The 57,671-nt window shown below is 61.5% G+C and carries 48 protein-coding genes and 2 other RNA genes (2 of these 50 only partly in view); 32 read left to right on the plus strand and 18 right to left on the minus strand.

Annotated features, from left to right (window positions below):
- Positions 1-1,040 carry the 3' portion of a methyl-accepting chemotaxis protein gene (locus tag ACINK1_RS06525; protein ID WP_376801419.1) on the plus strand. Its footprint begins 706 nt before the window's first position, so 1,040 of the gene's 1,746 nt are visible here — the last part of the coding sequence; the start codon falls outside the window, past its left edge; it ends in the stop codon at positions 1,038-1,040.
- A 4-nt stretch (positions 1,041-1,044) separates the two neighbouring features.
- Here the strand turns inward: ACINK1_RS06525 and metH are convergent, their stop codons facing one another.
- From metH to ACINK1_RS06545, 4 genes are all read right to left on the minus strand, one after another.
- On the minus strand, positions 1,045-4,785 hold the full coding sequence (metH, locus tag ACINK1_RS06530; protein ID WP_376801418.1) for a methionine synthase: 3,741 nt from the start codon (positions 4,783-4,785) through the stop codon (positions 1,045-1,047).
- 33 nt (positions 4,786-4,818) lie between these two features.
- Complete coding sequence (metF, locus tag ACINK1_RS06535) at positions 4,819-5,691, minus strand: methylenetetrahydrofolate reductase [NAD(P)H] (protein WP_376801417.1); 873 nt, start codon at positions 5,689-5,691, stop codon at positions 4,819-4,821.
- A complete protein-coding gene (locus ACINK1_RS06540; protein WP_376801416.1) occupies positions 5,688-6,695 on the minus strand; it encodes an ArsR/SmtB family transcription factor in 1,008 nt (335 codons plus the stop codon). Before ACINK1_RS06540 ends, metF begins: the two co-directional genes overlap by 4 nt.
- A 198-nt stretch (positions 6,696-6,893) precedes the next feature.
- Positions 6,894-7,241, minus strand: coding sequence for a DUF2293 domain-containing protein (locus tag ACINK1_RS06545; protein WP_376801415.1), 348 nt, complete (start codon positions 7,239-7,241; stop codon positions 6,894-6,896).
- Positions 7,242-7,338: 97 nt separating this feature from the next.
- Between ACINK1_RS06545 and ACINK1_RS06550 the strand changes: the two genes are divergently transcribed.
- The 26 genes from ACINK1_RS06550 to ligA all read left to right on the plus strand — a co-directional run bounded on the left by ACINK1_RS06550 (position 7,339) and on the right by ligA (position 37,067).
- Complete coding sequence (locus ACINK1_RS06550; RefSeq protein ID WP_376801414.1) at positions 7,339-8,109, plus strand: extensin family protein; 771 nt, start codon at positions 7,339-7,341, stop codon at positions 8,107-8,109.
- 53 nt (positions 8,110-8,162) lie between these two features.
- The gene (locus ACINK1_RS06555) at positions 8,163-8,912 is read left to right on the plus strand and encodes an N-acetylmuramoyl-L-alanine amidase (protein ID WP_376801413.1); all 750 of its coding nucleotides are present in this window, start codon (positions 8,163-8,165) and stop codon (positions 8,910-8,912) included.
- A gap of 40 nt (positions 8,913-8,952) precedes the next feature.
- Positions 8,953-9,326: RNase P RNA component class A (gene rnpB, locus ACINK1_RS06560), an RNA gene on the plus strand.
- Positions 9,327-9,423: 97 nt separating this feature from the next.
- Complete coding sequence (locus tag ACINK1_RS06565) at positions 9,424-9,549, plus strand: hypothetical protein (RefSeq protein WP_395760040.1); 126 nt, start codon at positions 9,424-9,426, stop codon at positions 9,547-9,549.
- The gene (gene rsmH / locus ACINK1_RS06570; protein WP_376801412.1) at positions 9,546-10,547 is read left to right on the plus strand and encodes a 16S rRNA (cytosine(1402)-N(4))-methyltransferase RsmH; all 1,002 of its coding nucleotides are present in this window, start codon (positions 9,546-9,548) and stop codon (positions 10,545-10,547) included. Before ACINK1_RS06565 ends, rsmH begins: the two co-directional genes overlap by 4 nt.
- On the plus strand, positions 10,544-10,969 hold the full coding sequence (locus ACINK1_RS06575; protein ID WP_376801411.1) for a hypothetical protein: 426 nt from the start codon (positions 10,544-10,546) through the stop codon (positions 10,967-10,969). The genes rsmH and ACINK1_RS06575 overlap by 4 nt, the downstream gene beginning before the upstream one ends.
- A gap of 37 nt (positions 10,970-11,006) precedes the next feature.
- On the plus strand, positions 11,007-12,752 hold the full coding sequence (locus ACINK1_RS06580) for a penicillin-binding protein 2 (protein ID WP_376801410.1): 1,746 nt from the start codon (positions 11,007-11,009) through the stop codon (positions 12,750-12,752).
- Between the two features lie 32 nt (positions 12,753-12,784).
- Complete coding sequence (locus tag ACINK1_RS06585) at positions 12,785-14,251, plus strand: UDP-N-acetylmuramoyl-L-alanyl-D-glutamate--2,6-diaminopimelate ligase (protein ID WP_376801409.1); 1,467 nt, start codon at positions 12,785-12,787, stop codon at positions 14,249-14,251.
- The gene (locus ACINK1_RS06590; protein ID WP_376801408.1) at positions 14,248-15,684 is read left to right on the plus strand and encodes a UDP-N-acetylmuramoylalanyl-D-glutamyl-2,6-diaminopimelate--D-alanyl-D-alanine ligase; all 1,437 of its coding nucleotides are present in this window, start codon (positions 14,248-14,250) and stop codon (positions 15,682-15,684) included. The genes ACINK1_RS06585 and ACINK1_RS06590 overlap by 4 nt, the downstream gene beginning before the upstream one ends.
- Before the next feature lie 12 nt (positions 15,685-15,696).
- The gene (gene mraY, locus ACINK1_RS06595) at positions 15,697-16,782 is read left to right on the plus strand and encodes a phospho-N-acetylmuramoyl-pentapeptide-transferase (protein WP_376801407.1); all 1,086 of its coding nucleotides are present in this window, start codon (positions 15,697-15,699) and stop codon (positions 16,780-16,782) included.
- A gap of 5 nt (positions 16,783-16,787) precedes the next feature.
- The gene (murD, locus tag ACINK1_RS06600; RefSeq protein ID WP_376801406.1) at positions 16,788-18,170 is read left to right on the plus strand and encodes a UDP-N-acetylmuramoyl-L-alanine--D-glutamate ligase; all 1,383 of its coding nucleotides are present in this window, start codon (positions 16,788-16,790) and stop codon (positions 18,168-18,170) included.
- Positions 18,171-18,197: 27 nt separating this feature from the next.
- Positions 18,198-19,364, plus strand: coding sequence for an FtsW/RodA/SpoVE family cell cycle protein (locus ACINK1_RS06605; RefSeq protein WP_376801405.1), 1,167 nt, complete (start codon positions 18,198-18,200; stop codon positions 19,362-19,364).
- Positions 19,361-20,470: an undecaprenyldiphospho-muramoylpentapeptide beta-N-acetylglucosaminyltransferase gene (gene murG, locus ACINK1_RS06610; protein ID WP_376801404.1), complete on the plus strand. Its 1,110-nt coding sequence runs from the start codon at positions 19,361-19,363 to the stop codon at positions 20,468-20,470. The genes ACINK1_RS06605 and murG overlap by 4 nt, the downstream gene beginning before the upstream one ends.
- Before the next feature lie 24 nt (positions 20,471-20,494).
- Positions 20,495-21,907, plus strand: a complete 1,413-nt coding sequence (gene murC / locus ACINK1_RS06615) for a UDP-N-acetylmuramate--L-alanine ligase (RefSeq protein WP_376801403.1) — start codon at positions 20,495-20,497, stop codon at positions 21,905-21,907.
- A gap of 2 nt (positions 21,908-21,909) precedes the next feature.
- On the plus strand, positions 21,910-22,857 hold the full coding sequence (murB, locus tag ACINK1_RS06620; RefSeq protein WP_376801402.1) for a UDP-N-acetylmuramate dehydrogenase: 948 nt from the start codon (positions 21,910-21,912) through the stop codon (positions 22,855-22,857).
- Positions 22,858-23,018: 161 nt separating this feature from the next.
- A complete protein-coding gene (locus tag ACINK1_RS06625) occupies positions 23,019-24,806 on the plus strand; it encodes a TadE/TadG family type IV pilus assembly protein (protein WP_376801401.1) in 1,788 nt (595 codons plus the stop codon).
- Positions 24,807-24,923: 117 nt separating this feature from the next.
- Complete coding sequence (locus tag ACINK1_RS06630; RefSeq protein ID WP_376801400.1) at positions 24,924-25,385, plus strand: TadE/TadG family type IV pilus assembly protein; 462 nt, start codon at positions 24,924-24,926, stop codon at positions 25,383-25,385.
- Positions 25,382-25,903, plus strand: a complete 522-nt coding sequence (locus tag ACINK1_RS06635; protein ID WP_376801399.1) for a TadE/TadG family type IV pilus assembly protein — start codon at positions 25,382-25,384, stop codon at positions 25,901-25,903. The genes ACINK1_RS06630 and ACINK1_RS06635 overlap by 4 nt, the downstream gene beginning before the upstream one ends.
- Before the next feature lie 120 nt (positions 25,904-26,023).
- Positions 26,024-26,953, plus strand: a complete 930-nt coding sequence (locus ACINK1_RS06640; protein ID WP_376801524.1) for a D-alanine--D-alanine ligase — start codon at positions 26,024-26,026, stop codon at positions 26,951-26,953.
- Complete coding sequence (locus ACINK1_RS06645) at positions 26,941-27,933, plus strand: cell division protein FtsQ/DivIB (RefSeq protein ID WP_376801398.1); 993 nt, start codon at positions 26,941-26,943, stop codon at positions 27,931-27,933. Before ACINK1_RS06640 ends, ACINK1_RS06645 begins: the two co-directional genes overlap by 13 nt.
- On the plus strand, positions 27,930-29,252 hold the full coding sequence (gene ftsA / locus ACINK1_RS06650) for a cell division protein FtsA (RefSeq protein WP_376801397.1): 1,323 nt from the start codon (positions 27,930-27,932) through the stop codon (positions 29,250-29,252). The genes ACINK1_RS06645 and ftsA overlap by 4 nt, the downstream gene beginning before the upstream one ends.
- Before the next feature lie 44 nt (positions 29,253-29,296).
- The gene (gene ftsZ / locus ACINK1_RS06655; RefSeq protein ID WP_376801396.1) at positions 29,297-30,904 is read left to right on the plus strand and encodes a cell division protein FtsZ; all 1,608 of its coding nucleotides are present in this window, start codon (positions 29,297-29,299) and stop codon (positions 30,902-30,904) included.
- Positions 30,905-31,067: 163 nt separating this feature from the next.
- On the plus strand, positions 31,068-32,036 hold the full coding sequence (lpxC, locus tag ACINK1_RS06660; RefSeq protein ID WP_376801395.1) for a UDP-3-O-acyl-N-acetylglucosamine deacetylase: 969 nt from the start codon (positions 31,068-31,070) through the stop codon (positions 32,034-32,036).
- A gap of 180 nt (positions 32,037-32,216) precedes the next feature.
- Positions 32,217-33,266 carry an outer membrane protein assembly factor BamD gene (locus ACINK1_RS06665; RefSeq protein ID WP_376802962.1) on the plus strand — a complete coding sequence of 350 codons (1,050 nt, stop codon included), beginning with the start codon at positions 32,217-32,219 and terminating at the stop codon, positions 33,264-33,266.
- Positions 33,267-33,276: 10 nt separating this feature from the next.
- Complete coding sequence (gene recN, locus ACINK1_RS06670) at positions 33,277-34,944, plus strand: DNA repair protein RecN (protein ID WP_376801393.1); 1,668 nt, start codon at positions 33,277-33,279, stop codon at positions 34,942-34,944.
- Between the two features lie 38 nt (positions 34,945-34,982).
- The gene (ligA, locus tag ACINK1_RS06675) at positions 34,983-37,067 is read left to right on the plus strand and encodes an NAD-dependent DNA ligase LigA (protein WP_376801392.1); all 2,085 of its coding nucleotides are present in this window, start codon (positions 34,983-34,985) and stop codon (positions 37,065-37,067) included.
- Here ligA and ACINK1_RS06680 read toward each other — a convergent pair.
- On the minus strand, positions 37,059-38,243 hold the full coding sequence (locus ACINK1_RS06680) for a multidrug effflux MFS transporter (protein WP_376801391.1): 1,185 nt from the start codon (positions 38,241-38,243) through the stop codon (positions 37,059-37,061). The two genes, ligA and ACINK1_RS06680, sit on opposite strands and share 9 nt — an antisense overlap.
- Positions 38,240-40,054: an aminopeptidase P family protein gene (locus ACINK1_RS06685; protein ID WP_376801390.1), complete on the minus strand. Its 1,815-nt coding sequence runs from the start codon at positions 40,052-40,054 to the stop codon at positions 38,240-38,242. The genes ACINK1_RS06680 and ACINK1_RS06685 overlap by 4 nt, the downstream gene beginning before the upstream one ends.
- A gap of 264 nt (positions 40,055-40,318) precedes the next feature.
- Here ACINK1_RS06685 and ACINK1_RS06690 point away from each other — a divergent pair, with 264 nt between their 5' ends.
- Entirely contained in the window at positions 40,319-40,540 is a 222-nt protein-coding gene (locus tag ACINK1_RS06690; RefSeq protein WP_376801389.1) for a hypothetical protein, read from the plus strand.
- Between the two features lie 7 nt (positions 40,541-40,547).
- Here ACINK1_RS06690 and ACINK1_RS06695 read toward each other — a convergent pair whose 3' ends face one another.
- From ACINK1_RS06695 to ACINK1_RS06705, 3 genes are all read right to left on the minus strand, one after another.
- Positions 40,548-41,459 (minus strand): 50S ribosomal protein L11 methyltransferase, encoded by a 912-nt coding sequence (locus tag ACINK1_RS06695; RefSeq protein ID WP_376801388.1) that lies wholly within the window; start codon positions 41,457-41,459, stop codon positions 40,548-40,550.
- A 9-nt stretch (positions 41,460-41,468) separates the two neighbouring features.
- Positions 41,469-43,838, minus strand: a complete 2,370-nt coding sequence (locus tag ACINK1_RS06700; protein ID WP_376801387.1) for an ATP-dependent helicase — start codon at positions 43,836-43,838, stop codon at positions 41,469-41,471.
- Positions 43,839-43,948: 110 nt separating this feature from the next.
- Positions 43,949-44,398, minus strand: coding sequence for a thioesterase family protein (locus tag ACINK1_RS06705; RefSeq protein ID WP_376802970.1), 450 nt, complete (start codon positions 44,396-44,398; stop codon positions 43,949-43,951).
- Between the two features lie 141 nt (positions 44,399-44,539).
- On the opposite strand from ACINK1_RS06705, the gene ACINK1_RS06710 reads away from it, so the two are divergent.
- Positions 44,540-45,958: an FAD-binding oxidoreductase gene (locus ACINK1_RS06710; protein ID WP_376801385.1), complete on the plus strand. Its 1,419-nt coding sequence runs from the start codon at positions 44,540-44,542 to the stop codon at positions 45,956-45,958.
- A gap of 21 nt (positions 45,959-45,979) precedes the next feature.
- Positions 45,980-49,648, plus strand: coding sequence for an AsmA family protein (locus tag ACINK1_RS06715; protein WP_376801384.1), 3,669 nt, complete (start codon positions 45,980-45,982; stop codon positions 49,646-49,648).
- On the opposite strand, the gene ACINK1_RS06720 is transcribed toward ACINK1_RS06715, so the two are convergent.
- The 5 genes from ACINK1_RS06720 to ssrA form a co-directional block, all read right to left on the minus strand.
- Positions 49,645-49,875 carry a ribbon-helix-helix domain-containing protein gene (locus tag ACINK1_RS06720; protein ID WP_376801383.1) on the minus strand — a complete coding sequence of 77 codons (231 nt, stop codon included), beginning with the start codon at positions 49,873-49,875 and terminating at the stop codon, positions 49,645-49,647. The two genes, ACINK1_RS06715 and ACINK1_RS06720, sit on opposite strands and share 4 nt — an antisense overlap.
- Positions 49,872-50,069 (minus strand): DUF4169 family protein, encoded by a 198-nt coding sequence (locus tag ACINK1_RS06725; RefSeq protein ID WP_376801382.1) that lies wholly within the window; start codon positions 50,067-50,069, stop codon positions 49,872-49,874. The genes ACINK1_RS06720 and ACINK1_RS06725 overlap by 4 nt, the downstream gene beginning before the upstream one ends.
- Positions 50,070-50,078: 9 nt before the next feature.
- Positions 50,079-51,470, minus strand: coding sequence for a class II fumarate hydratase (gene fumC, locus ACINK1_RS06730; RefSeq protein ID WP_376801381.1), 1,392 nt, complete (start codon positions 51,468-51,470; stop codon positions 50,079-50,081).
- 99 nt (positions 51,471-51,569) lie between these two features.
- Positions 51,570-52,181 (minus strand): SspB family protein, encoded by a 612-nt coding sequence (locus ACINK1_RS06735; RefSeq protein WP_376801380.1) that lies wholly within the window; start codon positions 52,179-52,181, stop codon positions 51,570-51,572.
- A 131-nt stretch (positions 52,182-52,312) separates the two neighbouring features.
- Positions 52,313-52,676, minus strand: a transfer-messenger RNA (tmRNA) gene (gene ssrA, locus ACINK1_RS06740).
- 177 nt (positions 52,677-52,853) lie between these two features.
- Between ssrA and ACINK1_RS06745 the strand changes: the two genes are divergently transcribed.
- A complete protein-coding gene (locus ACINK1_RS06745; RefSeq protein ID WP_376801379.1) occupies positions 52,854-53,309 on the plus strand; it encodes a YHS domain-containing (seleno)protein in 456 nt (151 codons plus the stop codon).
- Between the two features lie 88 nt (positions 53,310-53,397).
- Positions 53,398-54,192 (plus strand): thymidylate synthase, encoded by a 795-nt coding sequence (locus tag ACINK1_RS06750; RefSeq protein WP_376801378.1) that lies wholly within the window; start codon positions 53,398-53,400, stop codon positions 54,190-54,192.
- Between the two features lie 7 nt (positions 54,193-54,199).
- Here ACINK1_RS06750 and ACINK1_RS06755 read toward each other — a convergent pair whose 3' ends face one another.
- The 4 genes from ACINK1_RS06755 to hflC all read right to left on the minus strand — a co-directional run.
- Positions 54,200-55,069, minus strand: a complete 870-nt coding sequence (locus ACINK1_RS06755; protein ID WP_376801377.1) for a VOC family protein — start codon at positions 55,067-55,069, stop codon at positions 54,200-54,202.
- Positions 55,066-56,589, minus strand: a complete 1,524-nt coding sequence (locus tag ACINK1_RS06760; RefSeq protein ID WP_376801376.1) for a DegQ family serine endoprotease — start codon at positions 56,587-56,589, stop codon at positions 55,066-55,068. The genes ACINK1_RS06755 and ACINK1_RS06760 overlap by 4 nt, the downstream gene beginning before the upstream one ends.
- Before the next feature lie 145 nt (positions 56,590-56,734).
- Complete coding sequence (locus ACINK1_RS06765; RefSeq protein WP_376801375.1) at positions 56,735-56,923, minus strand: DUF2065 domain-containing protein; 189 nt, start codon at positions 56,921-56,923, stop codon at positions 56,735-56,737.
- 35 nt (positions 56,924-56,958) lie between these two features.
- A protein-coding gene (gene hflC, locus ACINK1_RS06770; RefSeq protein ID WP_376801374.1) for a protease modulator HflC crosses the window boundary here: on the minus strand, positions 56,959-57,671 show its 3' portion. Its footprint extends 178 nt past the window's final position; the window shows 713 of its 891 coding nt (coding positions 179-891); its start codon lies off the right edge, out of view — the gene reads right to left on this strand; the stop codon is at positions 56,959-56,961.

Here is a 57,671-nt window from a genome sequence, read left to right on the forward strand (position 1 = left end):
TGAAATCTGCCGTTGATCAGCAGATCGAAGCGGCATCCGATATGGGGCGCAGCGTGGATGATACGGCGCACTTTGCGGAAGGTGTGGCCGCGCGCGCGCAGGAGATGACGAGAGCGAGCGGTCAGGCGGCGGCGGCGACGGCGGCGGTGAACCAGACGTCGGCTGCGATGGATCATTCGGTCAAGGACGTGATGCAGCGCCTGATGATGGTGCTGCGCCAGACGCCGCAATGCGACCGGCGCGTTCATGACCGCCTGCCGGTGAGCCTGAAGGGTTTGATGCGGTCTGGCGGCGCGGAGCAGCCGATCGAGACGATCGATCTGTCACGCGGCGGATGCCTGATCGCCGGCGGAACGATCACAGCCGGTGTTGGCAGTCGCGTTGATATGCAGCTTGAGCGTCTGGGGCTGGTGCAGGGTGAAATTGTCGCAAAAAGCCCACTGGGCCTGCATGTTCGCTTTATCGCCGACAAGGACAAACCGCTGGAGGCCGTTCAATCTGTTCTGACCACGCTTGAGCAGGAATACAGCGTCTATGTGGAGCGGGCCAAAAAAGGCGCTGCCGACATCAGCGCCGTGATGACCAAGGCGGTTCGGGATGGCGTGCTGTCGCTTGCCACGCTGTTTGACACCGATTATCGGCCGATCGCCGGCACCAATCCGCAGCAATATAAAAACCGCGCAGTTGACGTTCTTGACGACATTCTGCCGCCCGTGCAGGAGCCTCTTTTGGCGCTTGACCCCAGCATGGTGTTTTGTGCTGCGGTTGATCTCAATGCCTACCTGCCGGTTCACAACACGAAATATTCCCACCCCCAGCGCGGTGATGACGTGGTGTGGAATACGGCCAATTGCCGCAATCGCCGCCTGTTTGATGATCGTGCCGGTCTGATGGCAGCGCGCAACACGCGACCCTCGCTGATCCAGGTCTACCGGCGCGATCTGGGAGGCGGGCAGTTCGTGATGATGAAAGAAGTTGATTCCCCCATCACCGTCGAAGGGCGTCATTGGGGCGGCTTTCGCACCAGCTACAAATTGTGATCACCTATTCGGCGGCGGCCGTCGCCCGGTAATCTGCCGGATCGTAGGCAAGCAGGGGTGCCAGCCAGCGCTCGGCAACGTCGACAGTCCAGCCCTTGCGTCGGGCGTAATCCTCGACCTGGTCGCGCTCGATCTTGCCCACGCCGAAATAGGCGCTGTCGGGGTGCGAGATATATAGGCCGGATACTGCGGCGCCAGGCCACATGGCGAAGCTCTCGGTGAGGCGCACGCCAATCTCTTTCTCGGCGTCCAGCAGGCGAAACAACGTGTCCTTCTCGGTGTGATCGGGCTGCGCCGGGTAACCGGGAGCCGGGCGGATGCCCTGATATTTTTCACCGATGAGGTCGACCGGATTCAATGATTCCTGCGGCGCGTACGCCCAGAATTCCTGGCGCACACGCTCATGCAAGCGCTCAGCGAACGCTTCCGCCAGGCGGTCGGCCAGCGCTTTTGACAAGATGGCGTTGTAATCGTCATTTGCGCCTTCGAAGCGCTGGGCGATGTCATCCTCGCCGATACCGGTCGTCACCACAAAGCCGCCGATATAGTCAGGTTTGCCGCTGTCGACAGGAGCAAAGTAATCGGCAATCGAGAAATTGGGCCGCTCGGAGCGGCGCGACATCTGCTGGCGCAAGCCATGGAAGGTTGCGATCGTCTGGCGGCGTGTCTCATCGGCATAAACGACGACATCGTCACCGACGCGATTGGCGGGCCAGAAGCCGATGGTGGCGGCAGCCTCAAGCCAGTTGTCATCCACCATCCGCTTCAGCATCGCCTGCGCATCGTCGAAAAGTGCGCGAGCCGCCTCGCCCTGCGCCGGATCATGGAGGATCGCTGGATAAGCGCCCTTCAGTTCCCAGGCCATGAAGAAGGGCGTCCAGTCGATATAGGGCACAAGCTCGGCCAGCGGATAGCGCACGAAGGTTTTCGTTCCAAGAAGCGCGGGGCGGGGCGGGGTATAGCCCTGCCAGTCGAGCCTGGGGGCGTTGGCGCGCGCGTCGGCGATCTTCATCCGCTCCTTGTCGCGCTGGCCGCGCGCATGGATGGTCTGGATCTGGGCGTATTCGCGCCGCACATCGTCGATATAGGCGATCTTGTTGTCGTCCGATAGAAGCGAGGAGACAACGCCAACCGCGCGGCTGGCATCGGTCACATACACTGTCTGGCCGCTTGCGTAATTCGGGTGGATCTTTACCGCAGTGTGGACACGCGAGGTGGTGGCGCCGCCAATCAGCAGCGGGATATCAAAGCCGCGCCGCTCCATCTCGGCGGCAACATGGCACATCTCGTCCAGCGAGGGCGTGATGAGGCCGGACAGGCCGATGATATCGACCTGCTCTTTTTCAGCGGCTTCCAGAATGCGGTCGGCTGAAACCATGACGCCAAGATCGATGACCTTGTAATTATTGCACTGGAGAACGACGCCGACGATGTTCTTGCCGATATCGTGCACATCGCCCTTGACGGTGGCCATGAGAATGGTGCCGGCAGCCTTGCGCTCGGCCAGGCCCTGCTCCAGCCGTTCCTTCTCCATGAAAGGTTGCAGATAGGCGACGGCCTGTTTCATCACGCGGGCTGATTTCACCACCTGCGGCAGGAACATTTTTCCCGCGCCGAAGAGATCGCCGACGACGTTCATGCCGTTCATCAACGGTCCTTCGATGACGTCGAGCGGGCGGGGAAGAGCGGCGCGTGCCTCTTCCACGTCGGCCTCGATGAAATCATTGATGCCAGCGACCAATGCATGACTGATACGATCCGAGATCGGCAGGGTGCGCCAGGTGAGGTCGCGCCGGTCCTGACGCTCGCCACCCTCGCCCTTGAAGGTGGGCGCGGCATCAAGCAGACGCTCGGTGGCGTCAGCGCGGCGGTTGAGCACCACATCCTCGCACAGCTCGCGCAATTCTACCGGCAGATTTTCATAAATCGCCAACTGGCCAGCATTGACGATGCCCATATCCATGCCGGCCTGGATGGCATGATAGAGGAAGACCGAATGCATCGCCTCGCGCACCGGCTCATTGCCACGGAAGGCAAAGGACAGGTTCGACACGCCGCCCGAGATATGAACACCCGGCAGGTTTTGGCGCAGATGGCGCGTTGCATCGAGGAAGTCGACACCGTAATTCGCATGCTCGTCGATGCCGGTCGCGACCGCGAAGATATTGGGATCGAAGATGATGTCCTCGGCCGGGAAGCCTACCTGCTCGGTCAGGATCTTGTAGGCACGGGTACAGATCTCGATCTTGCGGGCGGCCGTGTCGGCCTGTCCCTGCTCGTCGAAGGCCATGACGACGACGGCGGCCCCATATCCACGCACCTTGCGGGCGGCAGCAATAAAGGCGTCTTCGCCCTCTTTCATCGAGATCGAGTTGACGATTGCCTTGCCCTGCACGCATTTGAGGCCAGCCTCGATGACCGACCATTTGGATGAGTCGATCATGAACGGAACCTTGGCGATGTCGGGTTCAGCAGCGCACAGATTGAGGAAGGTCACCATCGCCTTCTCGCTGTCGAGCAGGCCTTCATCCATGTTGATGTCGATGATGGTGGCGCCGGCATCGATCTGCTGGCGCGCCACCTCAAGGGCAGCGGCGTAATCGCCGTCCTTCACCAGCTTGCGGAAGCGTGCCGAGCCGGTGACGTTGGTGCGCTCGCCGACATTCACGAAAGGAATCTCTGGCGTCAATGTGAACGGCTCAAGGCCTGACAGCCGCAGCCGCGGCGCAATGTCGGGTATGGTGCGCGGGCGATGGTTTTTAACCGCTGCCGCGATGGCGCCGATATGGTCGGGCGTGGTGCCGCAGCAACCCCCGACAATATTGACCAGTCCTGCGCCGGCGAACTCGCCGACCAGTTCGGCGGTTGCTTCGGGGCTTTCATCATATTCGCCGAACTCATTGGGCAGGCCGGCGTTGGGGTAAGCGCATACCAGCGTATCAGCGACGCGCGAGATATCGGCCAGGTGCTGGCGCATCTCCCTGGCGCCAAGGGCGCAATTGAGGCCAACCGACAACGGCTCGGCATGGCGCACAGCGTGCCAGAACGCTTCCGTCGTCTGGCCGGACAGTGTGCGCCCCGACAAGTCCGTTATGGTGCCTGAAATCATCACCGGCAAGTCCGTACCGCGCTCGGCATTGGCGTCAGCGCAGGCGGCAATCGCTGCCTTGGCGTTCAGCGTGTCGAAGATGGTTTCAATCAGCAAGGTATCGGCGCCGCCATCGATGAGGCCGAGGGCTGCTTCGTGGTAGGCTGCACGCAGATCATCGAAGGTGACCGCCCGGTAGCCCGGATCGTTGACGTCGGGCGAGATCGAGGCGGTGCGATTGGTGGGCCCCAGAGCGCCGGCGACAAAGCGCGGGCGGCCATCCTCCCTCGCCACCTCATCTGCCGCCGCGCGCGCCAGTTTTGCACCCTCATGGTTCAGCTCATAGGCCAGCGCCTCCATGCCGTAATCGGCCTGGGCGATGGTGGTTGAGGAGAAGGTGTTCGTCTCGACGATGTCAGCGCCGGCGCGCAGATATTCCACGTGAATATGGCGGATGGCCTGAGGGCGGGTGATGTTGAGGAGATCGTTATTGCCCTTGAGATCACGGTTCCAGCCAGCGAAACGCCCGCCGCGAAAATCCTCTTCGCTCAGGCGCAGGCGCTGGATCATCGTGCCCATCGCGCCATCGAGAACCAGAATACGGTCGCGGGCGGCAGCGCGCAGTGTGTCGGCGGGGGCGGGAGTGGATTTAGGCATCATTCACTCGATCTAAGGGAAGAGAAAATCAGGTCAGGCGGCCTTCTGCAGATGCTGCGGGCGCAGCCCCAGCAGATGGCAGATGGCGTAGACAAGGTTGGCGCGGTTCATGGTGTAGAAATGGAACTCACTGACGCCCCGGGCGCGCAGATCCTCCACCTGTTCAGCACATACAGCCGCAGCAACGAGAGCCCGCGTCTGCTGGTCGCCATCAAGCCCCTCGAAGCGGCGCGCCAGCTTTTCAGGAACGCTTGAGCCGCAGCGCTTGGCAAAATTGGCAACCTGCGCAAAATTCTGTACCGGCAGAATGCCCGGAACGATCGGGATGTCGATGCCGGCCTTGCGCACCCGCTCGACATATTGAAAATACAAATCGTTTTCAAAGAAGAACTGGGTGATGGCGCGGGTGGCGCCGGCGTCGCGCTTGGCCTTCAGGAGCGCAATCTCGGTGTCCCAGTCGGGGCTGTCGGGATGGCGTTCAGGGTAGGCTGACACCGATACCTCGAAGCCGCCGCGTCGGGTGATTGCCTCGACCAGATCATGAGTATAGGCGTAACCACCGGGATGCGGCTCATATGTGGCGCCGGGGCCGGCAAGCGCATCGCCGCGCAAGGCAACGATGTGGCGCACGCCAGCGCTCCAGTATTCCTCGACAATGGCATCGATGTCGGCGCGGGTGGCGGCAACGCAGGTGAGATGGGCTGCCGGCTGCAGGGCGGTCTCGGCGACAAGACGGGCGACGGTCGCGTGCGTCCGCTCGCGCGTCGTGCCGCCTGCGCCATAGGTAACGGAGACAAAACGCGGCGCCAGCGGCGCCAGGCGCTCAACCGATTCCCACAATGTCCGCTCCATGTCGTCATTCCTGGGCGGAAAAAATTCGAAAGAAACAGACAGGGGCGTGCTCATGCAGCTACTCCTAATTTACGGCCATTACGGGCGATTTTTTTTTCAGTGCGCGCCAACCACAAAGTGACAATCAGTTCGCCCGCTCCATCGCCACGCGTGGGCAATTCAAGGGTCTCAAGCGCGTGGATGCCGATTTCCGCCAGCCATTGCGCCATCTGTTCGGTTGAAAAACCGAGGCGCCGATGAGCGTGGTCCGCCCGCAGGAATTCCAGCTCATGGGGCGCAAAATCGACGATCAGGAGGCGCCCGCCTGGCGCCAGTACGCGGGCGGCCTCGGCAATGGCACGTCCGGGCTCTTCGAGATAATGCAGCACCTGATGAATGGTGACGACGTCAAACGTGTCGCGATCAAAGGGGAGCGCATAGACATCGCCCGGCCGCAATTGCACATGGAGATGGCCCGCCTGCTCCAGGTTGGCTCGGGCCACCGCCAGCATGTCGAACGACAGATCAACGCCCACCGCATGCTGCGTTTGCGGCGCCAGCAATTCCAGCAACCTGCCGGTGCCGGTGCCGATATCAAGATGCGAGCCGATCTTGTCAGGGCCCAGCGTCGTGCGGATCGCTGTCTCGACCTCGCCATCGGCAATGTGCAATTGGCGGATGCGATCCCAGTCAGCAGCGACCGAGCGGAAATAATTGTGGGCTGCATGATCACGGGCGGCGCGGACATCAGCCAGGCGCGCACGATCGCGCTCGACCTGGGCATCATCGGGTGACAGCAGGGCCAGGATCGATGATCCAAGCCTGGCTGTACGTCCCTGACGGGCCAGTGCATAGAACACATAAGTGCCTTCGCGGTAGCGCTCCACGAGTTCAGCTTCGTGCAGTAATTTGAGATGGCGCGAGATACGCGGCTGGCTCTGGCCAAGGATTTCGGTGAGGTCGCTCACCGTCAGATCGCCCGCCCCCAGAAGCGCCAGAATACGCAAGCGGGTCTCTTCCCCGGCAGCACGCAGGCCAGCGAGAAGGACGTCGGAAGCGACAGTGGTCAGGTTGGTCATGGCTCGACTTTCAAAGTATAAGAATATCTTTATATCTTTTTTTGGCCTCTCGCAAGATCAATCCACCTGATCGTGTTGAGCGGCACTGAATGCGTGATTTTTCATTATTTCGCGGCGATCCGCCGGAGAGTTGAGTGAATCAGGGCCGGATGCGGATTCTCACCGCGCAGGATCAGCGTGATTGGCTGCTTTGACCGATCATAACGGGCGTGGCGTGACCGGTTCGCTCATGTCGGTTGCCTCGTCATCGTGCTCTTCCAGCCGCCGCTGGCAGCCCCAGCCGGTGAGGACCTCATCGATGGCTTCGCGCACGAAAAACCGGGCAGCATCTCGCTCATAGCCATCAGCCAGCAGGGCATCGTATTCGCTGTGGACGTGGCGGATATAGGCGATGATCGAGAGCCAGGCGGCAATCTGCGGTGGCAGAGTTTTCATCCGCGCACTGGTTGCTGCCTCAAGGATCGGTCCAAAATCGGCCAGCGGCGCGCGCGGGATGAGGAGACGCATCGCCTTCAGGATAGCGTCCTGGCGTTTGGTGCCGCGCATTGCGTGCTCCTTTTGCTGACATAGCAACTTGATGTGAGAGCAAGCGTCAACTGATTCTTAACCGGGCCGACGGCAATTTAGCGGCATGAAACGGTATGTGTCCCGAGTTGCCGTTCTGCTGCTTCTGGTCGTCGCGTCGTGTGGACGCTCGCCGCTGGAGCAGCGTGCGCAATGGCGTGGCAAGGCAGAGGAAGCCTGTCTGCGGGCTGGGCTGGTGCGCCCGTCCGCTCACATCCGCGCTTTGCCGCCGATCAATCCAGGCGGTTTGTGCGGGGCGGATCATCCTTTTTCAGTCGAGGAGTTCGCGCGCGCCTCCGCCCGCCTCGACAAGGCTGTGCCATTGAACTGCCAGATGATCGCTGCGACCGATTACTGGCTCGAAAACGTTGTCCAGCCGGCAGCACTCGCCAGTTTCGGGCAGAGGGTGCGGGAAGTTAAAACCTACGGCACCTATTCCTGCCGTCGCATTCTCAACCGCTCGCACGGGGCGCTGTCGGAACATGCCTTCGTCAACGCGATCGATGTCGCAGGCTTCGTCCTCGAGGACGGACGCAAGGTGATGGTCGGCAAACCCGATCAGGCTGTTCCCTCGCCCTGGCGCCTGCCGGACCAGAAAGCGCTCGGCGTCAGTCTTGACGGGGGCGGGCTTGACCTGTTGCAGATCGGGCCGGGCATCGACGGAGCGCCGCCCTTCGACATCAATTTTGGTGGTGATGCCAAACCGTTCTGGCGCTCGGTGCGCGATGGTGCCTGCAACACGTTCTCGACCGTCCTGGGGCCGGGCACGCAGGATGGTCAGCACGAAGATCATCTGCATCTTGACCTGGCGCGCCATGGCCGCAATGGCACACGCCGCGTCTGCCGCTGATCGACGCGGGTAACCACCTTCCTCTAAGATGTCTCATGCCCCTAAGATGGCCCATGGCAAAGACGCAGGCGACCAACTCTGTGCTGATCGAGGACCGCCCGAGCCCCAATTTCAATCAGCGCCGGGCGCCGGTTGATATTCTGCTTCTCCATTATACCGGTATGGCAGACTGCGAGGCGGCGATTGAGCGGCTCTGCGATCCGGCAAGCGAGGTATCCAGTCACTATGTTGTGAACGAGAGCGGCAAGGTTCTGCGTCTGGTGGGCGAGGATGAGCGTGCCTGGCATGCCGGGCAGGGGCAATGGCAGGGGCGGGGCGATATCAATTCGCGCTCGATTGGCATCGAGATCTGTAATGGTGGTCATGAGTTCGGCCTGCCTGCTTTCCCGGCCAAACAGATCGCAGCCGTGATCGCATTATGTGGGGGCATTCTCGAGCGATGGGCGATTGCGCCGCACAATGTGCTTGCCCATTCCGATACGGCGCCTCGTCGCAAGAGCGATCCGGGGGAGCGCTTTCCATGGGAACGATTGGCAGCGGCCGGTATCGGTCATTGGGTCAGGCCGTCGCGGTCAAGAACAGGACCGACGCTCGTGCCGGGCGCGCGCGGCCCCGATGTCGGGGAGTTGCAAACCCGCCTTGCCGATTATGGCTATGAGCTGGCTGTCACGGGCGTTTACGACGAGGCGACAGAAAAGGTCGTCACAGCGTTCCAGCGTCACTTTCTGCCAAAAAACTGCTCCGGAATGACTGATTCGGCAACAAGACGGACGCTGGAGCGTCTGCTGGCGGCGCGGTCCTGAGCAATTGACACCGAGCAGCGCGGCGCCCATGTGTCGCCTGCCAGTTGGCCGGACGGTCGCGGCGCGTCAGCGTCGAGGAAAGTCCGGGCTCCAGACAGACACGGTGCCGGATAACGTCCGGCGGGGGCGACCCCAGGGAAAGTGCCACAGAAAGCAAACCGCCCCGGCACGCCGGGGTAAGGGTGAAAGGGTGCGGCAAGAGCGCACCGCGACGCCGGTAACGGCGTCGGCACGGCAAACCCCACCGGGAGCAAAACCGAATAGGGATGGCACGGCGAAAGCCAGCGGTGTCTTGCCCGCCGCCATCCGGGTTGGTTGCTTGAGGCGCCCAGCAATGGGCGTCCCAGAGGAATGGCCGTCACGCGGGGGTAACACCGCGCGCTACAGAACCCGGCTTACAGGCTGACTGGCGTCGGCAACGACCCCTGATCGCCACAGCGATCAGGGGTCTCCAGCGCCCCGCCGCTAACAGTTTCTTAAAGCTAAGAAGGGATGAATGACGGTGTAGCGCGTGAAGCGCTCGCCAGGATGGCGTTATGAAGTGGTGGGTAAAGCTTGCGTGTCATCAATGACGCAGACGACCGGCTATCAGGAGGTGGCGGTCTGGCTGGGGTGTGTCGAGGACGCGCCGCGATGATGGCTGCGGCACACGTTCCCGTGATGCTGTCGCAGGTCATGGCCGCGCTTGCCGTTGTGCCGGGCAATGTCATCGTCGATGGGACGTTCGGGGCGGGTGGCTATACGCAGGCCCTGCTCGCAGCCGGTGCGACCGTCATCGCCTTTGACCGTGATCCTGCGGCGATTGCAGCCGGGCAGCGCCGGTTTACCGGCCAAGATCGCCTCACGCTTATCCAATCCCCCTTCGGTGCGCTGGCTGAGTGCCTTGCCGAGCGCCAGCTTGTGCCAGTTGATGGTGTCGTTTTCGATCTCGGCGTCTCCTCCATGCAGCTTGACGACGGGGCGCGCGGCTTTTCCTTCCGTCATGATGGTCCGCTCGACATGCGTATGAGCGGCGAGGGGCCGAGCGCGGCTGATCTGGTGAATGGTTGCGATGAAGCGGTGCTGGCCGATATCCTCTACCGTTTCGGTGAGGAAAAGCGTTCGCGGGCAGTTGCGCGGATGATCGTCGCGCGCCGGCAGATCTCGCCTTTTGAGCGGACGCTCGATCTTGCCGAGGCGATTGCGCGCGTGGTCGCGATCCCGGGGCAAGAGCGCATTCATCCGGCGACGCGCAGTTTTCAGGCCTTGCGGATTGCGGTCAACGGCGAACTCGATCAGCTCGCGGCGGGATTATCAGGGGCTGAAGCCGTGCTGAAGCCGCATGGACGGCTGGCGGTTGTGACGTTCCATTCGCTGGAGGACCGTATCGTCAAACGCTTCCTCAACGAGCGGGCGCAGGCGGCTAATCCGTCGCGCCACCTTCCCGATGTCGCGGCAAAAGTACCAAGCTTCATCTTGACGCGACCGGGTCTCGAAACGCCGCATCCGGCGGAGACAATGGAAAATCCGAGGGCGCGCTCGGCCAAATTACGCTCGGCCATCCGCAGCGATCATCGCGCCTGGCCCCTGGAGCGCGCAGCGCTTGGGCTATGGACGCCGGAGTTCGGTGCGGGACGAGGAAGGAGGCAAAGTTGATCCGTTTCATCGCCATCTTTGCCATCGCTTGCCTTGTGGGTCTTGCGGCTTTTGTTTACCGCGTCAAATACGACTCGATCGCGCTCAATCGTGAAGCCCAGCGGCTGGAGAAGGACATCGCGATCGAGCGCGATGCCATCGCCGCGCTTCGTGCGCAATTCAGTGCGCTGTCGAAGCCCTCGCGCCTGCAGGGGCTGGCCGAGCGCCATCTCAAGCACCTGAAGCCATTCTCGGTATCGCAGCTCACGACAACAAGCGAAATTCCCGACCGCCTGCCCGATCTTGGTGCCTTTATCGACAAGCTGCCGCTCAACGCTGGCCTGCCGGTTGCAGATACCGAGCTTGGTTCGCCCACCGGGTCGGAGCGCAAGCCTTTCCGCCCGCCTGTCCCTGCCAAAAGACCCCTGAAACCTGCCCAGTAGTTTCCGCCCTGTTTACTGCCAGCGTTAAGTGATCATCATGAATAGCGTGTCAGATAGTGGTGCAGGCGTTATCTCGCCCCGTATCAAGCAGTTGGCTCTCCAGGGGGCGCGCAAGAAGCGCCTAGACAAGGGGCGCATCCGCCTCGTTGTGGTCATGACCGTGTTTTTTGCGGTTTTCACCAGCATCACAGGCCGCCTCGTTTATATGGCGGTCACCGGTAAGCCACGCGCCATCGTCGCGCGCAGCGCGGACGATCTGCCAGCGATGTCGCGCCCCGATGTGGTTGACCGCAACGGCGTCATTCTGGCCACAGATGTCAGGAAGCCTTCGCTTTTTGCCCAGCCAAACCGGATTATTGACGCCAATGAGGCAGCCGACCTGTTGGCGGACGCACTGCCTGATATCAGCACTTCGGAATTGCGCAGCAAGCTGGCGAGCGGCAAAGGGTTTATCTGGCTGAAACGCGGGATCAACGAGGCTGAGCAGCAGCGCGTTCACAGACTTGGAATTCCAGGTATCGGCTTTCGCGAAGAAAACCGGCGCGTCTACCCATCCGGACGCACGTTGTCTCATGTCATCGGCCATGTCGGTATCGAAAATATCGGCGCGGCCGGCCTGGAGAAATGGATCGATGCCGACCGCGGGCTGATTGCGCTTCGCGAGGCGGGACTTTCGGGCGAGCGTGATCGCGACAATTCAGCCGTTGAATTGTCCATCGACCTGCGAGCGCAGCACGCGCTGCGCGATGAACTGGCCGAGGCAATGAAGCTTTACGCGGCCGTCGGCGCGTCTGGCGTCATCCTTGATGTCACGACGGGTGAGATTGTCGCGCTGGCGTCCTTGCCCGATTACGACCCTAACGACCCCAAGGATTCAATCGACCTCAATGCACTCAACCGCATCACCACCGGCACCTATGAGCTTGGATCCATCTTCAAAGCCTTCACCGTTGCGATGGCGCTTGAATCAGGGCGCTTCACGATGGCAAGCCAGCTTGATGCCCGGGCGCCGCTCCAATTCGGATCACAGAGAATCGGTGATTTTCACGGCAAGGGGCGGGTGCTGACCCTGCCGGAAGTGTTTATCTATTCCTCCAATATCGGCTCGGCGAAAATGGCGCTGGCCCTGGGTGTCGATCATCATCGCGAATTTATGCAGAAGCTTGGATTTGCCGATCGTTTGCGTACTGAATTGCCGGAAAGCGCCAAGCCGCAATTTCGCCGGCGCCAGTGGAAGCCGGTTGAATCGGCCACCATCGCTTTCGGTCACGGCATCGCCGTGGCACCGCTTCAGGCGGCAGCCGCCACGGCTGCCCTGATGAATGGCGGCTATCTCGTGCGGCCGACCTTCCGCAAACGGAGTGCCGAGGAGGCAAGAGCGCTCGCTCCCCGCGTCCTCTCGCAGGCAACATCGGACGCCATGCGCCAACTCTTCCGGCTCAATGTCGAAAAAGGATCCGGCAAGCGGGCCGAGGTCGAGGGCTTTCTGGTCGGCGGCAAGACTGGTACGGCCGACAAGCCTGGTCCGCACGGTTATCAGAAGAACAAGCGCCTGAACTCGTTTCTTGCGGCGTTTCCCACCGACAAGCCGCGCTATGTGGTGCTCGTGACGCTCGATGAGCCGCAACGCACCCCCGGGGCCGGCGAGGCGACGGCTGGTCTCAACGCGGCGCCGACGGTTGGCAAGGTGATTTCTCGTGTAGCCCCTCTGCTGCAGGTGGCGCCGCGTATCGAGCGCCTGGCTGGCTCCCAGCCAGCCCTGGCGCTTCCGGCGGTGCGTTGACGCCGGCGCCGGTTTAGGCGACCTCTTGTGGCATGCGACTCAGCACGCTCATTGCCGGTTTGGCGACGTCCCGCAGCGGTGGCGGCGGCGATCCGGACATATCAGGTCTGACGGCAGACAGCCGATCGGTCAGTCACGGCTCACTGTTTGCCGCCCTGCCGGGTGGGCGCCATGACGGCGCAGCCTTTGCGCAGGAAGCGGTTTCGCGCGGCGCGGCTGCAATCCTGATCAGCGAACAGGGTCTGTCGGCCCTGGCGCCCCAGTCCGTGCCCGTTCTTGTCAGTCGACAGCCACGTCTGACGTTGTCGCAACTCGCAGCACGGCTCTATCCGCGCCAGCCAGCGATCATCGTTGCGATCACCGGTACCAGCGGCAAGACATCGGTTGCTTCTTTTGCGCGACAGATTTTCTCCACGCTTGGTTACCGCTCGGCGAGCCTCGGTACGCTGGGCGTGGTAGTCGGCGAGGAAGAACGCTATGGCTCGCTGACGACACCCGACCCGGTCGCCCTGCATCGCCAGCTCGATGAACTCGCCGGCGACAACGTCACCCATCTGGCGCTTGAAGCCTCGTCACATGGGCTTGATCAGTTTCGCCTTGACGGCGTCAGGCTCGCTGCCGGTGCCTTTACCAATCTGAGCCATGACCACCTCGACTATCATCGCACGTCAGAGGCTTATCTGGCCGCGAAATTGCGCCTCGTCAGCGAGGTGATGCCGGTCGCGGCGACGCTGGTTATCGATTGCAGCAGCGCGGCAGGAGTGGCCTTTGAAGCGGCCGCAGAGCGGCGCGGCATACGGGTTTTGAGCCTTGGTGCAACGGGGCGTGATATATGCGTCACCTCACGCGACAGACTGGCGCAAGGCCAGAGGCTGGCGATTACCGGACGCTATGGCGCGGCAGAGATATTACTACCTCTGGTTGGCGATTTTCAGGCGGCCAATGCGCTTGTGGCGGCTGGTCTGGCGATAGCGGTTGGCGAAGCGCCGGTGCGGGTATTTGCAGCCCTCGCTGCGCTGAAGGGCGTGAAAGGGCGGATCGAGCATGTGGGCAGTGTCAACGGCGCGGCGGTCTACGTTGACTACGCGCACAAGCCCGATGCGCTCGAGAATGTGCTCGATGCGTTGCGTCCTTACGCCGCCGGGCGGCTTGTGGTTGTCTTCGGCTGCGGCGGGGATCGTGATAGCGCCAAGCGAGCGGTCATGGGCGAGATCGCGGCGCGCAAGGCTGATATGGTGATCATCACCGATGATAATCCGCGCAGCGAAGATCCGGCGCTGATCCGCGCGGCGATTCTCAAGACCTGCCCGGGGGCGCTTGAAATTGGGCCGCGCGGCGAGGCGATCAGCCATGCGGTCGATTGTCTGCGCGCGGGGGATATTCTGGTGATTGCCGGCAAGGGGCACGAGACCGGTCAGATCGTCGGAGACCGCGTGTTGCCGTTTTCCGATCATGAGGCCGCGCGTGCGGCGATTTCCGTGCGCGGGGGGCAGGTATGAGCCGATTGTGGACAATGGACGAGATCGCGGCGGCGACCGGCGGGCGCCTGGCTGGTGGTCCGTTCGCGTCAGTCGGCGGCTTTTCCATTGATACCCGCAGCCTCAAACCAGGAGATGTTTTTGTGGCGCTGACGGGCGAGCGCAATGACGGGCATGCCTATGTCGAGGCAGCGCTTTCTGCGGGCGCGGTGGCAGCGATCATCGCTGAAGACAAGCTCCCGGGCCTGGCGATGGCGGGGCGCTACCTCATCGTTGATGAGCCGCTGGCAGCACTCTATCGGCTGGCGGCAGCGTCCCGTGCCCGTTCAGCGGCACGGATCGCCGCGGTCACCGGCTCGGTCGGCAAGACCGGGACCAAGGAGGCGCTGCGCTCGGTGCTGGCGCCGTCGGGGCCGACCCATGCGGCACTTGCTTCCTTCAACAATCACATCGGCGTACCGTTGACGCTGTCATCGATGCCGGCGACCAGCACCTATGGCGTTTTCGAGATTGGTATGAACCATGCCGGCGAGATCACGCCGCTGACGCAGCTGGTCCGCCCGCATGTCGCCATCGTCACGACGGTGGAGGCGGCGCATCTTGAGTATTTTTCCAGTGTGGAGGAGATCGCCGAGGCGAAGGCCGAAATCTTCGCAGGGCTGGAGCCAGGCGGTGCAGCGCTCATCAATCGCGACAATGCGTTTCATGATGTGCTGGCGCAGCGGGCGTCCGCGCGAGGCGCGCGTGTTATCCTGTTCGGCGAGCATCCTGCTGCCGATGTTCGCCTTGTGGACGTTCGGGACGGGGCGGATGGCTCGCTTGTCACGGCGTCTGTTCTGGGAACGCAGATGACCTACAGGATCGGCATGCCGGGGCGCCATGTAGTGCAGAATTCCCTTGCCGTGCTCGGCGCGGTTTCGGTGCTGGGCGGTGATCTCGCCTTGGCAGGGGTTGCTTATGCCAGGCTACGGGCGCCAAGGGGGCGCGGTGAGTGTCTGACTTTTGCCCTGCCGCAAGGCGGCAGCTTCATGCTGATTGACGAAAGTTACAACGCCAACCCGGCGTCCATGGCGGCGGCTTTCGCTGTGCTTGGTGCATCGCGACCGGGGGCCGGGGGACGGCGGATCGCGATTCTGGGGGATATGCTGGAGCTCGGGGCGGCGGCAAAAGACTTGCATGAAGCCTTGGCCTCCCCGTTACTGGCAGCGCAGGTTGACCTTGTGTTCACCGCCGGCCCGCTGATGGAGGCGCTCCATCACCACCTGCCATCCGCCAACCGTGGTGGGCACGCGTCCAGCGCCGCAGACATCGAGGCGGCGGTCATCGCATTGCCACGCGCGGGCGACGTCATCATGGTCAAGGGCTCGAACGGATCGCGTGTCGCGGCCATTGTCGCGGCGTTCAAGACGCGCTACGCCCTCGCCGGGCAGGATAATGGCGCCGATAAGGCCTAAGGATATTTTCGAATGCTGACACTTCTGAGTGCCTATGGCGATCAATTCCAGCCTTTCAACCTGTTTCGCTACATTACGTTCCGGACCGTGGGGGCGACGGTCTCCTCTCTCGCTTTTGTATTTCTGTTCGGGCCGGCAATCATCCAGCTCCTGCGCCTCAAACAGGGCAAGGAGGGGCAACCGATCCGCAGCGATGGTCCAGCCAGCCATCTTGCAAAGCGCGGTACGCCGACGATGGGCGGATTGATGATCCTTTCCGGCGTCCTCGTCTCGACGTTTGCCTGGGCCAATCTCACCAATCGTTTTGTGTGGATCGTCATTTTCGTCGGCGTCGGTTTTGGGGCGATCGGGTTTTACGATGATTATCTCAAAGTCACGAAACGCAACGCCAAGGGTTTCGGCGGCAAGCCGCGACTGGCGCTTGAATTTCTCGTGGCGCTGATTGCCTGCCTCGTCCTCATCTGGACGGGGACGGCGGGCGTTGCCACCGCGCTTGCTTTCCCCTTTTTCAAAGAGCTGCTGATCGATCTTGGCTTGTTCTCGGCCCTGTTTGGCGCCTTCGTGATTGTTGGTGCCGGGAATGCGGTCAATCTTACCGACGGGCTCGACGGATTGGCCATCGTACCCGTCATTATCGCCGCCGGCAGCTTTGGCTTTATCGCCTACCTCTCCGGGAATTTCGTCTTTGCCGACTATCTGCAGGTTCACTGGACGCCAGGCACTGGCGAACTGGCGGTGGTCTGCGGGGCACTGATCGGCGCCGGGCTGGGCTTCCTGTGGTATAATGCGCCCCCCGCGCAGATATTCATGGGAGATACCGGCTCGCTGGCTCTGGGCGGCATGCTCGGCGTCATCTCGGTCGCGACCAAGCACGAGATCGTGCTGGGCATTATCGGCGGGCTGTTCGTGCTGGAAGCCGTGTCGGTGATCGTCCAGGTCATTTCCTTCAAGCTCACGGGAAAGCGTGTCTTCAAGATGGCGCCGATCCATCATCATTTCGAGCAGCTCGGCTGGTCCGAATCGCAGGTCGTCATGCGCTTCTGGATCATTTCCGTCATGCTGGCGCTGGCCGGCCTGTCGACGTTGAAACTGAGGTAGAGAGTTTGATCGCGCTCACCACCCGTCGCGGGCAAAGGCTGGCGATTGTCGGTCTCGGCGCCTCGGGCATGGCGGCAGCGCGGGCGCTTGATGCTGGCGGCGCGGATATTATCGGCTACGACGACAGCCCGGCGCGCATGGCCGAGGCGCAGGCCGCAGGACTTGCAACCGGCGATCTCAAAAATCTGTCATGGGCCGACCTTTCGGCGCTGGTGCTGGCACCAGGCATTCCACTCACCCATCCCAAACCGCATTGGAGCGTTGAGCGCGCGCGCGCGGCCGGCATCCCGGTCATCGGCGATCTCGATCTCTTCTTTGGCGAGCGGCAGGCGCATGTGCCGCCGGCGCCGGTCATTGCCATTACGGGCACGAATGGCAAGTCAACGACAACGGCACTTATCGGCCATGTCATCGGGCAGGCGGGCCGGCAGGTCGCGATCGGCGGCAATATCGGTACGCCGGTGCTGGCGCTTGAGCCTCTGACACCGGCCTGTCATTACGTGATCGAGTGCTCATCCTACCAGATCGACCTTACACCCGCGCTTTCGCCGCGGGTTGGCATTCACCTCAATCTGACGCCCGATCACATCGACCGCCACGGCAGCTTCGAGGGCTATGAGGCGGTGAAAGAGCGGCTGATCGCTGCGGTTGAACCCGAGGGGACGGCGATTGTCGGGGTTGACGACAATGCCTCCGCAGCCATTGCCGACAGGGCTGAGCAGCGCGGGCAGATTGTCGTTCGTCTGTCGATGAAACGACCGCTGGCCGACGGAATTTACCTCGACGGCACCCGGTTGATGCGGGCTCACGGCGGGGCGGGAACGGTTCTCGTCGATCTTGCCGGTATCGACACGTTACGCGGCGTGCATAATGCCCAGAACGCGGCGGCGGCGTTTGCAGCGGCGGCAAGCCTTGGCATCGACGACAAAAAAATCGTCGCAGCGCTCATGAGCTTTCCCGGCCTCGCGCACCGCATGCAGATTGTTGGCCGTCGCGGGAAAGTTATTTTTGTCAACGATTCCAAAGCAACGAATGCCGATGCGGCACGCCAGGCGCTGGCCAGCTATGATCATATCCACTGGATTGCGGGCGGGGTTGCGAAAGCGGGTGGCATCGCCGATTTAAAGACTCTGTTTGCCAAAATACGTCATGCTTATCTCATCGGCGATGCAGCTCCCTCATTTGCAGCAACGCTTGCCGGGCATGTGGCGACCAGCCTTTGCGGAACGCTTGAGGAAGCGTTGCGCCAGGCGGCAGCGGCAGCCCAGCAGGATGATGCGAGCGAACCGGTGGTGCTGCTGTCGCCTGCCTGCGCCTCCTTCGACCAGTTTGCCAATTTCGAGGTACGGGGGGAGGCGTTTACGGCACTGGTCGCAGCGCTGCCCTAAGGCGTGCGCCTGCTAGGGAGAGGCGGCATGGTATCGCGGGCAGAGAAGTCGGCGTTCAGCGAGTGGTGGTGGACGGTTGATCGTCTTCTGTTGCTGGCCTTTCTGGTGCTGATCGGCGGTGGGGTGGTGATGTCGTTTGCCGCCAGCCCCGGGGCTGCGGCACGAGAAGGATTGCCGGTCTATCACTTCATCGAGCGTCATCTCTTCTACGTCATACCGGCGGTGATCGTGCTCATCGCCACGTCTCTCCTGTCACCGCGCGATGCGCGCCGCGTTTGCCTCCTGCTGCTGGTCATTTCTGTGCTGGCGCTGTTCCTGACGCAGTTCATCGGCGTCGAGAACAAGGGGTCGCGGCGCTGGCTGCGGTTTGCCGGTTTCTCCATCCAGCCTTCGGAATTCGTCAAGCCGCCTTTCATTGTCGTCTGCGCCTGGCTGCTTGGTGAAGGGTTGAAGCGGCCTGACATGCCGGGAAATCTCTTCGCTTTCGGCCTCCTTGCCGTTGTGGTGACGCTGCTGGTGCGCCAGCCCGATGTTGGCCAGACGATGCTGGTCGTCGCGGTGTGGAGCCTGATGTTTTTCATAGCCTCCATGCCCTGGTTGTGGATGGTCCTGCTTGGTTCGGCCGGAGCCGGAGGACTGGTTGCGGCCTATCTGTTTATCGGTCATGTGCAAAAGCGCGTGAACAGTTTCTGGTTCGATGGCGAAAGCGGGTTACAGGTCATCAAGGCCAAGGAAAGCATCATTCGCGGCGGCTGGTTTGGTGTCGGACCGGGCGAAGGAACGATCAAACGATCCATCCCCGACAGCCATACCGATTTCATCTTTGCCGTAATAGGAGAAGAATACGGCATCATCGTCTGTCTTCTGCTGGTTGTGTTTATCGCCGCCATTGTCATGCGCGGATTCTGGCATGCCTTCCGCCAGAACGACCCGTTTCCACGTCTGGCGGTTGCCGGTCTCACCGCGCTTTATGGTGTGCAGTCGATGATCAATATTGCGGTCAATCTCAACATGATGCCGACCAAGGGCATGACGCTGCCCTTCATCTCCTTTGGCGGATCATCATTGATCGCAGTGGCGTTTTCGAGCGGGATATTGCTGGCGCTGAGCCGACAGCGGGCATCCGCGCTCAATTTTCATACGCAACGCCCGACGATGACTGCCGCCATGCCGGCGCCCGCGGGCGCTCAATGAGCGAGACGCCGCGGACGGTTCTGCTTGCCGCCGGCGGGACGGGTGGTCACCTCTTCCCGGCCGAGGCTCTGGCCGGGACGTTATCGCAGCGCGGCTGGCTGGTTGATCTGGCAACCGACGAGCGCGGTGATCGCTACGGCTTCCGCTTTCCAGCGCGCACCATCCACATCGTGCCCTCCGCGACGTTGCGTGCGCGCAACCCGCTGGCGGTTGCAGCGACGTTCCTGACACTGGCACGCGGCATCCTCAAAGCCCTTCTCGTGCTCAGGCGTATCAGACCGGCGGTGGTGGTCGGCTTTGGCGGATATCCAAGCTTTCCACCGCTCTTTGCAGCCTCGCTGCTTGGCATACCCGCCGTCCTGCATGAGCAGAATGCGGTGATGGGGCGGGCCAATCGTCGTCTGGCAGAGCGCGTGCAGGCGGTAGGCCTGTCATGGTCCAAGACGGTCTATGCCGATGGGGCGATTGCCGCAAAGGCGCGCCATGTTGGTGTGCCGGTGCGTGCGCTTGTCACGGAGGCGGCAAAGCATGCCTACCCCTCGCTCAACGACCCCTTCCGCCTGCTGGTCTTTGGCGGCAGCCAGGGTGCGCGTATCTTTGCTGACCTGATGCCGGCAGCGCTTGCTGCGCTGTCAGTGCAGACACGCCGGCGCCTGTCCTTGACCCAGCAGGCGCGCGAAGAAGACATCCCCCGTCTTCGTGCCGCTTTCGATGCAATCGGTGTCACCGTCGAGCTTGCTTCCTTTTTTCAGAATTTGCCGCAGCGCATCGGCGAAAGCCATCTCGTGATCGCACGATCGGGAGCCTCGACGGTTGCGGAGCTTGCGGTCATCGGCAGGCCGTCGATTCTGGTGCCGTTGCCGCATGCCATCGACAATGACCAGTTGCGCAATGCGCAGGCGTTGGCAGGTGTCGGCGGCGCAATTGTTCTCGAACAGGGTGGTTTGACGCCCGAACGCCTGGCGGAACATATTGAAAATGCCGTCAACGAGCCTAATCGCCTCAGCAAGATGGCGGAGGCGGCAAAAAGTATCGGAATTGCGGATGCCGTCGAGCGGCTTGCCGCGCTGGTGCAGGATATAGCGCAACCGGCGCGTATCGGCTAAGCGTCGTCAATGATGGATACCAACATGAAATTTCCGCGCGATATCGGGCCCATTCATTTTGTCGGTATCGGCGGCATCGGCATGTCCGGCATCGCCGAGGTGCTGGCCAATCTCGGCTACCGGGTGCAGGGTTCGGATGCCGCCGAGGGCTATACGATCAAGCGCTTGCGGGCGTTAGGCGTTGAGGTGCATATCGGTCATTCGCGCGATCATCTGAAAGAGGCGCAGGTGGTGGTGGTGTCGACCGCCATCAAGCGCGACAATCCCGAGCTTGCAGCCGCGCGCGAGCGCCGCATTCCAGTGGTGCGCCGCGCCGAGATGCTGGCTGAGCTGATGCGGCTCAAATCCTGCATTGCGATTGCCGGCACCCATGGCAAGACGACGACGACATCGATGGTCTCGACGCTGCTGGATGGCGGTGGCTTTGACCCGACGATTGTCAATGGCGGCATCATCAATGCGCTGGGGACCAATGCGCGCCTGGGTGCCGGGCGGTGGATGGTGGTGGAGGCGGATGAATCGGATGGCTCCTTCCTGAAATTGCCGGCCGATGTCGCCATCGTCACCAATATCGATCCCGAGCATCTTGATTATTACCGCGATTTCGATGCCATCAAGGCAGCTTTCCGCCAGTTCGTCGAGACCGTGCCGTTCTACGGCTTCTCGGTGATGTGCACCGATCATCCGGTGGTCCATGACATGGTCGGCCATATCGAGGATCGCCGCGTCATCACTTACGGCGAAAACCCGCAGGCCGATGTCAGGCTCGTTGATGTCGATCTCAGCGGCGGGCAGGTGAAGTTCGCGGTGCTCATCCGTAATCCGGCAGGCGGTATGGCGGAGCGGATCGACGGCCTCGTTTTGCCGATGCCGGGGCGCCATAACGCGCTCAACGCCACGGCGGCGATCGCCACCGCGCGCGAGCTTGGCATCGATCCGCCCACCATCCGCAAAGCGCTTGCGGGCTTTGGTGGCGTCAAGCGGCGCTTCACCAAAACGGGTGACTGGAACGGCGTTTCGATCTTCGACGATTACGGCCATCATCCAGTCGAGATTGCAGCTGTGCTGAAGGCTGCGCGTGAATCGACCAAAGGCCAGGTCATCGCCATCGTGCAGCCGCATCGCTTTACGCGGCTATCGGCGCTTTTCAATGATTTCTGTACGTGCTTCAACGATGCCGACAGCGTGATCGTGGCGGATGTCTATGCTGCCGGCGAGTTGCCGATCGAGGGCGCCAGCCGTGACGCGCTGGTGGCCGGCATCAAGGCGCGCGGACACCGCTCGGTGATGGCGCTCGAGGGGCCGCCACAGCTTGCCTCATTGGTGGGCGGAATTGCCAAGGAGGGTGATTACGTCATCTGTCTTGGTGCCGGATCAATCACCCAATGGGCCTATGCGCTGCCAGGTGAACTGGGCAAGCTTGGCGGCGCTGTCTGACGATGGGCGCCTTTGGTGACAGGCTGGCTCTGGAGCTAAGCTCAGCCATGCCCGGCCTGCGCGGCCGGCTGGTTGCCAACGCGGCGATGTCGGATCTCACCTGGTTTCGCGTCGGTGGACCGGCGGAAGTGCTGTTCAGCCCGGTGGATGAGGATGATCTGGCGCTTTTTCTGAGCCGCTGCTCCCTGGACGTGCCGCTCACCATCGTCGGCGTCGGTTCCAATCTGCTGGTGCGCGATGGCGGTATCGCCGGCGTGGTCATCCGGCTGGGCGGCAAGGCGTTTGGCTCGATCGATATTGCCCCTGACGGTGCCCTGTCGGCAGGCGCGGCAGCGCTCGACATGCGGGTGGCGAAAATGGCGGCCGAGGCCGGGCGTGGTGGCCTGGCCTTTTTTGCCGGTATTCCCGGCTCGGTCGGCGGCGCCCTTTCCATGAACGCAGGGGCGCATGGCGTTGAAACCGGCCAAGTCTTGATGAGGGCGCGGGGGCTTACCCGTTCCGGCGAGCTGCACGACCTGACGAGCCTTGAGATGAATTTCAGCTACCGCCGATCAGAGCCTGCAATTGACCTCATTTACACGTCGGCGGTGTTTGCCACGACCGCATCCACCATCGCCGGCGAGCGGGCAGCGATCAGCGAGATCGAGGCCGTGCGCGCCAGTACCCAGCCGGTCAAGACCCGCACCGGCGGCTCGACCTTCAAGAACCCGCCGGGATATTCCGCGTGGAAGCTGATCGATGAAGCGGGCTTGCGCGGCTTTCGTTCAGGTGGCGCACATATGTCGCAGCTGCACACCAATTTTGTCATTAACGATGAAGGCGCGACCGCCTTCGATATCGAGAGCCTGGGCGAGACGGTGCGGGCGCGCGTGTTTGCCCAGAGCGGTATAAAATTAGAATGGGAGATCAAGCGGATAGGGGAGTTCAGGGACGGTCAATCCTTAAAATAGTTAGATTTTTTTTAACCTATCAAGAAGTACCAATTTTTACGGAATCTGCATGTCTTTGTCCTAGCATTCGAGGATGTTGATCCGAATGTGCTAGGGAAAAAATGCGTAACGCGCTCAAACTATTTGTTTTTCTCGGCAGTTCCCCTTCTGTCGGCGCGTTCTTGCGTCAAAGGAGTGGAGCACTCGCCCCCGTGTTCGGGCTGGCGCTCGTCGTCATTGTCGGATTTGCGGGAGCGGCCATCGATTTTGGCCAGCAGCAATTGGCCAAGCAAAAGCTCTGGCAATCTGCTTCGCTGGCCTGTCAATACGCGCGACGCACATCGACGCTTGCCAATACGACGACCGGGCAGCAGGCGGTCAAATCCTTCTTCGATGCCAATCTGTCGCAGCAAAACGTTCCTGTAAACTCAATCGCTTCCAGTTTTAACTCGACCGTCAATGGGCCGGGGACGATGGCCGCCTCGTATGACGTGCCGACCTCCTTTCTTGGCCTGTTCTCCATTCCCTCGCTCAACGTGGCAGTAAGCCAGCAATGCTACGCAACGCCGCCATTGGTCGCCGGCACGGTTGTTTTGCAGGAGACGTTCGAGACGCCTCCGGCTGCGGATGCAGTGACACGAGAATGCGGACCCGGCTGTTTTCGATATGTGAGCAGCTATAACGGGTGGATGACGTCGGGTGGTACGGGTGAGCTTGAAATCAGCGATGGCTACAAGATTGCCCCGCCGGAAGGAACCCATGTCGGTGAATTGACGCCCGACTATAATGGCGCCATTTCGAAGAAGGTGTATCTGGCGCCGGGCACCTATGAGCTGCGCTATTTCTATGTTGGCGGACCTTATATCCCGGTGCCGACCTATTACGGTACGACCACGCTTGGGACGAATACATTCAATAACGACCCATTGCCGATCTGTTCTCATATGGCAGCCAATGTAAGCTGGGCAAGTGAGGATAAGAGTCGCATTGGAGTATATTTCAGCGCCGACGCTCCCAATTTTGCTGCTGATAATCTCACCGCTGCCAATAATCCGACGAGCAAGACCTGGCGGCCAGCCGATCTTGTAGATGTGTGCATCTATGCTAAATCATGGGTGGAGCGCAGCGCGACGATTACGGTAGCCGCGGCTGGCAATTACTGGGTGACCTTTGCTGCGCAGGGAGCTAATGCTGCCTATGAGGGCGGGCAGATCGACAATATTCGTCTTTGCTTTGTGGCTTGCAATGGAAATCGGCAATTATCGCCGATGGAAACACCAGCCCATGTGGTGTTCGCGGATGATTTCGAGCAGCCCTACACAACGGTATCGCCCTATTTCCAGACGACGATTGCCGCCAATGGCTGGACCACCACGCCCTATGATTCCGTCCAGATCTTTACCAATAGTGACGCTCCGCAGGGACGGCAATATCTCGAACTCGACACTGACATCAATTACAGTGGCACGTCGACAACCACACTGTCGCCCGGCCCGTCCAATCGGGCAATCTCGCGGCGATTTCTGTTCTCGGAAGGCACTTATCAACTCGCCTATTGGTATAAGCCACGCGTCCGGTTTGCGCTTACCGGCACCTTCTGCGGCTCGACCGCCGCAGCGGCGCAGTCAGGTTATCCAACCGGAACCGCAGCGGTAACCGCAACCACCTATTCGGCACCAACAGGGACCTATGATTATAACTCCAGCCAGATCGGGGTCTACCTCGACAGCGATCTGACAACGGCTGGCAGCACGCGCCCGACCAATCCGCTGGATGTCTGTATGTTTGCGAATGGCTGGGTGCAACGCTACATCACCTTCGTCATCTCGAAGCCGGGGTTCTACTGGTTCACGATGCGTGCAGAGGGCGTTGGCGAAGGCTATGGCGCGAACGTCGACGATGTGCGGATCTGCGCGGTCGCCTGTTCCGGCGGGCCGACTAATCAGACGAAGCTGGCAGTTCCGCAATAAGGTGTGAGCGCACTCGCCTTTACCAATGATTGACCCTGATGGCGCATACTTTTTCCGTTGGGCAGGGACAGGCGGGTGATGGTGTTGCGATTATTGCTACAGGGATTGTTAAATCGGGTGGCGTTTTTCGCTCGCTTCCGCGTGTTCGCAAGCGAGGCAGGCGGCACGTCGGCGGTCGAATTCGCACTTCTCGCCCTGCCGTTTTTCATGGTGCTGCTTGGCACCATGCAGGTCGGCCTCATCTACCTCACACAGGCGACGCTGCAGGGCGCCACGCTGAGTGCGGCCGATAATATATTGACAACCAACTTCACGCCGCCGCCAACGGTTTCGTCGATCCGTTCGGTGCTGTGCGCCAAAAGTGCCAACCTATATGCCTGCGATACGACGCTCAAGGTTGAACTCAATACGTTGAAGGAATTATCGACAGGAACAGTCGCCTTGAGCGACGGCACGATCGGCATCGGATCGAGTGGCGCCCCGCTTGTCCTGCGCACGCAGACGACGGCGACGGTCTTCACGCCCGGGCTTGGCAGTTTTGCAACCGTCTCGGCCAGCGCTGTCCTGAGGCGGCCATGAGATTGATCAGAGCGCTTGCACGCAGATTTACCCGGCAGGAACGCGGCAGTATTGCCGTCGAATTTGCGATCCTTGTGCCGGTTCTGATCCTGCTCATGGGCGCGACCTATGAATTGGCAGGCGGCATAGAAGCCAATTCCCAGCTCAACATCATGGTCGGTCAGGTTGCTCTTTCGTGGGGCGATTGCAGTGATTCGCCGGCTGGTGACTGCCAGGCGGAGATGAACCAGTACATTGCCGCCAGGACCAATATCGCACCCGCTCTCAATACGTCGCAACTCACGCTTAATCTGTGGCAGGTCAACAATTCATACGGGACTGTCAATGTCGTCTACGGCACGACGGCGATCACGGCGGCAGCAACGAACCTGGCGCTGGCGCAGATCCCCGAAGGGCAGAGCGGGGTTATCGCTATCGGCAGCTACAATTATCAGGCGCGGGCTTTCACCGTGGTGACCCAGCCCTTCATCGGATCGGGCATCGTCTTTAGCCAGCATGCGGTGGCGCGTAAAGGGTGATTCCTTTAGAGACGCTTTCGATGTGTTGTTAACGGTTCGTTTCCTCTCCTTCTGCAAGGATGCGTTAACGCTTGGCCGATCTCTACGGCGCAAGCGGTGCGCGGAGAGGTCGTCATGGCGATGCCACAGCATGTGGTGGTCCTGAAAGGCGGGGTGTCGGGTGAGCGCGATGTCTCGCTGCACTCGGGCAAGGAATGCGCCGATGCGTTAAGGCAGGCCGGGTTTCGGGTCAGTGAACTCGACGTCACGGTCGAGGTTATACAGAATCTCGGTCCGGCGCTTCTGGCGTTAAAACCTGACGTCGTGTTTTTGGCCCTTCATGGCAAATTTGGTGAAGACGGCACGGTTCAGGGCCTCCTCGAAATCCTGAAAATTCCCTACACGCATTCCGGTGTTCTCGCCTCGTCGCTCGCCATGAACAAGGCGATGGCGAAAGCGGTGCTGGCGGCAGCCGGTGTGCCGGTTGCGGGCGGGCGCGTGATCGCGCGCAGGGAGGCTGCTATCGCCCACGCCCTGCCGCGTCCCTATGTGCTGAAACCCAATGATGGCGGCTCGTCGATTGGCGTGTTCATTATCCGCGCCGATATGGAGTATCCGCCGCAGGAATTGTCCTCTGCGCAATGGCAGTACGGCGAAACACTCCTCGCCGAGCCGTTTATCCCCGGCATGGAGCTGACCTGCGCGGTGATGGGGGATCGCGCGCTTGATGTCATTGAGATCGTTCAGGACAATGGTTTTTATGACTACGAGGCGAAATACGCCGAAGGCGGGTCGCGCCATATTCTTCCGGCGCGGATTAAACCAAAAATTTACCAAGATGTACAAAAACTGAGTCTGACAGCGCATCGGGCCCTGGGGTGCCGTGGCGTGACGCGAAGCGATTTTCGTTACGATGAGCGCAGCGGGGAGGGTGTGTTGATCTGCCTTGAGGTCAACACCCAGCCGGGAATGACGCGAACGTCGCTCGTTCCTGATCTGGCGGCTTATGCCGGCATCTCTTTTCCCGACCTCATGCGCTGGATGGTGGAGGACGCATCTTGCGAGCGTTGAGCGGCACGGCTGTGGGTAGCGGAGCGGCAGAGGGCAAAGCGCGCAAGCGTTCCCGCCGTCATGCGCTGCCGCTCGCGCCGGACCGCCAGCGTTTCGGCGCGCCACATAGCTACAGCTTCATACTCCCCGTCCTCGGGCGCACGTCGATCCATCGGCTCGGCCTGATGGCAACGATCGCGCTGATGATTGCCACCGTTACGACAGGCTTCGTCATGGGTGGCCATGTCGGCACGACGAAGGATAAAGCCGCTCTGGCGGTCGCGGCGGGCTTGCGCAGCATAGGCTTTCGCGTCAGCGAGGTCCGCGTCACCGGCGCCCATCAATTGACGGTGCCGGAGCTTTTCGAGCGCATCGGCCTTAACAGCACGTTGCTGACGACGCTGGGCTTCGACGCCGAGCAGGCGCGGCGCAAGCTGGTGGAAATTCCCTGGATCAAAACCGCATCTGTCCGCGTGCTGTTGCCAGGCACGATTGATGTGGCGGTTGTCGAGCGCGAACCCTTCGCCCTGTGGCAGCGCGACGGGCGCGTCAATCTGGTGGATCGCGAAGGCGGGATCATCGGTGCCTACGAGGATGAGCGGTTCGCCAATCTGCCGGTGGTTGTTGGTGAGGGGGCCGACAAGCGCGTGGTGGAAATTCGCCAATTGCTTGATCTTCATCCGCTGTTGCGCCAGCAGGTGCGGGCGGCGGTGCTGGTGGCTGAGCGGCGGTGGACGCTGAAGCTTGCCGATGGCGTCGACATCATGCTGCCCGAGGAAGGGGTGCAGGACGCCTTGGCCTCGCTCATTCGCATCGATGGACAGTCAGGCCTCCTCAAGCGTGACATCGCGGCAGTCGATCTGCGGGTGGCCAATCGTGTGATCGTTCGCCTGACCGACCGGGCGGCGCAGATCCGAAGTGACGCCCTGCGGCCGCGCGCGCGCAGCGCAACGCCCGCTTCCCCACCCCCACCAGTCAAACCGAGTGCGAGGACGATATGAGTAGCGCGTCCTATTTTGGAAAAACATCGAGGTTGAAGCCATTGTCGCCACGAAAGGCGATGATGGTGAGTGCGCTTGATATCGGCTCATCAAAGATTGTCTGCATCATCGCGCGGCTCACGCCCGATCAATCGGTTGGCGATCATCCGCATCGCTCGCACAGCGTCGAGGTGGTGGGTTTCGGGCAGCATCGCGCGCTGGGTGTCAAGAACGGCGCGATCGTTGATCTTGATGCTGCCGAGCAATCAATCCGCATGGCGGTCGACGCGGCCGAGCGCATGAGCGGGCTGACGGTTGAAAGCGTCATCGTCAATCTGTCGGCCGGGCGCATGATGTCTGAATCCTACGCCGCGTCGGTCGCGATCGGTGGCCATGAGGTGGAGGATGCCGACATACACCGCGTTCTCAAGGTGGGCGCGGCGCAGTCGATCAGCGAAGGGCGCAACGTCATCCACGCGCTCCCCATTGCCTATGCGCTCGATCATACTGCCGGCATCCTCGATCCACGGGGCATGGTAGGTGGCGAACTTGGCGTTGATATGCATGTCGTCACCGCCGAAACGGCGGCCTATCGCAACGTCATTATAAGCGTCGAGCGCTGCCATCTGCATGTCGATGCCGTTGTCGCCTCGCCATATGCTGCAGCCCTGTCGGCGCTGGTCGCCGATGAAATGGAGCTTGGGGCGGCGGTGATCGACATGGGTGGCGGCACGACGTCGCTTGCCGTCATGCGCCATGGACGCTTTGTTCATGCTGATGTCATTCCAGTTGGCGGCAATCACGTCACCAATGATATCGCTCAAGTTCTGTCGACGCCGCTTGGCTATGCAGAACGCTTGAAGACGCTGCATGGCTCGCCGTTGCCCTGTCCCTCGGATGATCGGGAGCTGCTGAGCTTTCCGCATACGGGCGAGGATGATGAGGCCGCCGGGCAGATATCGCGTGCGCAACTGGTTGCCATCATCCGCCCGCGTATTGAGGAAACGCTCGAACTGGTGCGTGAGCGCCTCATCGCGTCGGGCCATCATCAGACAGCTGGCCGCTGCATCGTGCTGACGGGCGGTGCGAGCGAGCTGTCGGGTCTCACCGAGGTCGCTCGTCGCATTTTCGGCAAGCAGATCCGTATCGGCCGCCCGCTGGGCATCGACAGCCTGCCGGAGACGGCAAGACGGCCGTGTTTCAGCGTTGTTGCCGGGCTTGCGATCTACCCGCAAGTCGCTCGCATCGAACAATTCGACTCCCGTCGTTCGCGCAGTTTGCAAACGGGGACGGGGGGGTATTTCGCCCGTATGGGTGCGTGGTTCAAGGATAGTTTCTAACAACACCGCTGTGAACGAAAGCACAGCGGAAAGGCGGAGAGAACATGACCATCAATCTTCAACTGCCCGATGTCGGTGAATTGCGCCCTCGGCTCATGGTACTGGGTGTCGGCGGTGCGGGCGGCAATGCCGTCAACAACATGATCTCCGCCGGTCTTCAGGGCGTCGATTTTGTTGTAGCCAATACGGACGCCCAGGCGCTGCGTAATTCGCGGGCGCCCCGCGTTATTCAGATGGGTACGCATGTCACCGAGGGGCTGGGTGCTGGATCGCATCCCGAAGTCGGCCGGGCGGCTGCCGAGGAAAGCGCTGCTGAAATCAGCGACCACCTCTCAGGCTCGCACATGGTCTTCATCACCGCCGGCATGGGTGGCGGCACGGGCACGGGGGCTGCGCCCGTCATCGCCCGCATGGCCAAGGATATGGGCATTCTGACGGTTGGCGTGGTGACGAAACCATTCCATTTCGAGGGCATCAAACGCATGCGCCGCGCCGAGGAGGGTATCCTCTCCCTCCAGGATCACGTCGATACGCTGCTGGTCATTCCCAATCAGAACCTCTTCCGCGTTGCCAATGACAAGACAACCTTCGCCGACGCCTTCGCGATGGCCGATCAGGTACTGTATTCGGGCGTTGCCTGCATCACCGACCTGATGGTCAAGGAAGGCCTCATCAATCTCGATTTTGCCGATGTGCGCTCGGTCATGCGCGAAATGGGCAAGGCGATGATGGGCACGGGTGAGGCCTCGGGCGAAGCGCGCGCCCAGCGCGCTGCCGAAGCCGCAATTTCCAATCCCCTGCTTGATGACGTGTCGATGCGCGGCGCCCGCGGCCTGCTGATTTCGGTCACCGGCGGGCGCGATATGACACTGTTTGAACTTGATGAGGCGGCGACGCTCATCCGCGAACAGGTCGATGGTGATGCCAACATCATCGTCGGTGCCACCTATGACGATGCGCTCGAAGGCATCATCCGCGTGTCCGTTGTCGCCACCGGCATTGATGCTGCGGCGCTGGAAGCGGCACCGATGATTGATACGCGCACGACGTCAGCGAAAGTCTGGACCCGCCCGATCGTGACGCCGGTTGCGACAGCGCCTCAGCCCGCGCCGGTTGCCGTCGCGACGCCGCAGCCCAGCTATAGCGAGCCGGTTCAGAGCCAGCCCGTGCAACAGCCGCCAGCGCAGACCTTCGACAACGACATCACCATCCGTCAGGTTCTGCCGCCAACGCCGCAATTGACGTTGACCCAGCCAGAGCCGATGGCAGACGAGTTCGCACTCGAAGCCTTCATTCCGCCGGTGCCGGAGATGCCGGAGCGCCGCCCGCCACGCATGCCCAGCATTGATGAGTTGCCGCCCATCGCCCAGGAGCAGATCCGGGCGGCGCAGGCGCCCGAGGGGGCGGACGCTGACAAGCGGGGTGGTCTGATGCATCGCCTGGCGGCGCTCGGTGGATTCGCGCGCAAGCGCGAGGATGAAAGCGAGCTTCAGGCTCCTGCGCACCACACCGCGCCCATGGCGGCAGATTACGCCCCCCTGCCGGCCGCACGTCGTGCGCAGCGCGAAGCGCCGGCCTTGCGCCCCTCGCAGCGCCTGTCTGAAGAGGATCAGCTTGAAATTCCAGCATTTTTACGCCGGAAGGGGGGCTGACCAACACCTCGAACAATTGCTTTTTCATGCTTTGCAAAGAGGTAACAAAACGCAACAAAGCGTCATTTGTGGCAGTTCCATGGTGTGACTATGGTCCGCCGGTGAATGAGCGGCGCGTCTGGGGGCTTTCGGGTCGGCGCGCTGGAAATGGCAGGGATTTTGGATGGTAGGCAGTCGACATCGCTGGCAGCACACAATCGCAGATTGCGTATCTGTCAGCGGCGTGGGCGTTCATCGGGGATTGCCAGCCATCCTGTCTATTTTCCCTGCCGAGCGCGATAGCGGCATTGTCTTTGTCCGCAGCGATTTGCCGGCAGGTAAGGCTAATGCGATTCCCGCCCGCCATCATCTGACGGCAACGACTGAACTGGCGACTGTCATCGGCGACAGGTCGGGTGCTGCGGTGTCGACGATAGAGCACGTGATGGCCGCTCTCTATGGGCTGGGCATCGATAACGCGCTGATCGCGATTGACGGGCCGGAAGTGCCGATCCTTGACGGGTCGGCCAAGCCGTTTGCAGAAGCGATTGCCAAGGTTGGCATTGAACGACAGGAAGCGCCGCGGCGTTATCTGCGCGTAAAGCAGGCAGTGCGGGTTGAAAACGGCCAGCAATTTGGTGAAATTCTGCCGCATGACCGCTTCACGGTGGATGTAGAGATTGTCTACCCTGACGCCGAAATCGGCCATCAGCGCGTTGTTGTCGACGTCACGGCGGACAAATTTTCCAGGGAATTGGCGTCAGCCCGTACGTTCGGCTTTTATCGCGATGTGGAAAAGCTGCGTGCGGCGGGCTATGCGCGCGGCGCCTCGCTCGACAATACGGTGGTGATTGGCGAGGGTAAAATTCTGAACAAGGACGGCCTGCGCTTTCACGATGAATTCGTGCGTCACAAGGCACTGGACGCAGTTGGTGATCTGGCATTGATCGGTATGCCTCTTCTGGGGCTTTATCGCTCATCACGCGGCGGTCACAAGCTGAACGCGCAAGTGGTTGCTGCTCTGCTGGCCGATCCGTCCCATTATGACGTGGTTGAGATCGCAGCCGAGCGGGCTCCTGCATCGCGACGCTCGCGCGTGGTGTCGGTTGATCGGGTCGGAGCGCAGATCGCCTACGCCCCCGAGGGCCGTTAAAGCGGGCCGCCGCTTTGGCGCCGCATTTTTCTGCTTTTATTTTACCCTGCCAGTCGCGCTGTTAACAGTGATTGCTGGCAAGCTTGGCGTTTTCCGCCTGATCAAGTAATAAGGGCGGGATCAGATCAAGACGATATGTCATCAACCTTATGCTTCGGCACGATGGTGGACGGGGAAAGCATGACGGCACGCGCACTTATTCTCGGCAGGTTGGCGACGATGCTGTGTGTCGGCGCTGTGGTATCGGTGCTTGGCGGCTGCGCGGGCCTTGGTCTGGGCGAGCGCGATCAGGCGCCGCGCGCGACCGCATCAGCCGCCGAACCGGCCGAGGACACCAACCCGTTCAGCGCCATTACCAATATTTTCAAGAAGAGAGACGAGCCGGCGCCGCAGCCCTCGGCTGCGCCGCCGCAGACTTCTGCCGCCGCGCCGCCGCCGGAAGATAATGGTGTGTTCAGTGGCATCACGCGTTTTTTCAGCAAGAAGGACGAGCAGGCGAAGGAGGATATCCCGGCCGGGCGTCTGTTCAACGAAGGGCTGGTTCTGCTCAACCAGAACCGCTTCCGGGCGGCGTCTCTGCGCTTTGAAGAGGTGGATCGCGCTCATCCCTATTCGGAATGGGCCAAGAAATCATTGCTCCTGATTGCCTACGCGCAGTATCGGTCCGGCGAATATGACAATGCAGCAGGAGCAGCGGATCGCTATCTTGCCCTCCACCCTGGCTCGGAAGATGCTCCTTATGCGAAGTTCCTGCTGGGGGATTCCTATTACCGGCAGATCCCCGATGTTGCGCGCGATCAGGGCGGCTCCGAGCGTGCCCTGCAAGCCTTGCGCGAACTGGTGCAACGCTATCCCGGTACCGAGTATGCGCGCGCCGCCGAGCAACGCATGCTGGTCGCCCGCGATCAGCTGGGCGGCCGGGAAATGGAGATCGGCCGATTTTATCTGAAGCAGAAATCCTACGGCGCTGCCGCCGGTCGCTTCAAATCGGTCGTCCAGCAATTCCAGACGACGCGTCATATTGAAGAAGCGCTTTATCGTCTCGTTGAATGCTATCTGGCCCTTGGCATTGTCGATGAAGCCCAGGCGGCGGCCAGTGTGCTTGGCCACAACTACCCCGAGAGCGAATGGTACCGTGACGCCTTCGGGCTTTTGTCAAAGGATGGCCTGGCGCCGCAGGACAAGACCGATTCTTGGATCACCCGGGCGCTGAAGAGCATCACAGGCTAAGATCAGGGCCATGCTGACGGCCCTTTCGATTCGCGATATCATCCTCATCGACCGCCTCGATCTGACCTTCGAGAGCGGGCTGTCGGCGCTGACGGGTGAGACCGGCGCGGGCAAGTCGATCCTGCTTGACGCGCTGGCGCTGGCGCTCGGCGGGCGCGGCGATGCGGGGCTGGTGCGCAAGGGGGCGTCCCAGGGGCAGGTGATTGCTGTTTTCGATATTGCGAGTGATCATCCGGCGCGCGCGCTGCTGCGCGAGGCTGACGTTGACAGCGATGGCGAGGCGATCATCCTGCGCCGCGTGCAGGCAGGCGACGGGCGCACGCGAGGCTTCGTGAACGACGCGCCGGTGTCAGTGAACATCCTGCGCGCGCTTGGGGCGCTGCTGGTTGAAATCCACGGTCAGCATGATGATCGGGCCCTGGTTGATCCAGCCTCACACCGGGCACTCCTCGACGCCTTTGGCGGCCTGCAGGCTCACGCCCGCCTTGTTCGCAAGCTGTGGTCGGCATGGCAGAACGCGATCGAGGCGCTCAACGAGGCGCAGCGCCGCCTGGCGGCGATCCGCAGCGAAGCGGACTATCTGCGCCATGCGCATGAGGAATTGTCGCTCCTCAATCCGGAAGAAGATGAGGAATCACGCCTGGCGGCGCGACGGCAGACGATGATGGCGGCTGAAAAGATTTCTGCTGACGTCCGCGAAGCCTTTGACACGCTCGATGGTGCGTCCTCGCCGCTGCCGCTGATTCTGGCTTTGTTGCGCCGCATGGAGCGGCGCCAGGAGACAATGCCGGTCATCCTTGGTCCGGTGACCAGCGCCCTTGGCAGCGCGCTTGATCAGCTGGAGGAAGCGCGCAGCGCTCTTGATCAGGCGATCCGCGCCAGCGAATTCGACCCCAAGGATCTTGAGCGCACCGAAGAGCGTCTCTTCGCGCTCAGGGCGGCGGCGCGCAAATATAATGTACCCATCAGCGCCCTGCCGGCGCAGGCGGCACGCTTTGCCGAGCAGTTGCGCCATCTCGATGAGGGCGAGCGGGATGTCACGCGTCTGAGCGCGGCGGCGCAGGCTGCCAGCGAGGATTATCGGCAAGCCGCCGCAACCCTGTCAAAAGCGCGAAATGCGGCGGCGGCGCGCCTCGACAAAGCGGTGAAAAGCGAGCTGGCGCCACTCAAGCTTGGCGAAGCGCGTTTCCTCACCCGGCTCGAGAGCCATACCGACAACCCGTCGGCGGACGGTATCGATCAGGTGGCGTTCTGGGTGCAGACCAATCCTGGTACCCATGCGGGGCCGCTGATGAAGGTAGCGTCCGGCGGCGAGTTGTCGCGCTTCATGCTCGCGCTCAAAGTGGTGCTGGCTGACAGTGGTTCGGCACCAACGCTGGTGTTTGATGAAATCGACAGCGGGGTTGGTGGCGCCGTATCGGCGGCGATCGGCGAGCGTCTGGCGCGCCTTGCCGGCGGGGTCCAGGTGCTGACGGTCACACATGCGCCGCAGGTGGCGGCCTGTGCCGACCGCCATTATCTCATCAGCAAGGCCGCAACCAAGGGCCAGACGGCGACGCGCGTGGCGCAGCTTGATGATCAGGCGCGGCGTGAGGAAATCGCCCGCATGCTGTCTGGCTCATCGGTGACGGACGAAGCCCGCGCTCATGCCGAGAAATTGATGGCCGGGGCCCGGTGATGGCGAGTAGCAAGGCAGTGTCTTCTATGCCGGAGGACATGACGGAAAGTGAAGCGGTCAGCGAACATGCCCGCCTCGAAGGCGTGTTGAGAGGGCATGACACGCGCTATTTCGAGGATGATGCGCCGGAAATTTCCGACGGTGAGTATGACGCGCTGAAGCAGCGCTATCTGGCCATCGAGGCACGTTTTCCGGCGCTGGTGACGGCGGCGTCGCTGTCGCGGCGCGTCGGGGCTGCCCCTTCTGCCAAATTCGGCAAGGTCCGCCATCGTGTGGCGATGCTCTCTCTTGATAATGCGTTTGACGAGAGTGATGTCGACGATTTCCTGGCGCGTATCCGCCGCTTCCTCGACATGCCGGCTGATCTGCCGCTTAACATGACGGCCGAGCCCAAGATCGACGGGTTGTCATGCAGCTTGCGCTATGAGAAGGGACGGCTGGTGGTTGCCGCGACGCGCGGTGATGGGGCTGAAGGTGAAAATGTCACGGCCAATGTTGCAACGATTGCAACCGTGCCGGCGATGCTTGCGGGCAATTATCCCGATGTCATCGAGGTGCGCGGCGAAATCTACATGCGACACGCCGATTTTGCCGCCCTCAACCAGCAGCAGGGCGAAAAAGGCGACAAGATTTTTGCCAATCCGCGCAACGCCGCTGCTGGCTCGCTCCGTCAGCTTGATCCCGCCATCACCGCCGCCCGGCCTCTCAGTTTCTTTGCCTATAGCTGGGGCGATCATGGAAGCCTGCCCGGCGACACCCAGTTTGATGTCGTGCAGGCATTTGCCAGCTGGGGATTTGCGATTAATCCGCTCATGCGCCGCTGCGCGAGCCGGGACGAGATGCTTGACGTCTACCGCGCCATCGAGCGCGACCGGGCGCGGCTTGGCTATGATATCGACGGCGTCGTCTACAAGGTTGATGATCTGGCGTTGCAGCGTCAGCTTGGCTTTGTCTCGCGCAGCCCGCGCTGGGCGATCGCGCACAAATTTTCAGCCGAGAAGGCAGCAACCATTCTGCGCGCCATTGATATCCAGGTCGGGCGCACGGGCGCGCTGACGCCCGTTGCCAAGCTTGAACCGGTCACGGTCGGCGGCGTCGTTGTTGCCAACGCCACGCTCCACAATGAAGACGAAATCAAGCGCAAGGATGTACGCATCGGCGATACGGTTGTGATCCAGCGGGCGGGCGATGTCATTCCCCAGATCGTCTCCGTCGACCTCGCGCGCCGGCCTGCTGATTCAGTGCCTTTCGCGTTCCCCGAGACCTGCCCTTGTCCGCTCAAGACCGCCATCGTCCGCGAGGCTGTCGGCAGTGGTGGCAGCGGGGCGATCAAGCGCTGCAGCGGCGAGTTGGCCTGCCCCTTTCAGCGCGTGGAGCACCTGAAGCATTTCTGTTCGCGGCGGGCCTTCGACATCGAAGGCTTCGGCGACAAGTTGATCGAGCGCTTTTTTGCCGACGGGCGGGTGACGACGCCTGCGGAGATTTTCACCCTTTCGGCGCGGGACGCGGCAAGCGTCTCGCCGCTGCGCGAAGAGGAGGGGCTTGGGGATCTCTCGGTGCGCAATCTGTTTGCCGCGATCGAGGCCAGGCGCGAGATCGCCTTTGAACGTTTTCTCTATGCGCTCGGCATACGCCATGTGGGCGAGACGACAGCGAAAGTTGTCGCGCGCCATTTCGGCAGCTTCGCTGCGTTTCGCGCGGCTGCCATGGCAGAGCATGCGGTGGCAAGCCTGTCGCAGATTGATGGCATCGGGCCAATTGTTGCGGAAGCGATATCGGCATTCTTCCACCAGCCGGCGAATATCCTCATGGTCGATGATTTGCTGCGCGTCGTTGATGTCGCGGAGGCGCAGAAGCCGGCAAGTGTTGATGGCGCACCGCTTGCCGGGCAGGTGATTGTCTTCACCGGCGAGCTGGTCGCCTTCAGCCGCGATGAAGCAAGGGCCAAGGCCGAGCGCCTGGGGGCGAAGGTGACCGACAGCGTGTCGAAGAAGACGACGCTGGTCGTGGCAGGACCTGGCGCCGGATCAAAACTGAAAAAGGCGCAGGATCTCGGCATCGCCATCCTTGACGAAGCAGGATGGCTCAATGTCGTCAAGGATCATGCGGGTTTGTCAGGATAGGCGGTGAAGTACCAGGCCCATGATGGCGATAAATGTCATCGACAAGGCCAGCGGCAGCGCCGTTTCCGCGTTGATGGCGCCAACCAGATAGCTTGCCAGCGCCGACAGGCCGAATTGCAGCGCACCGGCAAGCCCCGAGGCTGCGCCTGCCGCCTTGGGCTCAACGCTCAGGGCTGCCGTGATCGCGTTTGGAATGACGAGACCATTCGAGAACGATACCAGCGTCATGGGAAGGAAGAGGGCCAAGGGGTGCATCACCGGCACGAATGCGAGCGCAACCGCGATGAGCGCGCCAGCGACCCCGAGCATATTGCCGGCAAGGATCATACGCTCGATGCCAAAGCGGCGCGAATAACGACCCGATATGAAATTACCCATCATATAGCCAAGCGCAATCGTCATGAACCACAGCGCGTAGCTTGTCTCGGTCATGCCCATGACGTTGATCACGAGATAGGGCGCTCCGCCCTGAAAGGCAAAGAAGATGGCCGAGGCGCAAGCGCCTGTGCCGCAGGCGGCGAGAAAGGACGGCATTTTCAGCAGCGTCAGCGAGCGTACGATGACATCGCGGCTGGTGGTGGTGTCCAGTGAGGCCGGTCGTGTTTCCGGCAGCAGCGCCCAAACGATGATCAGCGCCGCAATACCAAGCGCGACGCAGATGACGAAGATGGCCTGCCAGCCGAAGCGCTCGGAGGCGACCGCGCCAAGATAGGGCGACATCATCGGCGCGATCACCATCACCATGGTGATGTAGCCGATCATGCTGGCTGCTTCGTTACGATCGTAAAGATCGCGGACGATGGTGCGGGCAAGCGGCAGGCCGACGGTTGCGCCCAATGCCTGCAGGATTCTTGCTGCCAGCAATTGTTCAATCGAGGTGGCGAAGGCTGCAAGCGCGCTTGCCACGACATAAAGCGCCAGGCCAATCAGCAGGACAGGGCGCCGGCCAAGGCGATCGGCCAGCGGACCCAGAATGAGCTGCGCTGCCGCCATGCCGAGGAGGAACAGTGACAGGACCGAGGTCGCGCTTTCGCGCGAGACCGCGAAGGCTTTCTGGATCGTCGGCAGCACCGGCATGGCAATATTGAGCGACAGCGGGCCGATGGTTGAAATCAGCACCAGGACAAAGAGAATCCCGGCGCGCGTGGAGGTGAGAGGCACAGCGGGCGTGCTCATAAGCGGCAGCACGCCTTTGCCAGCCAGTTGCGCAATGTGACGGATAATGTCGGGCCGATCTCACGCAGCACGCGGGCATGGTAGGCATCCAGCCAGGCGCGCTCCTCGATATCGAGCAGGCGGGCATCGATGCAGTGGCGGTCGAAGGGCGCGAGCGTCAACGTTTCAAAGCCCATCATCGCCCGCTCGCCATCGGTGGGGACCTCCAGCGGCGTCACTACCAGGAGATTTTCCAGGCGAATGCCATAGGCACCCGGCTTGTAGAATCCGGGCTCGTTGGAAATGATCATGCCGGGCTCCAGGACCGCAGATGGCGCCTTCGATATGCGCTGCGGGCCCTCATGCACTGACAGGTAGCTGCCGACGCCGTGACCGGTCCCGTGATCGTAATCAAGGCCCTCGCGCCACAGGAACTGGCGCGCCAGCGCATCAAGATGCGTGCCGCTGGTGCCGGCGGGAAAGACCGCGCGCGAGATGGCGATCATCCCTTTCAGAACCAGCGTATAGCGCCTGCGCATTTCGGATGAGGGCGTGCCGACGGCAAGAGTTCGGGTGACGTCGGTGGTGCCATCCTGATACTGGCCACCTGAATCAACGAGAAAGAGGGAATCGCGATCAAGCAGGCGGTTGGTTTCGACAGTCGGGCGATAATGAATGATCGCCCCGTTAGGGCCGGCGCCGGCAATCGTCGGGAAGGAGATGTCACGCAATTCGCCGCTCGCGGCGCGGAATTTCTCGAGCGCGATTGCAGCGGCGATCTCGTCGATCTTGCCTTTCGGCGCCTCCTGGTCGAACCAGTGCAGGAAATGGACCAGTGCCGTGCCGTCGCGACGATGGGCGGCGCGGGTTCCTGCCAGTTCGGCGCTGTTTTTCGGCGCTTTCATCGGATGAACAGGGTCGGCAGCCGCAATCAGCTTCCCGCCCGCATCGCTGATGATGTCGGCAATGGCGGCGGCGGCGCTCGCGGGATCAACGAGGATGCCGGTGCTCCCTTGTGCCAGCTGCGCGAGTTTGTCGGCAAACGCCGCAGGCGGGAACAGCTCCGTCGTCGGTTTCAAGGCCTTGCGGACATCGACGTCAAGCTTCTGCGGATCGATGAAGAGCTGAACCTTTCCTTTGCGCGGGAGCAGCGCGAAGGCGAGCGGCAAGGGCGCGTGAGCGACATCGCCGCCGCGGATATTGAACAGCCAGGCGATGGCATCGGTCTGGGTGAGGACGCAATGGCTGGCGTTGAGCAATCCAAGCGCGTCGCGGACACGGGCGAGCTTGTGGCCCACATCCTCTCCGGCAAGAGACAGCGGGTGAAGCATGATTTTTGCCTGCGGCGGGGCCGGTCTGTCCTGCCAGATGGCATCGAGGGGGTTGCTCGCCAGCTTTTCAAGCCGTCCGCCGGCCTCTTCAACCACCTTCTTCAGCAATGCGATCTGATTGGCGGTGTGAAGCCAGGGATCAATGCCGAGAATGCCCTTTTTGGGCAGGTGTTTGCCAATCCACGCCTCAAGCGTCACATCGGCGGAATGCACGACCTCGAAACTTGCCTGATCGACCTGGCGGGATGCCTGAAGCACGTAACGGCCATCGGTTACCAAAGCGGCGCTCTCAGCCATCACAATGGCCGTCCCGGCAGAGCCGGTAAAACCGGTGAGCCAGCGCAACCGGTCGCTGGACGCGGGGATGTATTCGTTCTGGTACTCGTCAGCGCGCGGAATGATGAAGCCGCTCAGCTTGCGACGCTTCAGCTCAGCTCGCAGCCTGGCCAGACGTGGCGGCCCATCTTGAGGAGAGGACAGAACATCGAAGGTTTGGAACATGCCATGACCATAGAGCGGACTAGGCGGGTGAGGGAAGCGGCGATTGCGGTCAATCCAGCATGGCAGGCGCGCACGCAGACGGGGGCTTCTCAGCCATATCCGGCAGGGCGCCGTGATCAAATATGAACAAACCCTTTGCGTTCCATGCCACAGACGCAGGCCTGCCCATTCGCCAGGGTCCTAGCGCCGATGGCAGTTTGTCTATATTGCAGTGCAACAAGAAAATTTGGAGGGAATCGACGTTTTCTTGAAAGGAGAACAGAGATGACCAGCTCTACTATCAATGTTTTTGATCGTTTTTCTGTTAATTCGACGAAGCCGGACGTAACCGACAAGCCGCTTCCCGCTTTCGTGCGCGCGCTCATCGCCGCCTTCGAAACGAGCGGGCGTCTACATGCCATGGCCTATTTTGCGCGCAAAACAGACCTGGAACTCGCTCAGCTCGGACTGACCCGAGCCTCCATCTTCGAACGCCTGAAGGCGTGATCGCCGATCAATCCTGTCTGACAAGCACAAGTGTCGCCCAGTCGCCGATGATCCGGCGACAGGCCAGGCGATACCCCTGCGCCTGGTAGCGCGCGGCAACCGGCCGCGCCTGCCAGGCGAGCAGCCCTGACAGGATGAGCGTTCCCCCACGTTCATTGGCATTGTGAAGGGCGGGCGCCAGGCGCATCAGCGGGCTGGCGAGGATGTTGGCTACAATGAGGGGATAGGGGCCGTTGAAGCGGATGAGCGGGTGGGCGGTGCCTGCCGCCTCAACGACGCCGACGCGCCAGGCCATGCCGGCCTTTACTGCGTTCTCGCCGGCAATGCGCACTGCCTCGCGGTCAAGATCGCCCGCAATCGCATCGGCTTTTGCAGCCTTGGCAAAGGCTAGCGCCAGCACGCCGGTGCCGGTTCCGACATCGAGCATCCTGCGAGAAGCCGTCTTGATGCGCGCACCCTTGCGCCGTCGCTGCTGTTTCAGCCAATGGTCGATTGCCAGCAGACAGCCGAGCGTCGTCGGGTGATGGCCGGTGCCGAAGGCCAGGCTTGCCTCGATTTCCAGACCGATCTCGTTGGGGCGCAATTTGTGGCGATCATGTTCGCCGTGGACCACAAACCGTCCAGCGCGAACCGGCGGCAGGTCTTCAAGTGCGATCGCCACCCAGTCGGCATCGTCGACCTGCTTGAAATCAAAGCGGAGCTGATCGAAATCCGGCCCCAGAAGACGCCGCCCCGTCATGGTGAAATCGCCAAGGTCAGGGGCTTCAGTGAACCAGGCCTCGAAACGCCACAGGGGCGGTTCGGCTTCAAAAGCGCCGGCAGCGCTCAGGGGCAGGTGGTGTTCGCCATCCATCAGCCCGTCGGCGAGACGGGTGGCAAGCGCTTCGTTGGTGAGAGTGGTGCACAGGACGGTGGTCATCGGCAGGATTTAGGCAGCTTTCAGGAAGCTGTCGAGCACGCGTTTTTCGCCCGCTTTGTCGAAGAGCACGGTTGCCTTGTTGCCTTCAAGCGCGGTGATATCGCCATAACCGAACTTGTCGTGGAAGACACGGTCGCCCGGCTGGAAGGCTGACGCATCGCCACTGGAGCGGGCGATGATCTCGCCATCAATCATCCGTGCCTGCGGGCGCTGCCCACCGGTCATTCCTGCGTTGCTCTCAGCAAGTCGTGCCTTGTTGGCGACCGCACGCTGCCATCCAGGCGTCGAATAAACGCCCGAGAAGGGATCATGCCGCCCCTCGAAGCGTGATGCTCCATAGGAATTGCGGGCGCTATAGCCATAGGCGCTCGGAGCCTCGATGACCTCGACATGGTCGTCGGGCAGTTCGTCGAGGAAACGCGAAGGAAGCGTGCTCGACCACAGGCCGTGGATCATGCGGTTCTGGGCAAAATGAATGCGCGCCCGTTTCTTGGCGCGGGTCAGGCCGACATAGGCCAGACGTCGTTCCTCCTCAAGGCCGGCGCGCCCGTTTTCATCAAGCGCCCGCTGGCTTGGAAACAGGCCCTCCTCCCAGCCCGGCAGGAAAACGGTATCGAATTCAAGACCCTTGGCGGCGTGGAGCGTCATGATGGATACCGCCTCGTCACTGTCGCGGCGGTCAGCGTCCATGACGAGCGACACATGCTCCAGGAAGGCCGCCAGGCTGTCGAATTCGCCGAGCGCCCGCACCAGCTCTTTGAGGTTTTCAAGGCGCCCCTGTGCGTCAGCCGAGCGCTCATTGCGCCACATCTCGCTATAGCCCGATTCATCAAGGATGATTTCGGCGAGTTCAGCCGCCCGTGACGTGTCGACAAGGCTGTGCCAGCGCGCGAAATGAGAGACGATACCGGCAAGGGCTGCCCGGGGCTTTGCCTTCATCTCCTCGCTTTCTGAAAGCGCGCGCGCTGCCTGCATCAGCGGCACAGCCCGCGAGCGGGCGATGACATGCATCATCTTGAGGCTGGCATCACCAAGACCGCGCTTGGGGACGTTGACGATGCGCTCGAAGGCCAGATCATCCGACGGGTTGGCGGCCAGGCGCAGATAGGCGAGCGCGTCGCGGATTTCAGCGCGCTCATAAAAGCGTGGGCCGCCGATGACGCGATAGGGCAGCCCGATGGACACGAAGCGCTCTTCGAAGGCGCGCATCTGGGCGGAGATGCGCACCAGAATGGCGATCTCGTTCAGGCTGTGGCGTTCGCGCTGGAAATTCTCGATAGTCTCTCCGACAAGGCGCGCCTCCTCCTCGCTGTCCCAGGCTGAGGTTACGGTCGGCTTGTCGCCGTCTTCCGCGCTGTCGGCAAAAAGGGTTTTGCCGAGCCTTCCCTCATTATGGGCGATGAGATGGGCGGCAGTTGCCAGAATGTGACCGGTTGAGCGGTAATTGCGTTCAAGGCGGATGACGGTGGCGCCAGGAAAATCACGTTCAAAGCGCAGAATATTATCGACCTCGGCGCCACGCCAGCCGTAAATCGACTGATCATCATCACCAACGCAGCAGATATTTCCGCGCTCGCCGGCCAGCAGCCGCAGCCACAGATATTGCGCGACATTGGTGTCCTGATACTCGTCGACGAGAATGTATTTGAAACGCTGACGGTAATCGGCCAGCAGATCGGGCGCCTTGCGCAGGATGCGGATCGGCTCCAGCAGCAGATCGCCGAAATCGGCCGCGTTGAGGGTTTTCAGCCGCTCCTGATAGGCGCTATAGAGTTTCAGTCCACGGCCATTGCCGAAATAAGCGCCATCGGCAGGGTTTGCTTCGTCAGGCGACAGGCCACGATTTTTCCAGCCATCGATCAATCCGGCAAGCTGGCGGGCGGTCCAGCGCTTGTCGTCGAGCCCCTCGGCCTGAATGAGCTGCTTGAGGAGCCGTAGCTGGTCGTCAGTGTCAAGCACGGTGAAATTCGACTTCAGTCCCGCCGCCTCGGCATGACGGATGAGGATCTTGCGGCCGATGGAGTGAAAGGTGCCTAGCCATGGCATCCCCTCGACCGACTGGCCGATGAGGGAGCCGATGCGGTGGTGCATCTCGCGCGCCGCCTTGTTGGTGAAGGTGACGGAGAGGATTTCACGCGGGTAGGCCTTGTGCGTGGCCAGCAGGTAGGCGATCCGGGTGGTCAGCACGCGCGTCTTGCCGGTGCCAGCGCCCGCCAGAACAAGAACCGCGCCCTCGGTCGCCTCAACGGCAGCCCGCTGCTCGGGGTTCAGCCTCTCAACCCAGTCGATCCCGGCGCCAAGACCCTGCGCCCGCGCGGCAATGCCGCCGGGGCGCGGTGCCGGAGCGGCTTCAGCAGGCAGGCGGGAGAACTGGGCCATGATCCTCATGTCCGGAAGGCGCGATGGGCATAACGCTGCCTTGTGGCGAATCTTCAACGCCCGACATTAGCAAAATAATGGCGGATGCGGGCACGATAAGCGTGGTCGCCCTATTGTCGTTTGAGGCTCACGCGCCTGCCAGCACCATCAGGCTGCGGCAGAAGTGCGTCGCTTGTACGCCAGAGGACGATGCGTTCAAGGATGTGGCCGGGAAAGGGGGTTACTCTTTTTGCTGCCATATCGACGTGAAGGGCGATCTGTTCGGACGTCGCTGACAGGGTATGATCGCCATGGCGCCATAATTCCTGCCACCAGTGCAGGCGCTTTTCGTCAGCGCCGATCAGGCGTGTGAGACAAAATACCTCATCCTGCGCGTGAATTTCGTGCAGATAGCGGATATGCGCTTCGGCTGTATAGAAACTGGCTTGCGCCTCAGCCAGATAGGCCGGCCCCAGCCCCAGATCAATCGCCGCCTCGTCGATGGCGCGGTCGAAGAGAACATTATAATAGGCCATGTTGAGATGGCCGTTATAGTCGATCCATGCAGGCTCGACGGTCATCGTCGATGAGCGGAAAGGGTAGGCGGTGTCGCTCACGTGCTGCTGTCTCCCCATGCGGCGCAGAAACTTTGCTCCCGGCGGGCGCCTCTGTTAGCTTTCCGCCACAAAGCGAGATTAGCAAGAGTGTCGAGGAACAACGTCATGGCCGATACCGCAACGCCGTCGATTGCCAGCCCCCCGTCACGGCAGGCGGTGGAGACCGTTATTGGTGTTTTGACCCAGCGTTTTGGCGATCGTCTCCAGCGCGGCGAAGATATCCGCCGCCAGCATTCGCACACGACGACGTGGATTGCCCCGCAACTTCCCGATGCGGTCGCGTTCGTGCGCTCGAGCGACGAAGTGCAGGAGATCGTGCGGGTCTGCGCCGCCCACCGCGTGCCGATCATCCCGTTTGGAACGGGCACGTCGCTAGAGGGCCATGTGAACGCGCCTCTTGGTGGTATTTCAGTTGATTTCAGCCAGATGAATCGGGTTCTTGCGGTTCATCCTGAAGATCTTGACTGCGTGGTCGAGCCTGGCGTCACCCGCAAGCAGCTCAACGAGACCATCCGCGATACCGGCCTCTTCTTTCCTATCGATCCGGGCGCGGACGCCTCGATTGGCGGGATGGCATCAACGCGCGCCTCGGGCACGAATGCGGTGCGCTATGGGACGATGCGCGAAAACGTGCTGGCGTTGAAAGTCGTGACAGCGGATGGCGCGATCATGACGACGAGCCGGCGCGTCAAGAAAACATCGGCAGGATACGATATCACCCGCCTTTTTGTCGGCTCCGAGGGAACGCTCGGCCTCATCACCGAGATCACGCTCAAGCTGTATGGTATCCCCGAGGCGATGTCGGCTGGCGTATGTTCGTTTCCCTCCGTCAAGGCGGCCTGCGATGTGACGATCGCCACTATCCAGATGGGCCTGCCGGTGGCACGCATCGAACTGCTCGATGCCTTGCAGGTGAAGGCCTCCAATCATTATTCAAAGCTCACTCTGCCCGAGCTGCCTCATCTCTTTCTCGAGTTTCACGGCAGTACGGCCAGCGTCAAGGAACAGGCCGAGATGTTTGCCGAGATCGCCGCTGAGCATGGTGGCGGGGCCTTCCAATGGGCAACCAAGGCGGAGGAGCGCACGAAGCTGTGGCAGGCGCGCCATGATGCCTACTGGGCAGCCCTGCAATTGCGGCCCGGCGCGCAGGGCGTGTCGACGGATGTCTGCCTGCCGCTCTCGGTTCTGGCAGACTTCGTGGCCGAAACGGTGGATGATCTGGAACGCTCGAACCTCGTTGCGCCGATGGTTGGCCATGTCGGTGATGGTAATTTCCATGTGCTGGTTCTGGTCGATATGAATGATCACAACGAGGTCAGGCGGGCCCAGGACTTTGTGTCGCGGCTCAACATGCGGGCGATCACGATGGATGGTACGTGTACGGGTGAGCATGGCATCGGCCAGGGAAAGGCCAAATATCTCGAAGCCGAACATGGACCGCACATGGTCGCGCTGATGCGCTCGATCAAGCAGGCCATCGATCCGCTGCACCTGATGAACCCTGGCAAGCTGGCGCTCGCCTGACGAGGGAGGACTGGCTGACGCATGGGACGAGTGCTGACTTTATGTGCCGGCCTTCTGGTTCTCGCGCTCTTGTGCGCTGCCGGGCTTCCCTACGTCATCGACTGGGGCAGCTATCGCGCAACCATCGAAGAACGCCTGACGCAGGCGCTGAAGCAGCCGGTGACCATCGGTGGTGACATCGACCTGTCGCTGTTGCCGGTTCCGCTGGTGCGGCTTGGCAACGTCACCATCGGCAAGACGGGCGCGCAGATGCGGATTGCCCATCTTGAGGTCGAGCTGGCGACAGGGCCACTGCTGCGCGGTCGCTGGGAGGCCAGCGAAGTGCGTCTGGACAATCCACGCCTGTGGCTGTCGCTCGACCGGCGAGGTCGCTTTACCGCCGGGCCGCCGACCGGTGACTTGCCGGAATTGTCGATTGAAAGCCTTGTCGTCAGCGAGGGCGAAATCACGATTGATCAGGAGGAGCGCGGCACCCGTCTGTTCGTTGACAATATGGCGCTGCGCGCATCGGCATCAAGTCTTGCCGGCCCGTGGCGCGCGGACGGAATGGCGCGTTTTGAAGGCAGCGCGATGCAGATATCCGTCCAGACCGGACGAGGGGATGTTGACGGCATCCGCGCCAAGGTGTCGGTGGTTCCAAGCGAGCGGCCGATCGCCTTCGATCTCGATGCGCTGTTTCGCCATCAGGACGGGCGGCCATCGTTTTCCGGAGCGCTGAAGCTCGCTGGCGTTGGCGCCAGCGATGCTGCTGCGCGTCAGGCAGGTTGGCGGGTTGAAGCCAATGTGGATGCGGGAACCGAGACATTCGTTGCCAAGGACATCCATGTCGTGCCGGCGGGCGATGACCGGGTGATCGCGCTTAATGGCGTCGTTAATATAACGCTTGGCGAGGATATGCGCGCCGACGCGGTGCTCAGCGCGCGCCAGATCGATGTTGATCGCCTGGCCGGTGTCAGTGCGCAATCTCCAGCCTCGGTGGTGACGATCTTCGAGAGGCTGGTGGCGCTGCCTTCGGCATTGGCGCTGCCGCCGGAGCTCTATCTTCGCGGAACCTTTGATTCCGGATCGCTGTCGCTCGCCGGCGGGCTGGTCCAGGATGTTCATGCCGCCGTCGATCTGCGCGATGGCAAATGGCGGCTAAGCGAGCTTCGCGGCAAGTTGCCGGGGCAGACGGCGTTGAAGCTTTCGGCGGCATTCGAGCCGGGCGCCGGCGGTATGGCGGTCACCGGCATGATTGATGTGACGGCGGCGGCGCCATCGCTGCTGGCTGCGTGGAGCGGTGGCGAATTTTTCCGGGCGCAAGGCGAGCGCACTGCCGGTGGCAGCGGCGCGCTTGCCCTGCGGGCCCATTATGGGCTGTCTCCCCACAGGCTGACGCTCGACCAGATGCGCTTTGGCGTGCCGGGAGCGGACGTGTCGGGACGGGCGGATTACCAGTGGCAGGATGTTGTGCCTCAACTGACCGTCGAGGGTATGGCCGAGGAGGTCGATCTGGCACCCGTCGCCGCATTTCTGACGCCCTTTATGAGCCGTTTATCGTCAGTCGCTGCAAGCGATGCGATTGTCAAATTCAAGGCAAAGCGATTGCGCCATGGCCTCCTCGATGTCGCTGATATTGATGTCGGGGTGAGACGTCAGGCCGGTAATCTGTCGTTTGAGCGTATCAAAATCGGCGCTCTCAACGGCCTTGCCGTCGAGGGGGACGGGTTGGTCAGCCTCGCTAATGACGGGACGCTGCGCCTGTCGGTGTCTGGGGAGCGGCTGAGGCCGGCGCTTGACGCGCTGGCGAGCATCCTTCCGCCCATCGCCGTGCTCGAGGCGCTGCGGAGCCGGGCGGATGCCCTGGCGCCGCTCGCCGTCAAGCTCCTGTTGGAAAATACCGATGGGCAGCTGTCGGCTGGCGTTGATGGCGATATTGGCGGATCGCTCGTGCGCAGCAGCGCCCGATTTGTTGTCGCCGCGACCGGTGTGCCGGCGCTTCAGGCGGCGGAGGGTGAACTCAGTAACGCCAGCACGCCGCGCCTCCTCCAGCAATTGGGTGTCTGGTCCGGCAACAGCCTGGCGCCAGCCCCGGCGCACCTGTCATTTGACATCAAGTCCGATCAAGAGGGGATTGGTGTGGTGTCGGTCAACGCCGAGCTTGCCGGCAGCAAGGCAGCGCTGGCGGGGCGTGTCGCGCTGGGGGATCTGACGACGATGGGTCAGGGGCTGGCGTTTGCGGTATCAGCCTCCGACGTCAATCCGCTGTTGTTGTCGCTTGGGCTCGTACCATCCCATATCGATGATGACATGTCGGCTGTGTTCAAGGGGCGGTTGCTGCTTGATCAATCCTCCCTGCGGCTTGCTGATCTTGATGGCGCTCTCGGCGACATTCCGGTGGCGGGTGATATCTCTGTTCGTCTGGGTCCCATACCGCTTGTCTCGGGACGGTTGCGTGCCAAATCCCTTCCCATTGACGGATTACTGGCGTTTGCCACCGGCACGGCGGGTCACGGATCGGGCGAGCCGTGGCCGGTGCAGGACTTCGTGCGATCGCCGGTGACGGGGCTTGCCGGACAGATTGCCGTTGAAGGGCAGGCAAGCGAGGGGTGGCCGCTCGCTGTTCGCAACCCGCAATTTGTTGTCAAATTTCTCGAAGACGGGATCGGCATCGACGATATCACCGGAGAAATTGCCGGCGGCAAGCTGACCGGCAATCTCGTTTTGCAGCGCGACACCACGAAGCTCAAGATTGCCGGGCGGATCGCGCTTGAAAGCGGCAAACTTGAAGACATCGTGTGGAAAGACGGTGCGAGGCCGGTTGCTGCGGGCGGTGTCGACCTCGGATTGACGTTTGAAGGAAGCGGGCGCACGCCGGCGCAGCTGATTGCCACGCTGGAGGGCGGCGGCAGGCTCGTCGTCTCCAACGGCCACTTCACCCATCTGTCGGCAGCAGCTTTCGCACCGGTCATTGCTGCCGCGGGTGCTGCGACGGCGCCCGATTTGCCGCGCCTCTTGCCACTCGTGCAGGCGGGGCTTGACAGCGGTGACCTGATGTTCCGCGTTCTTGAAACGCCGCTTATCCTTCACAATGGCGTGCTGCGGGCGGCGAATATCGCGCTCGCAGGCGCAGACAGTGCCGTCAAGATCAACGCCGCAGCCGATGTGTCACGCCTGTCGCTACTTGCCGATATCGACATGGATGGGAAGGCTGCCGATATCGGAGCGCCGGGCCCACGCCTGTCTGTTCATTTTACCGGGCCGCTCGCCTCGCCAAGGCGACGTCTTGATGTGCGGGCGCTTGGAGATTATCTCAATTTGCGACGCTTCGAGGGTGAACTCGCCCGGCTGGAAACGCTGCAGCGCCAGATTGACGAGCGGGAAGCGCGTCTTCGCGATATCGAAGAGAAGGAAAAAGAGCGCCTGCAGAAGGCACGCGCGGCGCCGATCCCCGCTGACCCGCCCGTCATCGCGCCGGATGCGGCAGTTCGCGGGCCTGTGCCAGCCGCCGCGCCATCGGCTCCCCGCCCCCGGCAACCGGCGGCAAGACCGGCGCCGGCGACCGTCAATCCGCGCCTGCGTGATCTCATCGAGGGGACATTGCGCGGCCTGCCTCCCGCTCAAGCCGGTGATCTTCCTGCCGCAGGCGCAAAGCTCGCGCCGCTGCCGCCGCCTGTGGTTATTCCTACAGCGCCGCAGGTCGGCCCCTAACCGGTTACGGCTGTCCTGGTTCGCAAATGATCAAGGACGGCAAGGCGCAATGCCGATGACAGGTTGGCGTGCCGTCGCTGCTCATCGATGGCGGTGATGAGCGCGGTCAAAGTCATCCGGCGCTCAGCCGCAATGGCGCGCAATTCATGCCAGAATCCATCTTCGAGTGAAATCGAGGTGCGATGACCGCGGATGGTGATCGAGCGTTTGGCGATGCCCTCGCTCATGACCTGCCATCGGGCTCGTTGCCATCGCGCCGGGCGCCGTCAAGCGCCAGCTCGGCTCGCTGGCGCTCGTTGTCGCGGCGAACCCTGTCTGCCTTGCTCTGTCCGAATAACGCACGGTTCTGCGCCGCCATTTGTTCCTTGTCGCTTCGCGCTTTGGCCTTGCGAGCGCGTCGCAAATTGACAATCTCGGACATCGCTGCACCTCAGCCCGGGCTCACCATTTTTTCTGGTCTGACGAGGGCGGTGAATTCCTCATCGCTCAGATAGCCGCCGCTGACGGCTTCGTGGCGCAACGTCGTGCCGTTCTTATGCGCCGTCTTGGCGATCTTGGCGCAATTGTCGTAGCCGAGGCGGGCATTGAGCGCGGTCACCAGCATCAGCGAATTATCGACGCCCTTCTGGATGTTGTCGCGGCGCGGCTCGATGCCTGCCACGCAATGATCGGTAAACGAGATTGCGGCATCGGCCATCAGTTTCACCGATTGCAGGAAATTATAGGCCATCACCGGGTTGAACACGTTGAGTTCGAAATGGCCCTGGCTGCCGGCGAAGGTGAGCGCGGCATTGTTGCCGAAGATGTGGGCGCACACCATGGTCATGGCCTCGCACTGGGTCGGGTTGACCTTGCCTGGCATGATGGACGAGCCGGGCTCGTTTTCCGGCAACGCCAGCTCGCCCAGGCCAGCGCGCGGCCCCGATCCGAGAAAGCGGATATCGTTGGCGATCTTGAACAATGAGGCGGCTACCGTGTTGATGGCGCCATGCGTCATCACCATCGCGTCATGGGCGGCGAGCGCCTCGAATTTGTTGGGCGCAGAGGTGAAGGGCAGGCCGGTGCGCCGGGCTATTTCAGCTGCCACCCCTTCGGCAAAGCCGATGGGGGCGTTAAGGCCTGTGCCGACGGCTGTGCCACCCTGCGCCAGCTCCATCAGCATCGGCAGTGTGATCTCGATACGCTTGATCCCGTTCTCGATCTGCTGGGCGTAGCCAGAAAATTCCTGACCAAGGGTCAGCGGGGTCGCGTCCTGTGTGTGGGTGCGGCCGATCTTGATAATATCGCGCCAGGCATCGGCCTTGGCAGCGAGCGCTTGATGCAGATGCTTGAGGGCGGGCAACAGATGTTTCACCACCTCTTCGCCGGCGGCGATATGCATGGCGGTGGGATAGGTATCGTTCGACGACTGGCTCATATTGACGTGGTCATTGGGGTGGACGGGCTTTTTTGAGCCCATCACCCCGCCCAGCATCTCGATGGCGCGGTTGGAGATCACCTCGTTGGCATTCATGTTCGACTGGGTGCCTGAACCTGTCTGCCAGACGACCAGCGGAAAATGCGCATCAAGCTTGCTGTCGATCACCTCCTGAGCCGCCTTGACGATGATCTCGCCAATCGCCGGGTCGAGGCGCTTGAGGTTCATATTGGTCACCGCAGCAGACTGCTTGATGATGCCCAGCGCCCGGATAATCGATGCGGGCTGCTTCTCCCAGCCGATCTTGAAATTGCCAATCGAGCGCTGCGATTGCGCGCCCCAGTATTTGTCGGTTTCAACCTCGATCGGGCCAAAGGTGTCGGTTTCAGTGCGCGTTTTTGTCATCATCCGCTCATGGTTGTGATTAAGCAGGGAACGCCTGTCGGCGTGCTCAGACAGCCTAACATCAAAGGAGGTGCAGCGTCAGCGGGTGCAAGGCGCGGATTACTTCTTACGGAAATTATCGAGGCTGACGACGTCAGCGCTCTTGTTCTCGCTCACTGCCGGCTTTGCGTTATCGGTTCTCGTGTCGCTTGATTTCGCACCGTCCCGCGCCGGCAAGGTCGGCGGCTCGCTGCCCGCGCCTTTGGGATTGCCCGGGCGCTTCGTACGCTGCTCGCTTTTAGGGGCGAGCGGTACGGTCGAAAACTCCGGCTTTCCGCTTGTTGGCGCGGTCTCGTTCTCGGCAGCATCGCCCGTCATCACTTCAAATTTCAGCGCAAAATTGACCGAAGGGTCAAAAAACTGGGTGATAGCGTCGAAGGGGACCGTCAGGCGTTCGGGTGTGCCGGAAAAATGCAACGACACTTCGAACCCGGTAGGGTTGACCTGCAAATTACCGAACTGATGTTGCAGAATGATGGTCATTTCTTCGGGATATTGCTCGCGCAGACGCGGACTCAGCCGCACGCCACGGTATTTGGTGAGGAAGGTGATAAAAAAATGATGGTCGCCTGGCAGTTTTCCATCACGCGCCACGCCGCTCATGACGTGGCGAACCATCTGGCGCATGGCGTCCTGCGTGAGCAGATCGTAGCGGATTTGGTCTGCGGACAAAATGGTGATCTCGGCAGCGGATTCGTTAAAATTGGAGTGTGCGCGCTCTCGTTGGCTTGTGCAACCGATGAAAGGGAAGCAGCTTATGAAAAACCGACCAGATCGTAGCTGATATAAAAAAGAAGAGCGAAAGTGAGGGCTTCTGTTGCCAGGTGCCCTCGGACCCCGCCTGAAAGTGCTACCCCTCAGGACTTCAATACTGGAAGATCAAACCGCGTCACGCGGCCTGAGCAACCGGAGCATAGTTGTCATTCGCAACTACATGTTTGGCCCGATGACGGCGGAACCATGCCGAGCAAAAAAGCGATCTTTACACCCTCGTCGATCCTGTTTCGCCCCCGCCGAAGCCCATTGCCGGTCCTGGCCATGCGCTTGGGTGGAGGCGCCGGGTACCGCCCCCGGGTCCGATAGGCTTATTACACCGTTCATTTATCGCCATAGCCGACTTGCGCCGGCATTTGCACTATACGCATGAAAGTGGAAGATTTGAAGGCCGCAATCAAACTTGTCACGAAGGGCCGTTCGCGCCTGGCGGTAAGGCTCTACAGGCAAGGCGTCCAGCGCTGATCGGCTGGCGGTGTATGACGCTGATGTCCCGGGTTTGTGATCGGGATTGATTGGCACCATCGTGTCAACGATGCAACGATGTCGGTGCTTTTCAGGGGAGACTCCATGTTGTTCACGCGCCGCCTTTTCATTGCCGCCAGCTTTATCGCCTTTAGCCCGGCCATCGCCAAAGACGTGTCAATTTACACGGGTATTCTCAAGGGCGTAGCGGTAGGCGGTTATGATGTTGTTGCCTATTTCAACGCCGGCAAGCCGGTGAAAGGCAGCCCCGTATTCACCCATAATTACAAGGATAGCGAGTGGCGCTTCGCAAGTGAGGCGAACCGCGCGCTCTTCATTGCCGATCCGCAGAAATACGAGCCGCAATATGGCGGCCATTGCGCCTATGCGGCAGCCCGCAACTACAAGGCGTCCGGTGATCCGCAGGCGTGGAAGATCGTCGATGGCAAGCTCTATCTCAACTATGATCAGAGCATCAAAAAAATCTGGGAAAAGAACATTCCTGGCGAGGTTTCCAGTGCTGACCGCAACTGGCCGACCCTGGCATCAAAGCCGCAATAACAAGCGGTGGAAGGCGGGGGCGACGCTGTTTCTGCCGTTTGCCCGGCCATGCCTCCTCGGCTAGTTCTGTCAGCCGGGGAGAATCATCATGCGTCAATACCATGAGTTGATGGAGCGCATCCTGCGCGAGGGCGTCAGCAAGGCTGATCGCACCGGCACGGGCACGCTGTCGGTGTTTGGCCATCAGATGCGTTTTGATCTGACGGAAGGCTTTCCTCTCGTCACCACAAAGAAACTCCACCTCAAATCCATTGTGCATGAACTGTTGTGGTTTCTCGCCGGCGACACCAATGTTGCCTATCTGCGTGAGAACGGCGTGAGAATCTGGGATGAATGGGCCGATGAAGCGGGGGAGCTTGGCCCGGTCTACGGGCAGCAATGGCGCTCATGGCCGCTGCGCGATGGCGGAACGCTAGATCAGATTTCAACGGTGATCCACGATATCAAGACCAACCCCGATTCGCGCCGCCTCATCGTCAGTGCCTGGAACCCTGCGGATATTCCGGCGATGGCGCTGGCGCCGTGTCATTGCCTCTTTCAGTTCTACGTGGCGGATGGCAGGCTTTCCTGCCAGCTCTACCAGCGCTCGGCCGATGTCTTTCTCGGCGTCCCCTTCAACATCGCTTCCTATGCCCTGCTGACGGTGATGGTGGCGCAGGTATGCGGGCTGAAGCCAGGCGATTTCGTCCACAGCTTCGGCGATGTGCATCTTTATTCCAATCATCTCGAACAGGCGCATCTGCAATTATCGCGCGCGCCGCGCCCCCTGCCGCAGCTCGTACTTGACCCGGATGTGAAGGATGTTTTTGCCTTCCGCTTTGAGCATGTCCGGCTGGCGAATTACGAGCCGCATCCGCATATCAAGGCGCCGGTAGCTGTTTAGCCGGGTTTCACGGCGCGACGAATTCGAAGATGGTGTCGGCGAGATAATCAGCTGGCACCAGCAGGCGGTGGCCGAGATCATGCGTACCGGGCACTGCTGCCAGGATGTGGTGACGCGCCAGCGCGAGATCGCCGACAAGCACGGTCACAGCGATCGCCGCAGGGCGACGTTTGCGTTGGGACGGAGACAGAGACAGGCCGGGAAACTGCGCGGCAGCCTCGTCTGCAGTGATGACATGCACATGCCCGCCAGCACTTGCATAGCGCCGCTGATCATCCGGCTTGCCCCATAAGGCGGCACAACGGATGGCCGCATCGCCAGCGTCGTTATCAAGATAAGTCAGACCAAAAAGCCGCTCGGCCCCATTGGGATGGCGGCGCCATTCCGGCACCTCGACAAGGCCGCGCTTCATCTGCTGACAGAGAAAATGCGACAGGCGGGGGTGGGCAGCGTCGCTCAGCATGGCGAGCTTGACGATCGCTTCATCATGGCTGCCATCGGGCAGGGTGAGCGGGCGGCGGAAATCGATGATCCCGGTCATCGGCACATGAGCTGCGGCGATGTCGCGTTCAAGGTCGGTTGAATGAAGGGCTACCATGGCAATCCCCTCGCTCTCGGCGAGGGCGGCGCGCACGGGGCGGCCAAACAGAAAATGATCGACTGTTCCATCGTCGACGGCGGCAGAATCGCCAATCGTCATCAGCTCGAGAAGGCCGCCGGCAAACAATGCCAGACGGTTATGCGTGCCCCAGGGATGGCGCCCGAGCGGGGTGACAACAAAGCCGAGCGCCGCGAGGCGCTTGGCTGCGATATCGAGATCGGCAACGGTCAGCAGCGGATGGTCGATGCCGAAACTGGCGTTGGTGAACGCGCTCACTTGCTCTCGATATTGAGGGTGACGAAGCGCAGTTCGCCCTGCGCGTTGGCGACGAGGAAGAGAGCGGTCTTGCGCCCCTGACCACGAAGCGCGTCGAGGCGTTTCTGGACGTCAGCGGCGGAAGAGACTGTTTCCTGTCCCACTTCCGTGACGACGAGGCCCGCTTGCAGCCCGCGTTCGGCTGCCGGCGAACCGCCATCAACCTTGGTGATGACGACACCCTTGAGCTCGTCATTGATGCGGTAGCGCTTGCGCAATTCCTGCGTGATCCCTGACAGGGACATGCCCAGAATGCTGCGGCCGACGTCGGCAGGCGGCGGGGTCTTGTCGCCGGTCACGGGCTTGTCCTTGCGGTCGGGATCGTTCTCCTCAAGGCGACCAACGGTAATGTCGAGCGGTGTTTCCTTGCCGGTGCGAATGACAACAATTGGAACCGTCGTGCCATTGGGCGTTCCAGCGACAATGGTCGGCAATTCCCGCATCTCGGCGACATCGCGCCCGTTGAAGCGGATGATCACGTCGCCGGTCTTAAGGCCTGCCTTGGCGGCCGGGCCGTCCTTGGTGAGGCCCGCCACCAGCGCGCCACGCGCCTTGCCGATACCAAGATCGGTTGCCAGTTCATCCGTGATGGCCTGCAGGCGCACGCCGATCCAGCCGCGCCGCGTCTCGCCGAATTCGCGCAATTGCTGGACAACAGGCATGGCGAGATTGGCGGGAATGGCAAAGCCGATACCGATCGAACCGCCGCTTGGCGAGACAATGGCGGTGTTGATGCCGATCACTTCGCCATTGGTGTTGAACAGCGGTCCACCGGAATTGCCGCGATTGATCGGTGCGTCGGTCTGCAAATAGGAATCGTAAGGGCCGGAATTGATGTCACGATTACGCGCCGACAGAATGCCGGCCGTTACCGTGCCGCCGAATCCCAGCGGGTTGCCAATGGCCATCACCCATTCACCCACGCGCGCCTTGTCCGAATCGCCAAAGCGGGTTGCCTTGAGCGGCGAGGTCGGCTCCACCTTCAAAACAGCGATATCGAGGCGCGGGTCGCGGCCAAGAACAGTTGCCTTCAGGCGTTTGCCGTCATGAAATATCGCGTTGATTTCATCCGCGCCATCAATCACGTGGTTGTTGGTGACGATGATGCCCGAGGAATCGATCACGAAGCCCGACCCTTGCGAGGCGACACGGCGCTGCTCGTTTTGACCGCCACCGCCTCGACGCTGCCCGTCCTGATCGCCGAAACGGCGATTGAAGAATTCTTCCAGCAGTTCCTGACCAGGGACGCCGGGTGGCAATTGCGGCGTTGGTGAGGAGCGATTGGCCTCGACGCGGGCGCTGGTCGAAATATTGACGACCGTGTCGATGGTGTCGTCGACAAGATCAGCAAAATCGGCAGTGCGCGCGCGCTGGGCATGAGCTGGTAACCACAGCGTGGGGGCGGCGAGCAGCGCTGCCATGGCGAGCAACGCAAAACGGCCAGCCCGTTTGCGGCTCAGCAGTCCAAACTTCGATATCATCGCACGCTCCTGATCAAGGCCTCGCTCACGAGGCAGAGAATAGCTGAAATTTCGATGCGTTTGCATCACGTCTTGTTGGTCAAAAGGTGGCGGCCCCTGGCGTTACTCAGTCACCACGGCTGCCGGCTCATGCACCCGACATTACCTATCCGAGTATTTGCCAGACGATAAACAGTCCGAGCAAGGCTGTCAGCAGGCCAATGATTCGCAACGCCTCGTCGGGCGTTTCGAGAATCCGGACGACCTGGCGCTTCATCTGCGGAGCGAAGAGGGCATAAATCACGCCTTCAATCACCAGTACCAGCCCCAGCGCCGTCGCAAAATATTGCAGCATGGCTCACTCTGCATCGGCAAAACGTGTGTTATGCGTCAATTGGCCGGCTTCTCGCTTAACCCGGGGTTTTCGAAGAAGCGGAAGAAATCCGAGCGGGGCGACAGGACATAGCTTGTATCCTTGCCTTGCAGAGATGTTTCATACGCACGCATCGAGCGATAGAATACGAAGAAGTCGGGATCCTTTGAAAACGCGTCCGCGAAGGTCTTGTTGCGCAGCGATTCGCCTTCGCCGCGGCGGATTTCCGACTGGCGCTGGGCGTCGGCACGCAGGACAACCGCCTGGTTCTCAGCTTCGGACTTGATACGACGCGCTTCCTCCTGGCCACGGGCGCGCAAATCGGTTGCCTCGCGCTGGCGGTCTGAGCGCATGCGCTCATAGGTACGACTGGAGATTTCATCGGGCTGATCGGCACGACGGATGCGCACGTCAACAAGCTCGATGCCAAGGGCGCGGATCTGCGGGATCGCCTGATCCTCGATTTCCTTCATGATCTCGGCGCGCCGTTCAGCAAGCACTTCGTTGAAGGGGCGCTGGCCGATGATACGGCGGATGGACGCTGAAAGGATCGGCTCGATGCGGGCGCCCGCAGCTGGAATATTTCCTCCCACCGCCTGGTAGAAGCGCTTGGTATCGGTCACCCGCCAGCGGGCGACAGCATCGACGACAAAGCGGCGTTGCAGGGAATCGGTAATTTCCAGCTCCGGCGTCTGCAGCGGAATCAGACGATTCTCGATATAGACGACAT

Source organism: Raskinella chloraquaticus (SeqCode), assembly GCF_021731865.1.
Taxonomy (GTDB): domain Bacteria; phylum Pseudomonadota; class Alphaproteobacteria; order Rhizobiales; family UBA4765; genus Raskinella; species Raskinella chloraquaticus.

Excerpts from the sequence above, each read along its gene's own strand:
- metH (WP_376801418.1), bottom strand. The coding sequence starts at position 4,785 with ATGCCTAAATCCACTCCCGCCCCCGCCGACACACTGCGCGCTGCCGCC.
- metF (WP_376801417.1), bottom strand. The coding sequence starts at position 5,691 with ATGAGCACGCCCCTGTCTGTTTCTTTCGAATTTTTTCCGCCCAGGAAT.
- ACINK1_RS06540 (WP_376801416.1), bottom strand. The coding sequence starts at position 6,695 with ATGACCAACCTGACCACTGTCGCTTCCGACGTCCTTCTCGCTGGCCTG.
- ACINK1_RS06545 (WP_376801415.1), bottom strand. The coding sequence starts at position 7,241 with ATGCGCGGCACCAAACGCCAGGACGCTATCCTGAAGGCGATGCGTCTC.
- ACINK1_RS06555 (WP_376801413.1), top strand. The coding sequence starts at position 8,163 with ATGGCAAAGACGCAGGCGACCAACTCTGTGCTGATCGAGGACCGCCCG.
- rsmH (WP_376801412.1), top strand. The coding sequence starts at position 9,546 with ATGATGGCTGCGGCACACGTTCCCGTGATGCTGTCGCAGGTCATGGCC.
- ACINK1_RS06580 (WP_376801410.1), top strand. The coding sequence starts at position 11,007 with ATGAATAGCGTGTCAGATAGTGGTGCAGGCGTTATCTCGCCCCGTATC.
- ACINK1_RS06585 (WP_376801409.1), top strand. The coding sequence starts at position 12,785 with ATGCGACTCAGCACGCTCATTGCCGGTTTGGCGACGTCCCGCAGCGGT.
- ACINK1_RS06590 (WP_376801408.1), top strand. The coding sequence starts at position 14,248 with ATGAGCCGATTGTGGACAATGGACGAGATCGCGGCGGCGACCGGCGGG.
- mraY (WP_376801407.1), top strand. The coding sequence starts at position 15,697 with ATGCTGACACTTCTGAGTGCCTATGGCGATCAATTCCAGCCTTTCAAC.
- ACINK1_RS06605 (WP_376801405.1), top strand. The coding sequence starts at position 18,198 with ATGGTATCGCGGGCAGAGAAGTCGGCGTTCAGCGAGTGGTGGTGGACG.
- murG (WP_376801404.1), top strand. The coding sequence starts at position 19,361 with ATGAGCGAGACGCCGCGGACGGTTCTGCTTGCCGCCGGCGGGACGGGT.
- murC (WP_376801403.1), top strand. The coding sequence starts at position 20,495 with ATGAAATTTCCGCGCGATATCGGGCCCATTCATTTTGTCGGTATCGGC.
- murB (WP_376801402.1), top strand. The coding sequence starts at position 21,910 with ATGGGCGCCTTTGGTGACAGGCTGGCTCTGGAGCTAAGCTCAGCCATG.
- ACINK1_RS06635 (WP_376801399.1), top strand. The coding sequence starts at position 25,382 with ATGAGATTGATCAGAGCGCTTGCACGCAGATTTACCCGGCAGGAACGC.
- ACINK1_RS06640 (WP_376801524.1), top strand. The coding sequence starts at position 26,024 with ATGCCACAGCATGTGGTGGTCCTGAAAGGCGGGGTGTCGGGTGAGCGC.
- ftsA (WP_376801397.1), top strand. The coding sequence starts at position 27,930 with ATGAGTAGCGCGTCCTATTTTGGAAAAACATCGAGGTTGAAGCCATTG.
- ftsZ (WP_376801396.1), top strand. The coding sequence starts at position 29,297 with ATGACCATCAATCTTCAACTGCCCGATGTCGGTGAATTGCGCCCTCGG.
- lpxC (WP_376801395.1), top strand. The coding sequence starts at position 31,068 with ATGGTAGGCAGTCGACATCGCTGGCAGCACACAATCGCAGATTGCGTA.
- ACINK1_RS06665 (WP_376802962.1), top strand. The coding sequence starts at position 32,217 with ATGACGGCACGCGCACTTATTCTCGGCAGGTTGGCGACGATGCTGTGT.
- recN (WP_376801393.1), top strand. The coding sequence starts at position 33,277 with ATGCTGACGGCCCTTTCGATTCGCGATATCATCCTCATCGACCGCCTC.
- ligA (WP_376801392.1), top strand. The coding sequence starts at position 34,983 with ATGACGGAAAGTGAAGCGGTCAGCGAACATGCCCGCCTCGAAGGCGTG.
- ACINK1_RS06680 (WP_376801391.1), bottom strand. The coding sequence starts at position 38,243 with ATGAGCACGCCCGCTGTGCCTCTCACCTCCACGCGCGCCGGGATTCTC.
- ACINK1_RS06685 (WP_376801390.1), bottom strand. The coding sequence starts at position 40,054 with ATGTTCCAAACCTTCGATGTTCTGTCCTCTCCTCAAGATGGGCCGCCA.
- ACINK1_RS06690 (WP_376801389.1), top strand. The coding sequence starts at position 40,319 with ATGACCAGCTCTACTATCAATGTTTTTGATCGTTTTTCTGTTAATTCG.
- ACINK1_RS06695 (WP_376801388.1), bottom strand. The coding sequence starts at position 41,459 with ATGACCACCGTCCTGTGCACCACTCTCACCAACGAAGCGCTTGCCACC.
- ACINK1_RS06700 (WP_376801387.1), bottom strand. The coding sequence starts at position 43,838 with ATGGCCCAGTTCTCCCGCCTGCCTGCTGAAGCCGCTCCGGCACCGCGC.
- ACINK1_RS06705 (WP_376802970.1), bottom strand. The coding sequence starts at position 44,398 with ATGACCGTCGAGCCTGCATGGATCGACTATAACGGCCATCTCAACATG.
- ACINK1_RS06710 (WP_376801385.1), top strand. The coding sequence starts at position 44,540 with ATGGCCGATACCGCAACGCCGTCGATTGCCAGCCCCCCGTCACGGCAG.
- ACINK1_RS06715 (WP_376801384.1), top strand. The coding sequence starts at position 45,980 with ATGGGACGAGTGCTGACTTTATGTGCCGGCCTTCTGGTTCTCGCGCTC.
- ACINK1_RS06720 (WP_376801383.1), bottom strand. The coding sequence starts at position 49,875 with ATGAGCGAGGGCATCGCCAAACGCTCGATCACCATCCGCGGTCATCGC.
- ACINK1_RS06725 (WP_376801382.1), bottom strand. The coding sequence starts at position 50,069 with ATGTCCGAGATTGTCAATTTGCGACGCGCTCGCAAGGCCAAAGCGCGA.
- fumC (WP_376801381.1), bottom strand. The coding sequence starts at position 51,470 with ATGACAAAAACGCGCACTGAAACCGACACCTTTGGCCCGATCGAGGTT.
- ACINK1_RS06745 (WP_376801379.1), top strand. The coding sequence starts at position 52,854 with ATGTTGTTCACGCGCCGCCTTTTCATTGCCGCCAGCTTTATCGCCTTT.
- ACINK1_RS06750 (WP_376801378.1), top strand. The coding sequence starts at position 53,398 with ATGCGTCAATACCATGAGTTGATGGAGCGCATCCTGCGCGAGGGCGTC.
- ACINK1_RS06760 (WP_376801376.1), bottom strand. The coding sequence starts at position 56,589 with ATGATATCGAAGTTTGGACTGCTGAGCCGCAAACGGGCTGGCCGTTTT.
- ACINK1_RS06765 (WP_376801375.1), bottom strand. The coding sequence starts at position 56,923 with ATGCTGCAATATTTTGCGACGGCGCTGGGGCTGGTACTGGTGATTGAA.